Genomic DNA, 57220 nt, shown 5'->3' with positions numbered 1-57220 from the left:
TGAAAATTTTCGCCGTCGCCTTCGGCATGGGCGTGGTGTCGGGCATCGTGATGTCCTACCAGTTCGGCACCAACTGGTCGGCCTTCTCCGACAAGACCGGCCCGGTGATCGGCCCGCTGATGGCCTATGAGGTGCTGACGGCGTTCTTCCTCGAGGCGGGCTTCCTCGGCGTGATGCTGTTCGGCCTCGATCGTGTCGGCCCAAAACTGCATTTTTTCGCAACCTTGATGGTTGCGGTCGGCACGCTGATTTCGGCGTTCTGGATTCTGTCGGCCAATTCCTGGATGCAGACGCCCACAGGTCACGCCCTCAATGCTGAAGGCCAGTTCATCGCCGTCGACTGGTTCAAGGTGATCTTCAATCCGTCATTCCCTTACCGGCTCGTGCATATGGTGCTGGCGGCGTACCTGACCACCGCGTTGGTGGTCGGCGCGGTCGGCGCCTGGCATCTGCTGCGCGACCCGCACCTGGCCGGCCCGCGGGTGATGTTCTCAATGGCGATGTGGATGGCGACGATCGTCGCCCCGCTCCAGATTCTCGCCGGCGACCAGCACGGGCTCAACACGCTGGAGCATCAGCCGGTGAAGATCATGGCGATGGAAGGCCATTTCCAGAGCCACAAGGACGGCGCGCCGCTGATCCTGTTCGGCTGGCCCAATCAGGCCGCGGGCAGGATGGATTACGCGATCGAAGTCCCCAAACTCGGCTCGCTGATCCTCAAACATTCCCTCGACGCGCCGATGGCCGGCCTCGACACCGTGCCGCGCGAAAACTGGCCGCCGGTGCCGATCACCTTCTGGTCGTTCCGGATCATGGTCGGCATGGGATTGCTGATGGTGGGGCTCGGCCTCCTCAGCCTGCTGATGCGCTTCCGCGGCACGCTGTACAATTCGCGCCTGCTGCACATCTTTGCGGTCGCGATGGCTCCGTCGGGGTTCATCGCGGTCCTGGCGGGCTGGATCACCACCGAGACCGGGCGTCAGCCGTTCACGGTGTATGGATTGCTACGAACCGTGGATTCGGCGTCGCCGCTGGCGGCGCCCGCGGTCGCCTCGTCGCTGATCGCCTTCATCATCGTCTATTTCGTGGTGTTCACCGCCGGCGTGATCTACCTCCTGCGCCTGATGGCACAGCCGCCGCATCACGGCGAGGAAGGTCCGCGCAGCGACGTCCCTGCCCGTGCCGCCGGCATCACGCCGGCCGCCGGCGTCGCCGCCGAGGGAGCGATCCGATGATAGCCATCGACCTTCCGACCATCTGGGCCTTCATCATCGCCTTTGCGGTTTTCGTCTATGTCGTGATGGACGGCTTCGATCTCGGCCTCGGCATCCTGTTTCCGCTGTTTCCGAAGAAGGAAGACCGCGACGTCATCATGAACAGCGTCGCCCCGGTCTGGGACGGCAACGAGACCTGGCTGGTGCTCGGCGGCGGCGGCCTGATGGCGGCGTTCCCGCTGGCCTATGCCGTGCTGATGCCGGCGCTCTACACGCCGATGATCGTGATGCTGCTCGGGCTGGTATTCCGCGGCGTCGCCTTTGAATTCCGCTGGCGCACCACGCGCGAACGCAACCGCTGGGACATTGCGTTTGCCGGCGGCTCGCTGCTGGCGACGCTGGCGCAGGGCATCGCGCTCGGCGCCATCCTGCAGGGCATTCAGGTCTCGGGGCGACATTATGCCGGCGGCTGGTGGGACTGGCTGACGCCGTTCAGCATCCTGACCGGCGTCGCGCTCGTGATCGGCTATGCGCTGCTCGGCTCGACCTGGCTTGTCATGAAGACCGAAGGCGAATTGCGCGACCGCGCCTATCAGCTGAGCTGGCTGCTGCTGGTCGCGATGCTGTGTGCCATCGGCATCGTCAGCATTGCAACGCCGTTCCTGCATGTGCAGTATACCCATCGCTGGTTTGCCTGGCCCAACATCATCCTCACCGCGCCGGTGCCGGTCGCGGTGGCCGCCGTCACCGTGATGCTGCTGCGCAGCCTCGCCAACAAGTATGACTACCAGCCGTTCTTCCTGACGCTGGCGCTGTTCGCGCTGTCCTATGCCGGGCTCGGCATCAGCATGTACCCTTACATCGTGCCGCAGAGCATCACGATCTGGCAGGCGGCCTCGCCTGAAAACAGCCAGCTGTTCATGCTGGTCGGCGTCGCCATACTGATACCGCTGATCCTCGGCTACACCGCGTGGGCCTATTGGGTGTTCCGCGGCAAGGTCAAAGCCGAAAGCGGCTATCACTGATGGCCAAAGTGTTCTCCAGCGAAAAAAGCTCCAGCGAGCCGACACCGCGGCCGCTGACGCAACGCCTGCTCTGGTTTGCCGCGCTGTGGCTCGGCGGCGTTGGCACGGTGACGCTGATCTCGTACGGCCTGCGGCTCTGGATCGCGCCGAAATGACGCCTTTGCCACAATCACCGGCGATTGTGATATCAGAAAATAGAAGTCATTCCAGCAAGATACCGGCCCTGCCGCCCTAAACTTGCCATCAAGCTGGCCCTGAGATTTGATAGTTCCGCTGATTTGGCCAAAGCGCGCTAGTCATCGCGCTTTGGTTTCTTTGTTTGCGCATGATCTTTTCGGAAAACCGCTTCACACTTTTCCGGATCATGCTTTAGAACGCCAACCAATTGGCCAACGCGCCAACAAGGAGAGCTCCGCAATGACGAAGTTTCGGCACCTGATCTGGATGATGATCGCAACGAGCGGTCTGATCCTTTCAGCCTCGCAGAGCAATGCGCAGCTGCGCCAGCCCGATGTGGGTGACCAGCCGGGACTGATCGCCGACGAATCCGTCCAGCTCGATCCGCAGTTCAGGAAGACGGCGGTGCTCTACCGCACCAACGAAGCGCCGGGCACCATCATCGTGGTCACGGCCGAGCGCCATCTCTATCTGATCCAGGGCGGCGGCCGCGCGCTACGCTACGGCATCGGCGTCGGCCGCGAGGGTTTCACGTGGCAGGGACTCGTCAACATCACGCGCAAGGCGGAATGGCCGGACTGGACGCCGCCGCCGGAAATGATTCAACGCCAGCCCTACCTGCCGCGCTTCATGGCCGGCGGCCCGGGTAACCCGCTCGGCGCGCGGGCGATGTATCTCGGCACCACCGTCTACCGCATTCATGGCACCAACCGCCCCGACACCATCGGCACCGCCGTCTCCTCCGGCTGCTTCCGGCTCGTCAACGCCGACGTCGCCGATCTCTATGAGCGCGTCCCGGTCGGCACCAAGGTGATCATCCGGCAGAAGCCCGAACTGTAATTGCAACGGTACCGTCTCTTCCGCAGATCCATTTCCCTGAAATTGGTGAGTTAAAAAATGCTACGTAATTTTCGAGGCGGCCTCCTCATTGGGCTGGCGGTCGCAACTGCGGTCGCGGCTGGCGCAATCACATATGAACGCTATGACACCAAGACCCTGAAGCGGACGCTCAAGCGCGGCGAACTGCTGTGCGGCGTCAACAAGGGCCTGCCCGGCTTCTCGATCCCCGACGACAAGGGAGACTGGACCGGCTTCGACGTCGATTTCTGCCGCGCGGTGGCGGCGGCGATCTTCGACGATCCGAAGAAGGCGAAGTTCATTCCCCTCGACGCCAGCGAGCGCTTCAAGGAGCTGTCGAGCCGCAAGGTCGACATTCTGTCGCGCAATTCCACCTGGAGCATGTCGCGCGAGGTCAACAACGCTCTCTATTTCCCGGCCGTCGCCTATTATGATGGTGAAGGCTTTATGCTGCCGGCCTCGCGCAAGATCGATTCCGCGCTGGACCTGAACAACAGCAAGATCTGCGTGCAGGAAGGCACCACCACGGTGCTCAACGTCGCGGATTATTTCCGCGCCAACAACATGAAATACACGGAGATGAAATTCGCCAAGCTGGAGGATGTCGTCAAAGCCTATAATGAAGGCAAGTGCGACACCCTGACCGCCGACGTCTCCCAGCTCTACGCGCTGCGCATCAACCTCTCCAAGCCGGACGATCACACCATCCTGCCTGACGTCATCTCGAAGGAGCCGCTGGCGCCCGTGGTGCGGCAGCGCGACGACGACTGGATGATGATCGTGAAATGGACGCTGTACGCGATGATCAACGCTGAGGAACTCGGCATCACCTCCAAGAACATCGACGAGGCGCTGAAGTCGAAGAAGCCTGACGTGATGCGGCTGGTCGGCACCGAAGGCGCCTACGGCGAGGACCTCGGCCTCTCCAAGGACTGGGCCGCCCGCATCATCCGCCACGTCGGCAATTACGGCGAGATCTACGACCGCAATGTCGGCGCCGAATCCAAGCTGAAGATCCCGCGCGGACTGAACTCGCTCTGGAGCAACGGCGGCATCCAGTACGCCCCACCGATCCGGTGACGGCCGAAAGCCGGCGAACGTAGCCACACACTCACTGTCGTCACCCGCGAAAGCGGGTGATCCAGTACGCCGGGACGTTTCGGATCAATCACGACTGCCGCCGCGTACTGGGTCGCCCGGTCAAGCCGGGCGATGACACCGCCAATGTCGCGGCAGGCGCAGCTCAATAACTCTTCATCCGCGCCAGCTGATCGGCGTGGTAATTGCTGTCGCCGAACAATTCCTGGCAGACCCGGGCGCGCTTCATGAAGAAGCCGATGTCGAACTGGTCGGTCATGCCCATGCCGCCATGCATCTGCACGCCTTCCTGTACCGCCCGCGTCGCGGTGGTCCCGGCGCGTGCCTTTGCAACCGCAACCGCGGCACTGGCGTTGGCAAAATCGCCGTCCAGCGTCTGCAGCGCCTTCAGCACGGCGGCGCGGGTGATCTCGATATCGATATAGAGTTCGGCGGCGCGGTGCTGCAGCGCCTGGAATTCGCCGATCAGTTTTCCAAATTGCTTGCGCTCTTTCAGATAGGTCACGGTTCGGCCGAACACCTCTTCACTGAGGCCCACCATTTCGGAGGCGACCGCGCCGCGGCCGATATTGAGCACGCCTTCGAGCAATGCCCCGCCCTGATCGACCTCGCCGAGCACGCTGTCGGCGTTGACCTCGACATTGTCGAATTCGATGCGCGCCGCATTGTGCGAATCCACCATCGCGGTGCGTTCCACGGCAAGACCCTTGGACTTGGGATCGACCAGGAACAGCGTCAGCCCGTTGCGCTCGCCGGCGGAGCCAGCGGTGCGCGCCGCGACGATCAGGAGATCGGCGGTGTGGCCGTCGACAACAAAGGCTTTTGCACCACTCAGCTTGAAGCCGTTGCCGGAGCGCACGGCCTGCAGCTTGGTCTGCAGCGGGCGATGCTTGGCGCCCTCGTCGATCGCGAGCGTCGCGAGCAGCGAGCCGTCCGAAATTTTGGGCAGATGCGCGGCCTTTTGCGCGTCGCTGCCGCCGCGCGTCAGTGCGGAGGCCGCAAGTACGGCGGTCGACAAGAACGGTGACGGCATCAGCGTGCGGCCGATTTCCTCCATCACCACGCCGGCCTCGACGGCGCCTAAGGCGCTGCCGCCGAAATTCTCAGGCACCAGCAGGCCCGAAAGGCCCATCTCGGCAAACGCCTTCCAGAGCTCGCGGGAAAATCCCGTAGCATCCTTCGTATCGCGCAAGCTTCGCAGATGCGACACCGGCGCCTTGTCGCTGATAAGGCCGCGCGCGCTGTCGCGCAGCATGGATTGTTCTTCGGTGAGGACGAGTGCCATGGAGGAGTTCCGGTCTAAGTGTTTCGAACGAGTATCTTTGAGATCGTCGTTCCGGGGCGGCGCGAAGCGGCGAACCCGGAACCTCGAGATTCCGGGTTCACGCTTCGCGTGCCCCGGAATGACGGCGTCAGTTAGCGTCTCACGCCCCCGGCAGATCGAGGATGCGCTTGGCGACGATGCCGAGCATCACCTCCGAGGTGCCGCCTTCGATCGAATTGGCCTTGGTGCGCAGCCAGGCGCGCGGGCGGGCGCCGCCTTTGGAGCGCTCGCTTTCCCATTCCAGCGCGTCGACGCCGCCGGCCGACATCAGGATTTCGTAGCGGCGCTTATTGAGCTCGGTGCCGTAATATTTCATCGCCGAGGAAAACGCCGGATGCGACTGGCCGGCTTTGGCCAGATCAACCGCGCGTTCCGCTGCCGCCGACAGCGCCGCCTCATCGATCTCGAAGGTCGAGATCTGGCCGCGCAGCATCGCATCGTCGAGCCGGCCCTGCTCGTCGCTACCGATGGAATCGGCCGCGACCTGGCCGAGCGGCCGGCCGACGCCGCGCTCGCCCATGCCCGAGATCATCGCGCGCTCGTGCTGCAGCAGATATTTCGCCACATCCCAGCCGCGGTTGACTGTGCCGACCACATGCGATTTCGGCACCCGCACCCCATCGAAGAAGGTTTCGCAGAACGGCGAGTAGCCCGAGATCAGCAAGATCGGTTTTGTCGTGACGCCCTTCGACGTCATGTCGAACAGAATAAAGCTGATGCCGTCATGCTTCTTGGCTGACGCGTCCGTACGCACCAGGCAAAAAATCCAGTCGGCGTAATTGGCATACGACGTCCAGATCTTCTGGCCGGTGATGACGAAATCATCGCCATCGCTCTCGGCGCGGGTCTGCAGCGAGGCAAGGTCCGATCCGGCGTTCGGTTCGGAGTAGCCTTGGCACCAACGGATCAGGCCCGCGGCGATCTTCGGCAGATGCTCCTTCTTCTGCGCCTCGTTGCCGTATTTCAGCAGCGCCGGCCCGAGCATCCAGATACCAAAACTCGACAGCGGCGAACGCGCACCCATCGCCGCCATTTCCTCGCGCAGCACCTTGTGCTCGGCGCGATCGAGCCCCCCGCCGCCATATTCCTTTGGCCAGTCGGGCACGGTCCAGCCCTTGTCGCGCATCCGTTCGAACCAGACGCGCTGCGGCTCGGAAGAGAATTTGGCGTTGCGGCCGCCCCAGTACGTGTCGCCTTCGGACGTCATGGGCTTGCGCATTTCTGGCGGGCAATTGGCCTCGAGCCAGGCGCGGGTTTCACGGCGGAATTGATCAGGATCGGACATGGTGCGTTTCCATATGGGGCGAGTTGAAACGACCTTAGTCGCCGCATCGCGGAATTCAACATCTCTCTGCGCCGCACCATGCGCGGACTGCCGTAGTCACGCGCCGGGATCGGGTGTATCGCAGGGGCGGCAACGATTGAAAAACAAGAGGAAACCGACATGCGGCTGAAGTTGCTTTCGCCTGGCGAAATGAGCCCCGACCAAAAAGAGACCTACGACGAGTCGATTGCCGGCAAGCGCGGCGCGCCGCCGGCGCCGATGATGGCCTGGCTCAACAGCCCGCAGATGGCCAAGCATGCTACGCGGCTCGGCGAGCAACTCCGTTTCAACACGATCTTTCCGGCAAAGCTTTCCGAGATCGCGATCCTCGTCACCGCGCGGCACTGGACCTCGCATTACGAATGGTACGCGCATAAGCGCCTGGCGCTGAAAGGCGGCATGGACCCCAAGATCATCGACGACATCCGCGACCGCCGCACGCCCACCTTCGACGACCCCAAGGGCCAGATGATCTACGACGTCGCCAAGTCATTGCATGAGGGGCACGGCGTCTCCAAGCCGTTGTATGACGCGGCGGTGGAATTGCTAACGGTGCGCGGCGTGACAGAGGTCATCGGCCTGTGCGGCTATTACACGATGGTGTCGATGACGCTGAATACGTTTGAGTTCGGACTGCCGGATGGAGAAGTTTCGGACTTGGCATAAGATTTGGAAACGCATGGTTTCTGAATTGCCAGTACCCGTCTCCCGGATTCTCCCTACTTTAAAATCTCGGCAAGGCAAATGGAGGCATCGACATGCCCGACAACACGCCTATCATATCAGGCACACGGATCGGGCATGTTCACCTGAAAGTCGCCGATCTCGAACGCGCGCTGGGGTTTTACTGCGGCGTGCTCGGCTTTGAGATCATGCAGCGGATGGGCTCGGCCGCGGCGTTCATCTCGGCCGGCGGCTATCATCATCACATCGGCCTCAACACCTGGGAAAGCAAAGGTGGCCATCCGCCGCCGCCGGGCACCACCGGGCTGTTCCACACCGCGATCCTCTACCCCACGCGCCCGGCGCTGGCGGACGCGCTGCATCGCGTGATGCAGGCCGGCATTGCGCTCGACGGCGCCAGCGACCACGGCGTCAGCGAGGCGCTCTATCTGCGCGACCCTGATGAGAACGGCGTCGAACTTTACCGGGACCGGCCCAAGGAAGAATGGCCGCGCGCCGCCGACGGTTCGCTGTCGATGTTCACGAAGCGGCTGGATCTCGAGGATCTGTTGCGGGCGCGGGAGGCGTAGTCGTGTCCCACCGTCATTGCGAGCGAAGCGAAGCAATCCATCGCTCCGCCCGCGGCGCTATGGATTGCTTCGTCGCTACGCTCCTCGCAATGACGCCGTCTTCCCACGAATCATGATCAGCACCGCCGCAATCAACTCCAGACCGATGCAGCCGTAGAACGGCAGCGAATAGCTGCCCGACATGTCTCGCAGCAGGCCGACCACGCCGGGCCCGAAGGCATAAGTGATCTGGTTGATCGCGGTGATCAGGCTGACCAGCACGCCGAACGAGCGCGGATCGAATTCGCGCTGCACGATCAGCGCCGGCAGCGTGATCAGATTGCCGACCGAAAATCCGAACAGCGCGCAGGCCGCCATCAGCGCGTAGTCATTGTGCACGTTGATGACGATCCCTAGCGCCACGGCCTGGCTGACGAACGAGAGCGCGGACGCCAGCCGCTGGTTCATCTGGTCGATCACGAACGAAAACAGCACGCGGCCGACCACCGCCATGGCGGTCAATAGCGCGACCGCGATGGCGGCGCGCTCGCGCCCGATCACCGAATCCAGAAACGCGATCAGATGCACGATGAAGCCGACCTGCGCGAACAGCACCAGCGCGAAGGCCGACGATACCGTCAGAAATCCGATATCGCGAAATGCCCGCGCGCGAATCTGGATCGGCGACGGCGCGTCCGCGGCGATCACCGCGCCCCCGTTTGCGCTCGCATGGTCCGGCGGCCGCCCGACGTAAAGCAAAATGACCGGTACCATCAGCGCGACCATCACGACCGCAGCGGCAATCATCGCGCCCGGGAAACCGAAATAGCCGATCGCCAGTACCAGCAGCGGCACGCCGGCGATACCGCCGAAGCTGGCGCCGTTCAGCGCCAGGCTGATCGCCATGCCGCGCTTCTTGTCGAACCAGAGGCCCAGCGTGTTGGTGATCATGCCGAGGCTGGTGCCGGCCCAGCCGAAGGCGAGAAAAGCGTTGGCGAGATAGAGCTGCCAGGGTTCGCGCACCTGGCCGATGGTAACAGCGGCAATGGCCATCGTGCCGATGCCGGCGATCATGCAGTTGCGGGGACCGAACGCCCTGATCGCCTCGCTGACGAAGGCCACCAGCGCCGCGCCGGACAAATAGAAGAACGTCGTGCCGAGCGAAATCAGCGACGCCGGCCAGCCGTGCAGCCGCTGCAACTCGGCGACATAGACGCTCTGGCCGTAAAAGCCGAGCCCCCAGCCGAAGGTCGCGAGCAGGAAACAGACGAGCACAATCCGCCAGCCGTCATAGCGGAGCGAGGTTTCGTCGATAGCGGTGTGAATGGGGCCTTTTAGCATTCTTGTTCTTTGTTCTTGCACCGTCACGCCCGGCCTTGTGCCGGGCATCCACGTCTTTCTTGCTAGCGGCCACGAAGCGCGTGGATGGCCGAGTCATCTAGCGCGAAGACGCGTTTCGCGCTTCTGCCCGGCCATGACAACAACTAATAGCAGAATCACAAGAGCAATAATTCGACCGCCGCCGAAATGTCAGCAGCTGTCATCAGGCCTTCTTCGACGGCTCATAGAAGAACCGCTCGCGAAAGATCCGGTCGCCGCGCCATTCCTGCATCGCGACTTCGTCGATCCGCATCGCCGCGCCGGACGGATAGGTGAAATCGAAGATCCAGTGGATCGCGACACGATCGCCCTCGAGGACCGAGGAAACGCAGGTCGTGACAACGCTCGACACCCGCTCCAGCGTCGCGCGCTCCTGCCCCACCAGCACGTCGCGGCCGACGCGCGGCGGCGCTGAGTTCTCCTGCATGGTGGCGTCTTCGGTGTAATAGCGCTCGATCGCGCCGGCATGGTCGCCGGAAACGACGACGGCGATGAATTCGTCAAGACGCGCGCGTGAGGGCATGAGGCCTCCAGATCAGGATTGCTACTAGATAGTGGGGCCGGCAAGTTCGTCAACTTCCCGCAGCTTCGCCCGCCGCCGCGCGAATGATGCGAGCGACAGCACCGCGAGCCCGAGCAGCACCGGCGGGAACACCACCATGTTGACCATCGACCAGCCGTAATGCGCCAGCAACTGGCCTGACGAGAACGAGCCGATCGCCATCATCCCGAACACCAGGAAATCGTTGAAGGCCTGCACCTTGTTGCGCTCCTGCGGCCGGTGCGTCTCCAGCACCAGTGCGGACGCGCCGATAAATGCAAAGTTCCAGCCGACGCCGAGCACGATCAGGCAGGCCCAGAAATGCATCGCCGATATCCCGGACAATCCGATCAACGCGGCGGCGGCCTCCAGCGACAGGCCGAGCGCGACGATACGCGGCGCGCCGAAGCGTGCGATCAGCGAGCCCGTGAAGAAGCTCGGCCCATACATCGCCACGATGTGCCACTGGATACCAAAATTGGAATCGCTGACGGTGAGCCCACACATCTTCATCGCGAGCGGCGCTGATGTCATCACCAGATTCATCATGGGATAGGCAATTACGCCGCACAGCGCCGCCGCAATGAATCGCGGCTGCCGCGCGATCTCGAACAGCGGCCGGCCGCCATGCATGTCCGCCGCCGCAGGTTTTGGCGCATCGACGCCGGACAAAACCGCCATCGCGACCAAAGCGACGAAAGCCTGCATCAGAAAGCTGAAGGCGAACAGATAAGGCGGCCAGATATCCATGGTCCATTGCACGAGCTGCGGACCGAGCACGCCGGCGAACACGCCGCCCGCCATCACCCACGACACCGCCTTCGGGCGGAACGCGACGCTGGCGCCGTCGGCGGCGGCAAAGCGATAGGATTGCGACACCGCGCCGTAGAGTCCGCCAAAGAAGGTCGCGCAACAGAACAGCCAGAACGCGCCCTGCAGGATCGCGAGCGCGCCGATCAGACCGGTGAGCACGCCGCAGCCGGTGCCGATGATGAAGGCGATGCGGCGGCCGTAAGCGCGCGAAATCATACCGGTCGGCAGCGTGCCGGCGGCAAGGCCCAGCACATACATCGAGAGCGGCACGGTCGCGAACGAGATGTCGGGCGCCAGCGTCGCGCCGACGATCGAACCGGTGGCGAAGATCACCGCCGAGTTGGCGCCGGTCAGCGCCTGCGCCGCGGCGAGCCGCAGCACATTGGCGCGCGCCCGCGCGTCATCGACGATCTCTGCGGTGGCAGTGGCATCCAGCATCGGCATTCCCGCCCGGCAGGCCCCGGCGGGAGCCGCAATTCATTGGCTTGTTTGATTTGCGGTACTATGGAGACGTGCAGACGTGCGATCAACCGACGCAAACGGGCGCGCGCTATGCGCTGGGCTCACCCTTCATTGATCGCTCGAACACCAGAATCAAATTATTCGCCGGCATCGGTACGGTTTCGATCAATGCAAGCCCGACGCCTTCAGCCAATCGGCTGACATCTTCAATATCGCGCACGCCCCATTCGGCGTCGCGATCGCGCAGGCTGGTGTCGAAGACGGCATTGCTGAGCGCGGTGTGCTTGCCGTCGCGCTTGAAGGGCCCATAGAGAAACAGCTGGCCGTCGTTGCGCAAGTAACGCGCCGCGCCGGCGAACAATCCTTCCGCGACGCGCCAGGGCGCGATGTGAATCACATTGGCGCAGAACACCGCCAGCAATTCGGAAGGCCCGCTGCCGTCCTGCATCGCAGGCGACCATGCGGGATCACTGAGATCAATCCGCATCGCAGGACGGATGTTCGGCAGGCCCGCATGCGCGCGCCACGCCGCAATACTGTTCAGGTGCGCCTCGTTGAAATCGCTCGGCCACCAGGTGATGTCGGGCGTATGACGGGCGAAATGCACCACATGCTGGCCGGTGCCGCTGCCGGCCTCCAGCACGTCGCCGGACTTGCCGGCGAGGAATTTCTGCAGCACCGCCCAGATCGGCGCATGGTTGCGATGGAATGCGGCCGCGTCCAGCCGGCCGTCGGCCTCAATCGGACGGCCATCCTTGCCAAACTCCACCACAAACTCAGCCACCGCAAAATCTCACTTCAAGTCTCCGCAATAGATTTCCTTCAGGAGCTGCAGGACGCGCAGGGCGCGCTGGTCGACGACGCGGTAATGCAGCGTCTGCGAGGCACGCCGGAATTCGACCAGGCCGTCGGCACGCAATTTTGCCAGATGCTGCGACAGCGCCGACTGACTGAGCTTGGCGACGCCGACGAGTTCACCGACCGTCATCTCGCCGCGCACCGCGAGAAAGCAGAGAACCAGCAGCCTCTTTTCGTGACCGAGCAATTTGAGCAATTGCGCGGCCTCACCGGCCTGTTTCGCCAGCTTCTTCAGGGACGCCTCGTCCTCGGCGCCGTTACCGATGGGCATCTTGTTGGTTGTTGCCGCTTCTGCTCTCATCGCCTTTATCCGGATCGAAATCAGCGCCGACAAGGCGCGGTGTACCAGTTTATCGCGCCCATGGTTATTTAGCATTGACTAAATTAGTGAACGACGATAAACCCGCGAAAAAGCAACAAAAGATGCGGCCAAGTGGCGGCAAGGGGAATGAAACGTGCGGCCTGATCTCTGGCGCAGCATATCTCTACTGTCGAGCACGGGCGCGCACACGCGGCTCGGCCGGCGCTCCCTGCTCGGCCTCGGCGCCGCGCTGACCGGCGGCTTGGCGCTCGGTCCAAAACAGGGAAATGCAGAGCCCTCGCCGGCTTCCCCGCCGGCGGACGCGCCTTGGTCGCAATCGATCGGGCCCGGCGTGGTCGACCGTCCCTATGGCCGGCCCGCCGACACCGAGGCCGGCGTCATCAGGCGCAACGTGCCCTGGCTCACCGCCGGCACCGAATCCTCGATCAGCTTTTCGCCGCTGCAGGACCTGCACGGCATCATCACGCCGAACGGCCTGTTTTTCGAGCGCTATCACGCCGGCCGGCCGGACGTCGATCCTGAGCAGCACAAGCTCATGATCCACGGCCTGGTCGAGCGCCCGCTGCTGCTCTCGATGAAGGACATCGTCCGTTTCCCGCAGGTTACGCGGATCCATTTCATCGAATGCCCGGCCAATGGCGGCATGGAGTGGCGCGCCGCGCAGTTGAACTCGCTGCAGTTCAATCACGGCATGATCTCCTGCGCGGAATGGACCGGGGTGCGGCTGTCGACCCTGCTGGAAGAGGTCGGCATCAAGAAGGAAGCCAAGTGGGTCATGGTCGAGGGCGCCGACGGCGCGCACATGAACCGCAGCCTGCCGCTCGACAAATGCCTCGACGATTGCCTCGTGGTGTACGCGCAGAACGGCGAGGCGCTGCGGCCCGAACAGGGTTATCCGCTGCGGTTGGTGGTGCCGGGCTGGGAAGGCAATGTCAGCATCAAATGGCTGCGCCGGATCAAGCTCGGCGACAAACCCTGGCATTCGCGCGAAGAGACCTCGAAATATACCGACCTGATGCCGGACGGCACCTCGCGCGGCTTCACCTGGCTGATCGACGCCAAATCCGTCATCACCTTCCCCTGCCCCGAAAAGCCGCTCTCGGGTCCCGGCCTCTATGAGATCAGGGGATTGGCGTGGACCGGCAACGGCAAGGTCAAGCGCGTCGACGTCTCGACCGACGGCGGCATCAATTGGCAGAGCGCGCGGCTGCATGAGCCGGTGCTGTCGAAGGCGCTGACGAAATTCACCATCCCCTGGCGTTGGGACGGCGCGCCGGCGCTGCTGGAATCCCGCGTCATCGACGAAACCGGCTATGTGCAGCCGACCATCGCGCAGCTGCGCAAGCAGCGCGGAACCAATTCGGTCTACCACAACAATTCGATCCAGACCTGGCAGGTGAAGGGCGACGGGAGCGTGTTCGATGTCCAGCTCGGTTAAGCACCTCGCGCTGCTTTGCGCCGGCATGATCGTCGCGGCCGGCACCTTCGCTTACGGCGCCGAGCCCGGATATTACGGCTATGGCGAGCGGGCGACGCCCGAGCAGATCGCCGGCTGGGATATCGATGCGCGCGGCGAGGATGGTGTGGGCCTGCCCGCGGGCCGCGGCGGCGTGATCAGGGGCGCGGAGGTCTATGCCGAGCAATGCGCGGCCTGTCATGGAACTTTCGGCGAAGGCGAGGGCCGGTTTCCCAAGCTCGTCGGGGGCGCCGGGACGCTCAGGGACGACCGGCCGGAGCTGACGATCGGCAGCTACTGGCCGTTTGCGCCGACCCTGTGGGACTACATTAACCGCGCCATGCCGATGGCCGCACCGCACACATTGTCAGCCGATGACGTTTATGCTTTGACCGCCTATATTCTGAACCTGAACGACCTCGTCCCCAGTGAATTTGTCGCCGACCGGGAAAGCTTGCCGAAAGTCAAAATGCCCAATCGCGACAATTTCCTCTGGACCGATCCGAGGCCCGATACGGCAGCGAAACCGTGCATGAGCGCGTGCGTTGACCCTGCCAGCGTCAAAATCGTGTCCACGGCGGAAGGCAAGAACCTGACGCCACGTACGACGGGGCCACTCGACACGATGCAGGCAAGGTAGGATCGGCAAGCAAAGTAGAATTGGCAAGCTGAACAGGAATTACGGGAAACGTCCTTGAGCAACACACCTCTAAACAAGCTTGGCCTGATGGCGGCGATGGTGCTGGCGCTATCCATGGGCGCGGCCGCTGGTCCCGCTGCTGCCCAGTCCGCGGCGGCGGAAGGCCAGAAACTGGCGTTCGACCGCAGCAAGGGCAATTGCCTGACCTGCCACGCCATCAAAGGCGGTCAGTATCCCGGTACGATCGGGCCGGAACTGGTCGACATCAAGAGCAAATACCCCAACCGCGACGAGCTCGTCGCCATTATCTACGACGAAACCAAGCGCAATCCGCTGACTGTGATGCCTCCGTTCGGACGGAACCGAATTTTGACCGACAGGGAAATCAGCGCGGTCGTGGATTTCCTGCAAACATTGTGACGGCGCGCCTTTCAGGAGAACTTTCGGATGACAAATACTGACAATGGATTTTCCGCCACGCGGCGCCTGATCCTGCAAGGCGCGGGCGCGGTGGCGCTGGTCGGGCTTGGCAGTTCTTTTGGCAATCTTCCCTTTGGCCTCGCGCCGGCATTCGCGGCCGCCAACGACAAATATCCGGAAGAGGCGTTCAAGCAGAAGACCGAAGCCGACGCGATCAAATCGCTCTATGGCAGGACGGCAGAAGCTTCCGACAAGGTAAAGATGGACGCGCCCGAGATCGCCGAGAACGGCGCGGTGGTGCCGGTATCGGTTTCGACGACGCTGGCCGACGTGACCTCGATCTCGTTCCTGGTGGCTGAAAACCCGGTCGCCCTGGTGGCCTCCTACAAGATTCCGGCCGGCACGATGCCGAACGTTGCCAACCGCATCAAGATGGCGAAGACCAGCAACGTGATCGTCGTCGTCGAAGCCGGCGGCAAGCTCTACAGCGCCACCAAGGAAGTCAAAGTCACCGTCGGCGGCTGCGGCGGCTAAGACACAGATAGTCGAAGGATCGAAAAAATGGCATCGACCATTCGCGTGCGCGCCACCTCGTCAGGCGAAACCACCGAAGTGCAGGCGTTGATCCAGCATCCGATGGATTCCGGCTTCATCAAGGATTCCAAGGGCGAGCTCATTCCGCCGCATTTCATCCAGCAATTGACCTTCGAATATAACGGCAAGCCGGTATTCGTTGCCGATTGGGGCGGCGGCGTCTCCAAGGACCCCTACGTCAAGTTCGCCTTCAAGGGCGGCAAGAAGGGCGACGAGCTGAAAGTGAGCTGGGTCGACAACAAGGGCGCCACCGACACCACCACGGCGAAGATTCAATGAAGCTGCGAACCAGGATACAGTTCGCTGCGGCGGCCTTCGCGCTGGCCCTGCTGGCGTTCGCCGCACCGCCCGCGGTCTCCGCCGACAAGGTCGATCCGGTCGCCGACGAGAAAGCGTTCAAGAAATTCTTCTACGACAAATTCCCCAAGCTGAAGCCGGAGGATTTCGTCAACGGTCCCTATTCGATGGACGCGGACCTGTACAAGCAATGGCAGGACAAGGAACAGTTCCCGCCCTACGAGTTCTCGCTCGAACTGGGCAAGGAGATGTTTTCCAAGCCGTTCAAGAACGGCAAGACCTATGGCGACTGCTTCCCGAATAAAGGCATCGGCATCCGCCAGGACTATCCCACCTTCGACGAGAAAGAAGGCAAGGTCATCACGCTGGAGCTGGCGCTGAATCGTTGCCGCGAAGCCAATGGCGAGCCGGCGTTCTCCTATGTACGCGACGAGATGGCGGCGCTGACCGCCTACATGGCCTTCACTTCGCGCGGCAAGCCGTTCAACATCAAGGTTCCGAACGACCCGCGCGCGCTGGCGGCCTATGAAAACGGCAAGGAATATTTCTACACGCGGCGCGGCCAGCTCAATTTCTCCTGCGCCACCTGCCATGTGCAGAGCCCGGGCGAGCGGGTCCGCACCGAAGTGCTGGCGCCGGCGCTCGGCATTGTCAACGCGATGCCGATCTATCGCTCCGAATGGAACGGCATGGGCACGACCAGCCGGCGCTTCACCACCTGCAACAGCCAGATCCGCGGCGTGCCGCTGACGCCGCAGGACGATGAATACCGCAACGTCGAATACTACCTGTCCTATGTCAGCAACGGGCTGCCGATATCAGGTCCGGGAGCGCGGCCATGAGGATCACGACACTCACCTCGATCGCCGCGGTGCTGCTGCTAGGTGCGACATCGGCGCTGGCCGCGGGCGAGGACGACTACAAGGCCGCCTACGCCGCCGCGGAAGCTGCCAACAAGCAGGCGGCTTCCTTGCGCAATCAATGGACCACGACGGCGTCAACGCTGGCGGTGGCCAAGAAGTTCGCCGACGGCGGCGATTTCGACAAGGCCACCGCGTCAGCCAAAGAAGCGGAAGCGCTGGCGAAAGCTTCGATCTTCCAGGCGACCAGCGAAAAGGAACGCTGGAGAGATTTGGAAATTCGTTGAGAGCGTTTTGCGACGCGCGGAGATTAGTATGCCGATCCGCCGCCGGGATTTTCTGACGCTAGCAGGCGCGGCTACCCTCGCAGGCAGCCTGCCTCGCCTCGCGCACAGCGCCGACAGCGTCTACGACCTCGAGCGCTTCGGCAATGCGCGCATCCTGCACATCACGGACACCCATGCGCAGCTCAAGCCGGTGTTTTTCCGCGAGCCCAGTGTCAATCTCGGCATCGGCTCGATGCAGGGCAATCCGCCGCACCTGGTCGGCAAAGCTTTTCTCGACCGCTTCGGCATCCGGCCCGACAGCGCCGATGCCTATGCCTTTACCTGCATTGAATTCGAAAAAGGCGCGCAACGGTTCGGCAAGCTCGGTGGCTTCGCGCATCTGAAGACGCTGGTCGACCGCCTGCGCGGCGATGTCGGCGCCGGCCGCTCGCTGCTGCTCGACGGCGGCGATCTCTGGCAGGGCACCGGCCTTGCCAACGTCATGCAGGGCGCCGACATGGTCGACGCCTCGAACCTGCTCGGCATCGACGCGATGACCGGCCACTGGGAATTCACCTATGGCGAGAAGACGCTGCGCAGCAATCTCGAGCGCTTCAAGGGCGAGTTCCTGGCGCAGAACGTTTTCCTGACCGAGGAAGCCGCCTTCAACGACGCCAAGGCGTTCGATCCGGCATCGGGCCGCGTGTTCAAACCGGCCACGATCAAAGAGATCGGTGGCCGTCGGGTTGCCGTGATCGGACAGGCTTTTCCTTACGTGCCGATCGCGCACCCCAAGCGCTTCACGCCGGACTGGAAGTTCGGCATCCGCGACGAGGAGTTGCAGAAGCTGGTCGATGGCTTGCGCAACAACGACAAGGTCGATGCGGTCATTTTGCTGTCGCATAACGGCATGGACGTCGATCTCAAGCTCGGCAGCCGCGTCACCGGCATCGACGTCATTCTGGGTGGCCACACCCACGACGCGGTGCCGCAGCCGATTGCGGTGACCAATCCGGGCGGCGTCACGCTGGTAACCAATGCCGGCTCGAACGGCAAGTTCCTGGCCGTGCTCGATCTCGACATCGGCAAGGGCAAGGTCGCGAACGTGCGCTACCGGCTGCTGCCGGTGTTCTCCGAACTGCTGAAGCCGGATCCGGCGATGCAGGGGCTGATCGACAAGACCCGCGCGCCGCATGCGGGCGACTGGGTCGACAAGATCGCTTCCGCCGATCGCCTGCTCTACCGCCGCGGCAATTTCAGCGGCAGCATGGATCAGTTGATCTGCGACGCGCTGCGCGGCGAACTCGACACCGAAATCGCGCTGTCGCCGGGTTTCCGCTGGGGCACCACGACGCTGGCGGGCCAGCCGCTGACCATGGAAGACGTGCTGGCGCAAACCGCGGTCACCTATCCCGAAACCTACGTCGCGACCATGACCGGCGCCCAGATCAAGGACGTGCTCGAGGACGTCTGCGACAACCTCTTCAACACCGATCCCTACTACCAGCAAGGCGGCGACATGGTCCGCCTTGGTGGCCTTTCCTATGCCTGCACGCCGGCGGAAGGCGTCGGCAAGCGGATCTCCGAACTGACGCTCGACAATGGCAACCCGCTGCAAGCCGCCAAGAGCTACAAGGTGGCGGGATGGGCTTCGGTCAACGAACAGACCGGCACGCCGGTGTGGGACGTGGTGGCGAAGCATCTGAAGTCAGGCAAGCCGCCCAACCGATCGGCCCCGGGCGTGACGCTGAAGGGCGTCGAAGGCAATCCGGGCATTTCGAAACAGGCATGACAGGCCTTACCACCACCCTGCGCATCATGACCGCAGCGCTGTTGATCGCAGCGACCGCACCGGTCGTGCACGCCCAACAGGCGCCGCTGCAGGACAAGCCGTTTGCCGAGCACAAGATCGTGCTGCAGCTTTCGGACAATGACCCGCGCAAGCAGGGCCTCGTGCTCAGCGTCGCCAGCAATCTGATGAAGCACTACGACCCCGATAAGGTCGCGATCGAAATCGTCGCGTTCGGCCCGGGCATCGAACTGCTGCGTCCGGAAAATCCCAACCGCAGGATGGTCGAGAGCCTGGTCGCCCAGGGTGCGCGGTTCGATATCTGCCTCAACACCGTCGACACGCTCGAACGCGAACGCGGCAAACGGCCGGAGTTCATCGCGGCGGCGACACCGGTTCAGGTCGGCGTCGCGCAGATTCTGTTCCTGACCGAGAACGGATATACGCTGGTGAGACCGTGATCGGGCCTTTGATCAGCAAGATTACCCCGAAAAAGCCATGTCGGAGAGACGAAAGCCGTTTGAGAGGCGCGACGAAATAGAATAATATCCTCCGCGAGAAGTAGAGAACGCGGCAGCGATCATGATCTTTCGTCAGCTCTTCGACAGCGTTTCGGGCACCTACAGCTATTTGCTGGCCAGCCGCGCCGGCGGCGAGGCGCTGATCCTCGATCCCGTGCTGGAAAAGGCCGACCGTTATTGCCAGCTGCTGCGCGAACTCGACCTGCGGCTGGTCAAGGCGGTCGACACCCATCTGCACGCCGACCACGTCACGGGCCTCGGCGAGCTGCGCGACCGCACCCAGTGCATCACCATCATGGGCGAACAGAGCAAAGCCGACGTGGTGTCGATGCGCGTCTCCGACGGCGACAAGGTGATGATCGAAGGCTTGAGCCTGGATGTCATGTACACGCCCGGCCACACCGATGATTCCTACAGCTATTTGATGGGCGACCGCGTCTTCACCGGCGACACGCTCTTGATCCGCGGCACCGGCCGCACCGATTTCCAGAACGGCAGCGCGCGGGCGCAGTATGACTCGATCTTCAACCGGCTGTTGAAGCTGCCTGACGAGACCATGGTCTTCCCCGCCCACGACTACAAGGGCGACACGGTTTCCACCATTGGCGAGGAGAAGCGCTACAATCCGCGCCTGCAGGTGCGCGGCATCGACGAGTATGTCGAGCTGATGAACAATCTCAATCTGCCGAATCCAAAACTGATGGATGTGGTGCTGCCGGCCAACATGCATGTCGGCCTGCACCAGGACGATCTCGCCAAACAGGGCCTCGCATTGTCAGCGCGCGCCGCGATCGACAGTATCGGCAAGCCCGACATCCTGCTGGTCGATCTGCGCGAGGCCAGCGAGCGCGCCAAGCACGGCACGCTCTCGGGCGCGCTGCATGCGCCCTATCCCGGCATCGCCGAAAGCTTAGCGCCGGGCGGCATGCTGCGCGAAGTCGCGGCCGCGACGGGACGGCGCGTGGTGTTCTTCTGCGCGTTCGGCGAACGCTCGGCGATGGCGGTGACCGCCGCCAAGAACGCCGGCCTTGCCAACACCGCCCATATCGAAGGCGGCATCGACGCCTGGAAGAAAGCCGGCGGCCCGGTGGTGATGGGGTGAATACTCACGGAACGTAGGGTGGGCAAAGGCGCACTCGCGCCGTGCCCACCATTCTATCCGAATGCGAGAATGGTGGGCACGCTTCGCTTTGTCCACCCTACGATTCGCCGCGACTGTTACCGCCCCACCCGTTTCAATTCCGCCGTCAGCACATCCAGCGCTTCCGCCAGCATCACGCCGCCGCATTCGGTCAGCCGTTCCGGAATCACGATGCGCTTTTCCGGCGGATAGAACCGCGCGAGCGCCGGATGCAGCAGAAAAGCCTGGCCGTCGTCACGCGCGAAATCGCCGGCCTGCGACACCAGCAGCAAATCCGGTTTCTGGCTCACGATCGCCTCCAGCGAGGCGAAGCCGCCGAAATTGAAGCCGAGATCGCCGGCCGTGTTGAACAGCCCGGTCTCGGCCAGCAGCGAGCCGACAAAGCTGTCGCTGCCCGCGACCCAGCCGCGCCGCGACAGCGGCAGCACCCGATAGTGTTTTGCGGCGACAGCCTGGCGCGCCCGTGCGAGCGCGGCATCGAGCAACGCGATCTGCGCCGACGCGCGATCGGGGTGACCGACGATATCACCGAACTCGCGAATCTGGTCCTTCACCTCGGGCAAGGTTCGCGGCACCGGAAGTTCGGCAAGACGCAACCCGTGCGCCTTCAGCAATTCCCGCGTCGAACGTTTGTCGTACAGATTGGCGACGACGATGTCGGGCTTCAGCACCATCACGTCTTCCGCGCCACCCGACAGTTTTGGATAGCGAGCGACGTCACCGGCCACCCAGGCATCGCGCGAATACCGCGAAAGCCCGAGGATCTGTTCGGGATCGGCCAACGACAGCAGCAATTGATCGCTGCAGACGTTCATCGACACGATGCGCGGCAATTGAGCGGCCAGCGTCGCGCCAGGCATCGCCAGCGCCGCAACCGCCAGCAGCACGGCAAGCCGGCGGCGCATCACAGATCCGCCCACGGCACGATTACGGCCTCGCGCTGGTATTCGGCGCGGTAGGCGCTGATCCGGAACACGTCGGCTATCACCTGCTCCGACAGCGCTTCCACCGGCGCGCCCTGCGACACCAGCCGGCCCTCCTTCAGAACCAGCACATGATCGGCGAATCGTGCGGCGAGGCCAAGGTCGTGCGTCACCACGATGACCAGCACGCCCTTGTCGGCGGTGGCGCGCAGGTTCTTCATCACGTCGATCTGGTGCCGCGGATCGAGCGAGGCGGTCGGCTCGTCGGCGAGGATGACCGGCGCTTCCACCGCGAGCACGCGCGCCAGCGCGACGCGGCTGCGCTCGCCGCCGGACAGTTCGGTGACGCGGCGCTCGCTGAACTCCATCACATCGACCGCCTGCATCGCACGCAATACTGCGTCAGTATCCCTTGGCGACAGCCGCGCCGGATCGGTCGCGCCGTGCGGATAGCGGCCGAGCGCCACGATGTCGCGCGCCGGCAGCGGCCAGTGCACGATGTGGCCCTGTGGCAGATAGGCAAATCGCTTGGCGCGTTCGCGCAGCGACAGACCGGCCAGCGCGTCGCCGCCGATGTGGATGTCACCGCGGGACGACAGCAGCCCCGACAGCGCCCGCAGCAGCGTGGTTTTGCCGGCGCCGTTCGGCCCGACCAGGGCGACCAGATGCCCCGCGGTCAGCGACAGCGAGACATCGTTGAGCACGGCGCGGCCGGCCAGCGTCACGTTCACGCCTTGCGCCGTGAGAAGCGCGGCTTCGCTCATGCGACACCTCCCCCGAGCGCGCGGCGTTCGCGCGCGATCAGATAGAGGAAGAACGGCACGCCGATGATCGAGGTCAGCACGCCGACCTTGATGTCGCTGGTCGAGGGAATGATCCGCACCGCGATGTCGGCGGCGAGCAGCAGCGCCGAGCCTGCCAGCGCACTCGGCACCAAGAGCCGTGCCGGATCATGCCCGATCAGGGGCCGCATCAGGTGCGGCGCGACGAGGCCGATGAAGCCGATGGTGCCGGTGACCGCTACCGCGCCGCCGACCCCGAGCGCCACGCCCGTGATCACGATCAGCCGCAGACGCCCGACATCGACGCCGAGGCTCTGCGCGGTTTCCTCACCGAGGCTGAGCGCGCGAAAGGAATGGCGCTGGCTGAACAGGATAATGCCGCCGGCAATGATGAACGGCAGCGCCAGCATGACGTGCTGAAAACTGCGATCCTCCAGCGATCCGAGCAGCCAGAACGCGATCTCCAGCACCACGAAGGGGTTGCTGGAGAGGTTCATCACCAGCGCGGTAGCGGCGCCTGCGAGACTCGAAATCGCAAGACCCGCCAGGATCAGGATCAGCAACCCGGCATTGCGGCCGGCGATCGTCAGCAGCACGAACACCGAACCGAACGCCGCCATGATCGCCACGACCGGCAGCGCATAGGAGCGCACATCGGCCCACCCCAGCGCGATCACCAGCACCGCGCCGAAGGCAGCCGATTGCGGCGCGCCGAACAGCGAAGGCGAGGCCAGCGGATTGCGCAGCAGGCCCTGCAGCGACGCGCCCGACATTCCCAGAATGGCGCCGATCGCCAGCGCCAGAATGGTCCGCGGCAGGCGGATTTCCCGCACGATCACCTGCGCCACGTCGCTGCCGCCGCCGAGGAGGGCTTCGATCACCGCCAGCGGCGACAGCCGCACCGGCCCGATACCGAGCGAGATCAGCACCAGCAGCGCGACAAGGCCGGCGAGCGCAGCCGTCACGCCAATCCGGCGCCGCGCGGCCTCCTCGTTTGCAGCAGTGATGGTCTCAACACTCATCGATCGTCCCCGAACGGTCAGCCCGTACCGCACAACGCGTTCGAACGGTACTGCTCATGCGACATAAAAGACGCACTCGTCCAGTGAGGATCGCAGGCGAGGCCTGATGGGATTGACTCTATCTTTGACAAACTCCTACCATAATTTTCGACGGTTCCCGTTTTGGGGATCAAAAGGGAATGCGGTGCGGGGACAGTCCCCCAATTCCGCGGCTGCCCCCGCAACTGTAAGCGGTGAATCTTTCGTCCTACGCCACTGGGATTCTCGGTCCTGGGAAGGCGACGAAAGGTAACGACCCGCAAGCCAGGAGACCTGCCGTCAGCCGTGGTCACACGCGAAGATGTCGGTCGGGGAGTACAGGCATTAGTTTCACCAGAGCTGTTTGCAGCACGATGGTGGGACTTGGTTCGCTGTGACGTGCCACTGACGTCATACCGAGGCCTGAACCATGTCTTCCACCACCACTGCCGCCAAGCGGTGCCGCCGTCTTTTGCTGGCGTCCAGCTTTCTGGCGCCGATCATGGCGATCACCCATTCCGGCGCGCAGGCCCAGCAGACCGCCACAGCCGATCAACTGCCGGCGATCGAGGTCAACCCGCCCGGCGACCAGAACCGGACCCGCGCCAAGCCCGCTTCCGATCAGGGCTCGGGCACGCGCCGCGTCGTCGCGCCGAACCCGACGCCGTCAAGCAATCGAAACCCTACGCCGGGGACGGGCTCCAACGTCGCGTCGCAAGGCGATGGCCAGGGCGGCGGCGGAGCGCCCGTCCGGCAATTCGCCGGTATCGTCGGCACATCGGCGACCGTCATCACGGCTGAAGAAATCGCGCATTCACCCGCGCAGACCTTGCAGGAAATCATCGCGCAAACACCGGGCGTGCAACTGACCAGCCTGTTTGGCGGCGTCAACGGCGCGAAGACCAGCGTCGATCTGCGCGGATTCGGTGCGTTTGCGACCTCCAATACCCTGGTGCTGATCAACGGCCGAAGGCTCAACGACATCGACATGGCCGGCGTCGATTTTTCGACCATTCCGCGCGATTCGATCGAGCGCATCGAAATCACCCGCGGCAACAGCGGCGCGGTGCTGTACGGCGATAATGCCGTCGGCGGCGTCATCAACATCGTGCTTAAAAACGGCGTCGGCGGCCCGCCGGTCGCGATCCGCGGCGAAGCCGGCGTCGGGTCCTTCAATCAGCGCATGGCCTCGGTCTCGGCCGCGACCAATTTCGGTCCGTGGTCGACGTCGTTCTATGGCAACGCCATCAAGTCCGACGGCTACCGCGTCAACAACGCGCTCGATCAGCGCAACGGAGTCGGCAACCTCAACTACTCCACGCCCGGCCTCACCGCCTTCGTAACCGTGACCGGCGACGATCAGAAGCTCGGCTTACCCGGCGGCCGGCTGGTCGATCCATCCATTGGTCTCAACGAGCTCGTCACCAACCGCCGCGGCACCAGCACGCCGCTCGATTACGGCAACCAGCAGGGCGCCAGCGCCACCGCCGGCTTCACCAAGACCCTGTGGAACGGCGTCGATCTCATCATCGATGGCGGTGTGCGGGACAAGAAACAGCAGGCCGCGTTCTTCAATCCCTTCGCCAACAGTTACGTCGACAGCCATCTGCAGACATGGTCCCTGACGCCTCGATTGAGCGTCAAGAACGTAATGTTCGGGCTACCCTCGTCGATCCTGACGGGCATCGATTATTACGATGCGACGTTCCACCAGGAGCGGCAGGAATTTCAGGGCACACCGCCGATCCATACTTACGATCTGTCGCAGAGAACGATTGCCGGCTATTGGCAGCAAACCCTTGGGCTGTTGCCGACAACGGACTTCTCGTACGGCGCGCGAATCCAGAACACCAGTCTGAGTGCGCGGGACCGTCTTGACGATCCGCCGAATTGCGCCCTGTTTTTTACCTGCGGCGCCCAGAACCTTCCGCTGGATAGCAGCGAAGTCCAGCACGCGCTGCATGTCGGCCTCGAACATCGCTTCAACAATATCGTCTCGGTATTCGGCCGGGCCGCCCGCGCGTTCCGCACGCCGAATGTCGACGAGAGATTGTCCTCCGGACCTTCCTTCGATCCTGTCTTCTTCACCCCAATTCCCGGCACCTTCCAGTTGAAAACCCAGACCTCGCACGACGTCGAGGGCGGCTTCCGCATCAAGTCGGGCGGGTTCCAGATGCAATCGAGCATCTACAACATGGACCTCGAAAACGAGATCCATTTCAACCCGGCACTGTTCTTTAACGTCAACCTCGATCCGACCCGCCGTTACGGCTCGGAAACCAGCGCCTCGCTTCGTGTCAGCGACAGCGTGCTGCTGCGCGGCGGCGTCGCCTACACCCGCGCAGTGTTCCGTGAAGGGCAGTTCGCCGGCAATGACGTTCCGCTGGTGTCCCGCTACACCGCCAGTGGTGGCGTGACGTGGAATATCTGGCAGAACTATCTGGTCGCGGACGCCACGGTGCGCGGCTGGAGCGAGCGCTACATGGACAACGACCAGAAGAATACCCAGCGCCGCATCCCGGCCGATGCCACCATCGACTTCAAGCTGAGCGGGGCATATCAGCACTTCTTCTGGTCGGTGAGCGTCAACAACGTGCTCAACGCGCTGTACTACGACTATGCCATCGCAAGCACGTTCACCGACGGCCGCTTCAGCGCCTATCCGCTGCCGGGCCGGACCTACATGGTGAAGGCCGGCGCGACGTTCTGAGCCCGGACGCCGGTCCGGGGCCCGCTCCGGACCGGCTTGTCCTGACCTGACAAGCCAGTATTCTCTTTGGCCCCGAGGGTTAAGGGAATGCTGGCCCATGCCTGATGCTTCCGCCGTCGCGGCGACCGATCTGTTGCAGCGGGAAATCGCCGATCCCGACACGCAATGGAGTCTCGGCACGTTCGGCGCCATCGCTGAATTCGCCCGCGATCGCGATGAGCCGGTACGGCTGACGCAATCGATCGAAGCCGTTGCAGCCGTGACGCCGCGCGGCGGCATTGCGCTTAATCCCAACGGCAACAGCCGGCCGTTCGCCTCCGAGAGCATCACCAAATCGGGCTGGAGCCATCGGATCGCGCTGTGCCTGCCGTCAGGCGATTGCGCGATGAACGGCCGCAACACGCTGACGGAAATCGGCGCCGATCAAGAGGCGCTGCGGCCGGAGGACCGCGAATCCATCCTGTTCGATCTCGGCCTCGGTGCGCTGCAGGCGGACTTCTGCGTGCGCGTCGGCGATCCCAATCTCGCCGCGCGGCTGCGCCAACTCTGCGGCCGCGCCATCTTCGAACACGACAATCCCGCGATGGGGATGATCCTCGGCGCTAACCCGCATCGCGTCTTCATCAGCCGGCTCGGCCGCATCGAGGTCTATCAGCCGATCCCGCCGCCCTCGGGCACGAGCCCGGACGGGCCGCACACCCATGTGCTGCCAAGACTGCTGAAAAGCGGCCGGACCCATGCCGCCACCGAGCCGGTTCCCGAGGGCTGGATCCCCTGCGCGCACATCTATCCGCCGCATCCGTTGCGTGACGGAATGGGCGAGGCCCGGCCATTCGACCAGGCACATCACCAGCGTTTTCAACGGGTCCTGGCGGCGTGCGGCGATCCCGAAACGCTCGCGATCAAGCAGCGCGTCGTCGATGCGGTGCTGGCGGGGGAACCGCCGGTGGCGATCGCCGGCGACCGTCACGGCCGCGCCGGCATTCGCATTGCGCTGCGCCAGGTCAAGGCCGAAGGTCAGGCGTCAACGACATTGGCGGCCTGGCTGGCCGCTTTCGACCAGAGCGGTCCTGAAGACGGCGATGATCCCGCCGCTCTTCACCATGAGGGCTGAATCAACCCGATAACGGGGCATTTTCGGCCCAAATTCGCGCCCCCAGCGGCGCAATCCATGGTATTACGGCCGAAACACCGCCCGACGGCATGCGTCGCGGTTCCAGAGGTATATGATGAACGACGAACCGAAGAGTCCGGCCGAAATGAAAGAGATTCGGCTGCACCGCAAGCGTACCCAGGAGGTCGAGGGCATCAAGGCGATGGCCGAGATCGCGGCCTCCGACATCGCAATTCGCAAGCGGACTGAAAAGCTGCGCGCGCTGCGGCTGGCCAAGGAAGCTGAGGACCTTGCCAATCCGCCCGAACCGAAAGCCAAGCCCAAAGCGAAAGCCAAAGTGGCGAAGAAGGCTGACGTAAAATGACTAAAGAAGATCGCGACCGCGCCCAGGCGCGTCTGGATAAAACCACCCGCGCAGCCCAGGACGCGCGGTCCGGCAAGGCCGACCGCGATGCGGCCTCGAGGGCCATGCTCGACAATATGGCAAAGCTGAAGGCGTTGCGGCTTGCCCGCGAAGCGGCCGCACCTCCGGCTCCCGTCAAGGCAAAGAAGGCCGCGGCCAAATCGAAACAGCCGACCGAGAAGCGGCCGACCCCGGCATTGGGCGATTGGCTGGCGAGCCAGCAAAGTGGCGGACGACGGACCTAAGATCGAAGACCCTGAGGCAGGGATCCAAGGCTCAATTCCAAGGCTGGCTCTTTGAGCTCAGCCTTAACTTCAGCACTGAAGTTAAGCTTGCAGCGTTACGCCGGTGGCCAATGGATCATCGAGCGCGTCTTGGTCTCGGCGTCATAGACCTGCACTTGCAGCATCTGGAATTTGTTCTTTAGCGCCGTGCCCGCCTCTTCAGCGGCTTCGACCGTGTCGTGGTGCGATTTGAAGTGACCGTCGACCACCAGCGAATATCCTGACGTCGGCGCTTTGTCGGCGCGGATAACTTTGCGTGGCTGCTGTTCTTCGGTTTCGATGCGAGGCTTCTTCATTCTGACTCCGTTTGATTACCCCGTTTGAAGCACTATCGGCCAAAAGGGCAAGGAAAATTCGTGTTGCTGGCGCTAGTATATTGCGCAAAGTCGGTCGGATTGCGGTCAATGCGTCATTTCGACCGGATAAGGCCGGTTGCGCCGGCGAAAAGGCACGATATGGGTGGAAACGGGAAGAAGAGCGAGCCTCCCAGGCAGGACAACGACAAGCCCGTGAAGCCGAAAGGCCTGCCTGTCGAAGACGACGATTACGAGGATGGCGACATCGCCACGCCAAAGCACGACCGCCACGGCAATGACGACGAACCCTTGTGATTATTGTCGTCCCGGCGTTGCGCCGGAACGACGCGAGATCTAGTGAAATCCCTCACTCTCAATCTTCCGGATACTCCCGACATCGAGCAGATGCGCGCCAAAACCGCCGCGCGCCAATTTGATCGCTGACGACGGCGAGGCCAGCAGAAATACTGCGGTCATCGCCAGCGGCACGGCGCTGAACCAGTCCAGTCGCACCGGCGTGAGTTCTTCGCGGCTGCCGGCGTAGGGTCCGCTGGCGGTAAACACACGGCCGCATTCCCGGATAATATCGCCCCGCGTGCCGCCGCGCGATGCGCAACCGAGCAGCGCCTGCATCGCCAGATGCGTGAGCACGCCCTCGCGGCTTTCCGGCAACGGCTCCGGCGTCTCGCCCTGCGAGACACGCAGCAATAACCCAACGAGATCGATGCCGGCGCGATAGGCGTTGACCGGCTCGACCAGCCGCGGGTTGCAATCGATCAGGAGCGGCGCCGTGCCATCGTCGGGCATGATAACGTCGACCGACAACGCGCCGTGCCAGCCGAGTTGTCCGCCGATTGTCTCCAGATAGGCTCGCACCATCGGCCGGCCCACGCTTTGCTTGATCGCCTCGCCGCCACCGACGCCGACAGCGACTTGTCGATAGGCATGAAAGCCGACCAGCCGTCCCCGGCAAAACACCGACTGCGCCTTCTCGGTGGTGCCCGTGATGAGGTCCTGCGCCAGCACCTCATCGGTGAACGCATCGCCGGCGCCGAGATCACGCAGCGCTATTTCGAGATCATCCCTATTGCGCACGAACCAGATGCCGCGGCTTGCGGTGCCGATCGAGGTCTTGACCACGGCCGGAAAACCAATGGCGTCGCGCAGCGCGCGTGCGGATTTCACGATCCGCGTCAGCGGCTGCGGCAGCTTCCATTGATCGAGCAAGCTGAATCCGGCCTTGCTGTGGGCGGCGCGATAGCTCTCGAATGAAGGCAACGCAACACCGGTACGGCCCTCCAGTCGCGCGCGCATCCGCGCAAACAGAAAACCCTGCTCATGCGTCGGCAGCAGCACGTCAAAACGTTGGCGCGCCAGCAATTGCTCGACAAACGCCAGAAATCCGGCGGGGTCCGTGCGCAGGCCCGGGCAGCGGTGAAATTTGCGGACGAAGCGTGAGAACCGCGCCAGGCAATGGGCGGAGGGATCGCAAACCTCGACATGATGGCCCGTCAGGCCCAGTATCGTGATGGCCTCGCGGGCTGAGGTACTGGAACCTTCTTGACACCAGCACCCGGAGCGGCTTCCCCGGATCAATCATGCCGGATCATTGCCGCGCCCGCCGACTTTGTCCCTGAACTTATTGACGCATTTGCGCCCTTCCACACCCTGCGCCGGGGCAGCCATGCAGTTGTATTCATGGACAAATAACCGCTAACCACTATTTTCGGCAGGCATTTTTGTAAAGCCAGCCTTTGCCGGGCCGTGGATCGAGACGGGGTTTGACGCTGATATGGTCGATGTTCTGACCGCACCGCAGGACGTGAAAGCGGACAGTTCTCTGCGCACGCTGGCGGCAATTTCGGTGGCCCATTGGGTCAGCCATTTCCATATCTTCGTGCTGCCGATGCTGTTTCCTTATCTGAAGGCACAGCTCGGCGTCGGCTATATCGAGCTCGGCTTCGCTCTGACCGTGTTCGGATTGGTGTCCGGCCTGACCCAGGCGCCGATCGGATATCTCGCCGACCATATCGGCGCCCGCAAGGTGCTGCTGATCGGCCTTTGTGTCGGCGGTCTCGCGCTGATCATGCTCGGCGTGCATCTGAGCTACACGTCACTGATCGTCTGTGCTGCGCTGCTTGGTCTCGCCAACAGCGTCTATCACCCCTGCGATTACGCGATCCTCTCCACCCATATGGATGAAGCGCGGATGGGCCGCGCGTTTTCGATCCACACGTTTGCGGGCTTCCTCGGCGGCGCGGTGGCGCCCGCGATCATGGCGGCACTCGTCGCTTGGGCCGGAGGTCTCGGCGCGCTGATCGTGGCCGGCGCGGTCGGACCTGTCGTGGCGCTGCTGTTGATCGCCGTCGGCATTCCCGATGCGAGTTCGGCCGACCGCAAGACCGATGGCACGGCCGCCCCCCGGCAAAGCGTCATCACGCCGGCGATCATCATGCTGACGTTCTTCTTCATGTTGCTTGGTCTCTCCAACGCCGGCATCAGCAATTTCGGCGTGGTCGCGCTGATGAGCGGCTATGGCGTGACATTCTCCGCCGCGAATATCGCGCTGACCGCGTTTCTCGGCGCCAGTGCGGCGGGCGTGCTGGCCGGCGGCTATCTTGCCGACCGCACCACGCGCCACGGACAGGTCGCCGCCGCCTGCTTTGGCATCAATGCGCTTATCATGCTGGTGATCGCGACGACCACCCTGCCGTCGGTGGTGCTGACCGCGGCGATGGGAATTGCCGGGTTCCTCGGCGGCGTAATCGCGCCCTCGCGCGACATGCTGGTGCGCAATGCCGCCCCTCCCGGTGCGGCCGGCCGCGCTTTCGGCATCGTCTCCACCGGCTTCAACTTCAGCGGCATTTTGAGCCCGCTATTGTTCGGCTGGATCATGGACCAGCACCTGCCGCATTGGGTGTTCGGCGCCTCCGTCGCCTTCATGGTCCTGACGGTACTGCTGGCGCTCATCACCGACCGCAAGCCGAAGACGCGATCGGAGGGCCCGGTTACTGGCGTGATGCATTCCTGAACCTCATTCCCGGCCGTTGACTGCATCAGGGGATATCCGATGATGCGGCAACAAAAATTCAACCCGGGATGAATCGCCATGACCAGTTCCCATGACCTCGTGATCCGTGGCGGCAACATTGCCGATGGCAAGGGCGGCGACCTCTACGAAGCCGATATCGCCATCTCGGGCGGCCGCATCACCGAGGTCGGCAAGGTTTCCGGGAAAGGCAAGGAAGAGATCGATGCCCGGGGCAAGCTGGTCACACCCGGCTTCGTCGACGTCCACACCCATTATGACGGCCAGGTCACCTGGAGCCAGGAGATTACGCCGTCGTCGCAGAACGGCGTCACCACAGCGATCATGGGCAATTGCGGCGTCGGCTTCGCGCCGTGCCGGCCGAGCGACCATGTCCGCCTGATCCAGCTGATGGAAGGCGTCGAGGACATTCCGGAGCCGGTGTTGAGCGCCGGCATTCCCTGGGCCTGGGAAAGCTTTCCGGATTACATGGAGTGGCTGTCGAAACGAAACTTCGACATGGATGTCGGCGCGCAACTGCCGCACGCGGCCTTGCGCGTCTACGTGATGGGCGACCGCGGCGCGCGCCGCGATCCCTCCACGCCCGAGGACAACAAGGCGATGGCGACGCTCGCCGCCGATGCCGTGCGAGCGGGCGCACTCGGCTTCTCGACCTCGCGCACCCTCAATCACCGCACCTCGACCGGCGACTACACCCCGACCTTGAAGGCCGGCGAGGACGAACTGACCGCGATTGCCGCCGCGATGCACGGCCAAGGCCGCAGCGTGCTGCAGTTCGTGCTCGATCTCTCCACCATCAACGAAGATCTGCCGATGATGCTGCGGGTGGCCGAGAACACCCAAATCCCGGTGTCGTTTTCCATCACGCAGAACGACAAGGCGCCGCAGCGCTGGCGCCAGACGCTCGACACCATCGCGGAGGCTTCCGCGCGCGGCCAGTCGATCACCGCGCAGATCGCCGCCCGCCCGGTCGGGCTGATGCTGGGCCTCGAATTGTCGCGCAACCCGTTCCAGACTCATCCGAGCTATCAGGCGATCGCGAAACTGCCGTTGAAGGAGCGGCTGGCACGTTTGCACCAACCCGAAGTGCGCGCCGCGATCCTGAGCGAGCACGCGACCGCGACCGATGACCCGCTGTTCTTCCGGCCGAACTACGACAAGATGTATCTGCTCGGTAATCCCCCCGATTACGAACAACCGCCCGAAAATACGCTGGGCGCGCAGGCCCGCCGTCTGGGCAAGCAGGCAGAAGAGCTGGCCTACGACGCGATGCTCACCGACGACGGCCGCGGCATGCTCTACGTGCCGTTCCTCAATTATGCCGACGGCAATCTCGATGCGACGCGCGAGATGCTGCGCGACCCGAACGCGGTGCCGGGCCTTTCCGACGGCGGCGCGCATTGCGGCATCATCTGCGATGCCAGCTTCCCGACTTACCTCCTGACGCACTGGACCCGCGACCGCAGCCGCGGTGAAAAGCTCTCGATCCCGTTCGTGGTGGCGGCGCAATCGCGCAAGACCGCGCTCTCGGTCGGTCTCTACGATCGCGGCGTGATCGCGCCCGGCTTCAAGGCCGACGTCAACGTCATCGATTACGACAAGCTGCATCTGCATCCGCCGAAGGTGCATTACGATTTGCCGGTCGGCGGACGCCGGCTGATGCAGCAGGTCGACGGCTATGACGCCACCATCGTCTCCGGCGTGGTGACGCAGCGCGGCGGCAAGGCCACCGGCGCACGCCCCGGCAAACTGGTCCGCGGCGCGCAAGGCAGCCAGCCGAAGTTTGGCGCGGCGGCGGGCTAGGGCGAGGTTAACTTAGCCCCGATCGAAGTCGATCGCGTCCCCGCGTTTCGATGCCATCATCGCATGCTCTTTCCGGCTCGTCGCAGATCAGCCGCCACCAAACTTCGACGGGTCATCGTATCTCGGGGTCTGGTCCATGAGCACGGGCGGAAAGCGTGGGTCCACGGGCTGGGCGGGACGAACAATGACATGCCGCGGCTTCGCGTGATGCACCTTCTTTGCGGCGCTGGCAGAAGCACTAAAGGCGATCAAAAGGCCCAGGGCCAAAACAAAACGCATCGCAAATTTCCTTTAATCACCCCCGCTTCGCATGTGTGGTCCCTACCGCACCGCCGCAATCTGTGACGACTTCAAGATCGCTCAAATCGGGGTGATCGCAAGGCGCAGGTGCACGCCCGCGCGAACCGGTGCGCGGGCGTGTCACGACCGAAGTTTTGCGCCGCGGCCCGTCAGGCCTTGGTTGCAGCCTGGGTCACAAATTGATGGCCGACCCACCATACCGGTTGGCGGGGATTCAATGCCTCATGCAGCATGGCGTATCCGCAGGCCTTGAACACGATTTCACTCAGCGCCGCCGTGAGAAGCTTGCGGCCGTCCTTGTGCATGTCGATAATTGCTTTCGACGTGGCGTGCATCAATTCCATCTGCTCGGGGCCATTGTGCTGCGGCCATTGTTCGAACTTGGTCCAGCGCTGGATAATGTCTGACCGGAAATAATTGTCGGTGAGCTCGATCAGTGCCTCAAGGCTGTGTTCGGGTTTCAGCAGGTCGGCACACTCGGCCAGAAGCTTCCTGGTGACCGGATGATCGGGCGCCTCTTTCTTGAAGGCGGCGAGCAGCGGATAGAGCGCCACTTCAACACCCAGAAAGATCGAGCTTGAATTGGTCAGGATCTCCGGCGCATTGAAGACACTGGCTTTCACACCCTGCTCGGTCGCGCGCCGTGCGATATTTTCGAGTTCGATTTTCGCGAAACCCTGCAGGTAGGGTGAATAGCTCTGCCAATGATACTCGCCGGCAATCAGGATCTCGGTGCCATGATAACCGTACGCCACGTAAGAAACCTGACTGCCGTTCCTGGCGACGCTGTCGCGTAGCCCGGCACTCAGTTCGATCAGATCCGAAAGACTATTCGCACTCACATCCATAAAGCTCATTTCGCAGAGCCGGCCGAGGTCGCCTTCCCAAAACTCCTTGGAAGAGGTAGCGGTCCCTTTGAAGACCCGGTTCATGACGGGCATCATGATCTTCGCGCGCGGAACACCGCCGGCCATGGTGTGAGCGATCAGGACCTTGGCGCCGTCGGGAATTTGCTTTTGCAATTCGGCCAGATATTGCTGCACGCGCGCGCGAAAATTTTCGCGGCCGGCCTTGCGCGACTCTTCCACCTGCGCAAGATCAAGCGTGGCCTTGTCCCACTCGCTGAGCTTTAAGCCCTTGAGTTGGTCGCATGGGCTGAGACCCTTGCTCGATTTTGCCAGATCGAAACCGCATTCCAAGGGAACGTTGACCAGCGGCTGGTCTTTCTCCGCCAACTCCTCCGCCGTCAGGGGACGTAGCTGCTCATTTTCATCGCGGCGCCCGACCGTGCCATAGATGACAGTCATCCCGGCTTTTTTGGCTTCATCGATCAGGCCGTTGACATAACCTCGGGCAAAGACCTCGCCGAAAATGACCAAAACGTCGTTTTTGCCGTAGCCTGAAACCGGGTTGACCTGACGAAGCGGCTCGAACTTTTGCACGCGGATATCCTTGGCTGGAGAGGTTCTTCGAATACTAACAAATTGACCGGTACCAAGTACATCGGTTCCATCCTGAACCCAAGTATGAACCTAAGTATCGATAGGCGCCGTGCTGGCGTTCCCCATAGCTGGAGGGTATGATTTGGGGAAGTTTGGCGATGGTACGGATGTCGATTTTTGCAGGCAGATTAGGTCTCGCGCTCGTCCTGGCGACGCTCTGTCCGGGCGGGCGGACGGCCCACGCCCAGGCCGCCCCCGTGCCATATTGGAGCCCGAGTTGGCCGCTCGGCTTTGGCGGGACCCTGCCCTCCGACCAGGATTCCCCGACGCGCTACAATTTCCAGAACGGCATGTTTATCAGCGGCACCAGCATTCCTGCGGGATTGAACTGGAACGGCATCAACCAGGCTGGAGCGTTCGGCAATTTCGGCTCGCTCCGTTACGAGGGCATGCAGGCCGGCTACAATTTCGGAAGCGCGGGCGGCCTGCCCGTTTCGCTCTATGCGGGCTTCGAAACCTTGAAGTACGATAGCGGCATCGGCGGCCCGTTTGCGGCGTTCGACAAGAAGTCCGGCACGCTGCCGGGCTATCGCGCGAATGCCGGCATCGAATTCCAGCCGGCGCCGAATCTCAGCCTGTCACTCGGATTCGGCTACACCCAGCGATCGGGGAGTGTTGCCGTCGACAGCGAAATCAATTCGCTGCCCGGCGCTTCGATTATCCCCAGCGCTCCCCGCTGACTCTGACGCAGGGCTTTTCGGGCCGACCGTCGCCGCCATCACAGCGGACCGAGGATGCCCCATCGACGATCGCAATATTCCTTGATGGCCGCGACAACACCGCTGCTGATGATGCCCCGGCGTTCGGCTGAGTCCATCTGGAGCTCTTCGTCCCGGTTGATGATCGAGCCCGCCTCCAGCAGCACGGCAGCCATTCTGGTCTTTTTCAGCACGATGAGTTTGTCATAGCTGTAGACGCCGGTTTCCTTGTTCAGCAGCGGGTGCTGGTAGCGGCCCATGATGGGTTGCGAATATTGCTCGGCATATTTCAGGCCCTGGGCCTTCATTTCCTTCGCCAGCAGTTCGGCAATCGAGAGGCTCGCCTTGTATTCCGGGTTGTTGCTGGAGACGAAAACGGAATAGCCGCTGAAGCGGTCGCTGAAACGGCTTTTCCTGCCGCCGAACTCCCAGTCCTCGAGAAATTTTTTGGGCACGGAGTCATGGTGGATCGACAGGAACAGATTTGCGGGCAGATTGTTCGCCGCGGCGACGCGCTTGACCAGGCTGGCCCTCGCCTTGCCTTCGGTCAGCAGCAACTTCGTCTCGGTAAAGCCTTCCGCCTTCAGTTTCTCCTCGATCCGCTGCGTCAGCCGCAGATTGTAGACGAACTCTGAAACGTTGCGGGCGCTGATCGCGCCTTCCGACTGGGCGGTATGCCCCACATCCAGAACGATCCGGAACTTTGACGGTTCGCAGGTGGTTGCAGCCGTCTTCGAAACCGACGGCTTGGCCGCCGCCTTCGGGGCAACAACCTTCGCCGTGCGGCGCTTGGGCGCGGCGGCAGGCTTCGCTACCCTGGCAGGCTTTGAAGCAGCCGGCTTTGGCGCGGCGGCGCGCTTTGGCGATGGACTCTGCTTTGGCGCCTGACGCTTTGGCGACTGAGCTTGCTTTGACGTGCCCTTGAAGACGTCCGACAGCCAGCCGGCATGGCTGGCCTCGACCGGCAGAAGCAGCAAGCCGACCATCGCGGCGACGGTGGTACGGCAGCGGGGCCAACCGCCAAAGCCTGACCGGGCGAATGCTTTTCTTACCGACAGCAATCCCACTCTCCCCCAGAGTGACCTTCTATGCGCGCTTCATGACCGCATCGGACAGCATCGGCCGGGAGTATGAACCATGCGTTACCGGTTGCAAGGTTTCACCGGCCGGCTTCAAACCTTTTGCCCCGCCTTGATCTCCTTGAACCGGGCAAGCGCCTGTTCGAATTTGGCATTGAACAGCCACATCGCATCGAGGATTTCGCGCATGGTTGCAGACGTCCGTGCCCTGTCGGCCTGCCCAAAGGTGAAAACGCTGTTGTTCCGCAGGAATCCCATGATCCTGGGATCGGAAATCCGGTAGTTAAGTAAATTGCCTGACTTGAGCGCGGACTTGGTCGGCGCGGGAATAATCTGGATCAGCTCGAACAGTTTCATCTGATCGATCGGGTCCGGCAGCGTCTTCACGATCGACGGCACCTGCGGGAAGACTTCCGCATGCGCGTTCATCAGGGCATCGCGCACCGAGGTCCAGTGGTTGAACCGGTGATCCATATTGCCGGCCCGCGCCTCCTCCTTTTCGTCGCGCAGGATCAGTGCAGGATCGAAAGCTGCGATTGACGGCTTGATCGCCGCCCACTTCCTGCGGCCGTTCAGATCTTCGGACGTACCGGTCTGCAGGCTGCCCTTGTATTTGTTCGAGCGCGCGTTGCCGATGGTTTGATTGCCGTTGGTCTCGGCAAAGAACAGCCCGAGGCTGATCCGGCCAGCCGCCTCGGCATTGACAGCATCGAGGCCTTTGGCACGCGCGATCGCCGTGCCCAGATCGACGACGTCCTTGAACGGGGTATCTGATTTTTGCGCGCTGGCGGGCGGCGCCTGCATCACATCGAAAAGCTTCCGGTACTCGTCGAGCAGCGGCTCGGTAGCCACGTTGAAATACGCCGGCGGGATTTCGTATTTGTTGGGCCCACCGATTTTGGACGGCATCGCGTCGGTGAGATCCTTGTAGGCGCTCAGCATTTTGTTGCGCGCCAGATAGAGCGCCTGTCCCGGCAGGTTCGGCAGCGGCTGCTTCGAATTGATCTGCGCGCGCCGCTGTCCCAGGACCGCCTCGAAGTTCTTCACCGCATCATTGTACGCATTGAGCGCGTCCGATTGCGTCTTCGTGAGTGCACCCTGCGCCATCGCGGTGCCTGTGAGACCGACGGCCATCGGCAGCGCGAACAACAGCGCGAGCGCAAGCGCCGCCACGGGCGCGCCGATGCAATGGAGCTTGTAGCGGGCCATTGGCTCACGCGAACTTCGGTTGTGCTGCCTGAGCCAGCAGCCGCGCCCGCTCGCTATTGGGCCACAGCAGCAGCAGGCCGAGCAATCCCGACGACACCATAATGACCGCGTTGATGGTGAAACCGGTCAAATAACCTTCGAGCGGCGTCGCCGCGTGCTTGATCACGCTGCCCATCACCAGGGGCGCGATGATGCCCGCCAGCGTATAGATCGCGCCGTAGATCGCGATCACGGCGCCGCGCTGCTGCACCGGCGTGAACTCGCCGAGCATCGGCGGACAGACCACATAGATCGCGCCGCTCAACCCGGTACCGACCACGAGCAGCGCGACCATCGTTCCGCCCGGCGTGGAATAGGGCATCATCGCGAGAATCAGGCCGCCGATGATCAGCGGCACCGAGCCGAGCACGCCGCGCGCCCCGCGGGTGGTGAAGCCGCGCGTCAGCATCACCTGCGAGATCCAGCCGGTGAGCAGCACAATCACGGCGCCGAACACCCAGGGCAGCACCGAAACCCAACCCGCATCCTGTTGCGAGAAGCCGAGCCCCTGCACGATGAAGGGCGTGAACCAGGTGAGACCGAGCGACAGCGCCCAGTACGCCCCGAAGGTCGCGGCACAGCAGCCGATGAAGGTGCGCGAGGTCAGGAGCTGGAAATAGGGAACGCGTGGATCGGCGGCGGCCATCGCGACCGTCTGCACCAGCGGGCCTTCCTTGCCCATGATCAGCCACGCCACCACCCACATCAGGCCGACCACGCCGAGCGCGCCGAATGCATAGTGCCAGCTGTGATTGACGATGATCCAGTTCAGCGCAGGCACCGCGAGGATCACGCCGAAAGCCGAGCCCTGCGACAGGATCGCAGTCGGCAGCGTGCGCTTCTCGTCCGGAAACCATTTGTAGATCGCATGCACCGCCACCGCGAACGCCGGGCCCTCGCCGGCGCCGAGAATGATGCGGCAGATCAGCAGCGTCGTGAAGCTGACGGTACCGACCATCGGGAACTGTGCCACCGACCAGATCACCGCCATCGCCAGCAGCACCCAGCGGGTCTGCACTCTATTGACGATGAAGCCGACGACAATCGCCGAGATCGAAAACAGCAGGAAGAACGAGGAGCCGAGCGTGCCGAACTGCTCCGCGTCGAGCTTCATCTCCTCCATGATTGGGACGCCGGCCAGACCGACCACGATCTTGTCGGCAAAATTGACCAGCATGAACAGAAACAGCAGGAATGTGATTGTCCAGGCGCCTTTGGGCGTCACATGTTCGGTCATGGCTGCTACCCCAAGTTTATCGCTGCCGATTCTCTGACTTCGGCATGCGATGCTAGCCATGGCCTCCCCGGCAAGGCAACTGCGCATTTTGACCGGGAAACAGGCCCCGCGACACCGCGCGGCCCGGTGCGCGCCGTTACAACCGGATCACGATCCCGTCGTCCCTGATATTGAGGCCGTGATCTGATATCGCGCTCCTGTTATGTTGCCGGGGTCACCACGTCAGGGATTTTTCATGGTCAAATCAATCCATCGCCGCGTCGATACTTTGGCCGCTCCGGCTTTCCCCACGCGCCGGAAGCCGTTGTGATCAGCGCATGATCAACGGCGAATCAATCGTGCTCACCGTGAACGGCCTGACCAAGAGCTACCGCGCCGCCGGCGAGGAGGTCGCGGTGCTGCGCGGCGTCAACCTGTCCGTCGCGGCCGGCGAGAGTGTCGCGCTGACCGGTGAATCCGGCAGCGGCAAGAGCACGCTGCTGCACCTGATCGCCGGCCTCGATGCCGCCGATGGCGGCGCGATCAGGCTCGACAACGCGCTGGTCTCCGAGCTCACGGATGCCGGCCGCGCCGAACTGCGCCGCGATCGCCTCGGTCTCGTGTTCCAGCAATTCAACCTGATCCCGAGCCTGACCGTCGAAGACAATCTGGCGTTCCAGTCGCGCATCGCCGGACGCCACGATGATGCGTGGCATCACGAGTTGGTGGAGCGTCTGGGCCTGAAGAATTTCTTGAAACGCTATCCCGAGCAATTGTCCGGCGGCCAGCAGCAGCGCGTCGCGATCGGCCGCGCGCTCGCAACAAAGCCGCTGCTGCTGCTCGCGGACGAGCCGACCGGCAATCTCGATGAAGCCACCGCCGACGAAGTGCTGGCGCTGGCCCGCGACCTCGTGGCGCGCAGCGGCTGCGGCTTCCTGATGGTGACGCACAGCGCCCGCCTCGCCGCCACGCTGGACCGCCAGGTCAACCTGCACGCCGGGGTGATCGCGTGAAACGCGCGCTCTGGACGCTCGCCATACTCCTGAGCCATTGGCGGCGCCATCCGATGCAGCTCGCGACCTTGTTGATCGGGCTGATCTCGGCGACCGCGCTATGGAGCGGCGTGCAGGCGCTCAATCAGCAGGCGCGAACCTCCTATGACCGCGCCGCCGCTACATTCGGCGGCACGCGCACGGCCATGCTGGTCGGCCGCGACAGTCCGACGTTCCCGCAACAGCTGTTCGTCGACCTGCGGCGCGCCGGCTGGCCGGTATCGCCCGCACTCGAAGGCCGCATCCAGATCGGCGGACGCTCGTTCCGCCTGCTCGGCATCGAACCCGTGACGTTGCCGCGCGAGGTCGGCAGTGCGCCCGGGGTCGAAACCGCCAATCTGCAAGCCTTCATGACGCCGCCCGGGCAAGTGCTGGTGGCACCGGAAACGCTTGCAGACCTCAAGCTCGCCGAGGGCGCTATAGCTGTCACCAATGGCGGCGTGGCATTACCACCGCTGCGCGTCCAGACGCAGCTCGTGCCCGGCGTGCTGGTCGTCGACATCGGCATCGCGCAAAATCTCCTGAACATGCCGGGACAGCTCTCCCGCCTGCTGATCGGCAAGGCCAAAGGCAAACACCCCTCGCTGGAAAGCGTCGTCGGCGACAAATTGCGTCTGGTTGCGCCGGACGCCGAAACCGATCTCGAACGGCTCACCGACAGTTTTCATCTCAACCTCACCGCATTCGGACTGCTGTCGTTCTTCGTCGGCCTGTTCATCGTCAATTCCGCCATCGGCCTTGCCTTCGAGCAGCGCCTGCCCACCTTGCGCACGCTGCGCGCCTGCGGCGTCTCGGCGCGGATGTTGAACAGCGTGATGGTGATCGAGCTGGTTTCGCTGGCGCTCTTCGCAGGCCTGATCGGGCTCGTCTGCGGCTATCTGATTGCGGCGACATTGCTGCCCGACGTCGCCGCGTCCCTGCGCGGACTATACGGCGCGCAGATTCCGGGACAGTTGACGCTGAAGGGCGAATGGTGGCTCGCGGGCATCGCCATCAGTATTCTGGGCGCGCTCGCCGCCGCGGCGACCAGCCTGACCAAGGCGCTTCGCTTGCCGCTGCTCGCCACCGCGCAGCCTTATGCGTGGCAACAGGCGCAGCGCCGCTGGCTGATCTCCCAGAGTGCGGTGGCGCTTGCCGTATTCGCCGCTGCCGGCGCGTTTTTGCTGTTCGGCGATTCCTTGGTGTCGGGTTTTGCCGTGCTCGCGGCCCTGCTGCTCGGCGCGGCGCTGATCCTGCCGATGCTGCTGGAAGTCGTGCTCGCGTTCGGCCAGCGGCATGCGCGTGGGCCGCTGAGCACCTGGTTCTGGGCCGACAGCCGCCAGCAGCTCTCGGGATTGTCGCTGGCGCTGATGGCGCTGCTGCTCGCGCTCGCGGTCAATGTCGGCGTCGGCACCATGGTCGGCAGTTTCAATCGCACCTTCCTGGTCTGGCTCGACGGAAGGCTGGCGGCGGATGTCTATATCAGCGCGTCCAGCAATGCCCAGGCGAGCGAGATCAGGAATTGGCTGCGCGAACGGCCCGAGATCGAAGCGATCCTGCCCGGCGGCCGCGCTGATACGCAGTTGGCAGGCGCGCCGCTCGAGGTGCTGGGCCTGCCCGATCACACCACCTATCGCGACAGCTGGCCGCTATTAGAGTCGGCGCCAAACGCCTGGACCAGACTTCGCCCCGGCACCACCTGCCTCGTCAGCGAACAATTGGCGCGACGCCTGAAGCTTTCGATCGGCGATCGCATCGACATTCCGGCGTCCGGCGGCAACTGGACGCTCGATATCGTCGGCATCTACGCCGACTACGGCAATCCCAAGAGCCAGATCGCGGTCAACTATGCCGCGCTGACGCGGCGTTTTCCGGAAACCCCGCTGACACGGATGGGCCTGCGCGTCGAATCCGGGAAGATCCCGACGTTGATCACGGCTTTGCAGGAACAATTCGGGCTCGATGATCGCAACGTCGCCGATCAGGCGACGATGAAGGCGGAATCGAAACGCATCTTCAACCGCACCTTCTCAGTGACCGCGGCGCTCAACGCCTTCACGCTCGGCGTCGCCGGCATCGCGCTCCTCACCAGCCTGCTGACGCTGAGCAATTCGCGCCTGCCGCAACTGGCGCCGCTATGGGCGATCGGCATTACCAGGCGCAGGCTGGCTGCGATCGAGCTTCTCAAGACGATGTCGGTCGCGTTGATCACCGCGCTGTTCGCGCTGCCGCTGGGCCTCCTGGTGGCATGGTGCCTGCTCGCGATCGTGAACGTAAAGGCCTTTGGCTGGCGTCTGCCGTTCCACGTCTTCCCGGCGCAATTGCTGTGGCTGGTCGGCGTCGCGATGGCGGCGGCGTTTTGTGCGGCAGCGCTTCCGGTCATGCGGCTGGCGCGGATGCAGCCGGCCAGCCTGATCAGGATCTTTGCCAATGAGCGGTAGCGGATTCTTAGCAGCGGGCGGTAGCGGCCTGATCTCCCGCCGCAGTTTTACGAGCGGCATCCTTCTCGCCTCGCTCAGTGGCAAGGCGTTGGCGCAGGGCTTTGCCGGACTTGGTGAGAGCGCCAGCGGCTATGCCGCCGTCATGCCCGGCAGGACATTTTCATTTCCGGCCGATCACGGCCCGCATCCGGAATTCCGCATCGAGTGGTGGTACGTGACCGCGAATCTCGCCGATGCCAACGGTGTCCCTTATGGCGCGCAGTGGACGTTGTTCCGGCAGGCGACGAAGCCGGGCGCGCAACAGGAAGGCTGGGCCAATCAACAGCTCTGGATGGGCCATGCCGCGGTGACGCGCGCCGACACCCATCACACCAGCGAAACCTTTGCCCGCGGCGGCGTCGGCCAGGCCGGCGCCGACGCCGATCCATTTCTCGCCTGGATCGATTCCTGGGAAATGCGCGGGCGTGATTCCATGAGCGCCACCAACATGGCGCCGCTCGAACTCAAGGCCTCGGGCGCCGATTTCAACTATGCGCTGCGCCTCGATGCCGACCGGCCGCTGGTGCTGCAGGGCGAGGCCGGCTACAGCCGCAAATCGCTGCGCGAACAGGCCTCCTATTACTACAGCCAGCCGCATTATCAGGCGAAGGGCAGCATCACCATCGACGACAAAACCGTCGATGTCACCGGACAGGCCTGGCTGGACCGCGAATGGAGCAGCCAGCCGCTGGCCTCCGACCAGAGCGGCTGGGACTGGCTGTCGCTGCATTTCAAGACCGGCGAAAAGCTGATGCTGTACCGGATGCGCCAGACCGACGGCCAGCATTACGGCTCGGGCAAATGGGTCGCGCGCGACGACAGCACCGAGCTGCTCGCTTCAGCAGACATCAGCTTCACGCCGCAGGCTTACACCGAGATCGCGAACCGCAAGATCCCGACCTCATGGCGCATCGCGATTCCCAAACTCGCCGTCACGATCGACTGCACGCCGCTCAACCCGAAGAGCTGGATGGGAACGAGTTTTCCCTATTGGGAAGGCCCGATCAGTTTTGGTGGCAGCCACACCGGATTAGGCTATCTCGAGATGACGGGGTACTAAAAGCGCTTCTGATTCATTCGTCATGGCCGGGCTTGTCCCGGCCATCCACGTCTTGCTTCCTTGACTGTAGACAAGACGTGGATGCCCGGCACAAGGCCGGGCGTGACGAAAGCAAAGAGCCAAAAAGGAATCGCTCCAATGTATCACTTCACCGCTCTCGTCACCTGCCTTGCCATCCTGTTCTACTTCTTCACCTCGATTCAGGTCTCGAAAGCGCGCAGCGCGTTCGGCATCAAAGTGCCGGCGACATCTGGCCATCCCGATTTCGAACGCGTGTTCCGCGTTCAGATGAACACGCTGGAATGGATGCCGATCTTCCTGCCGTCGCTGTGGCTGTTCGCGGTCTATATCAGCGACCCGGTTGCGGCAGGGCTTGGCCTGGTCTGGATCGCCGGCCGCCTCCTCTACATGCTCGGCTATTCGCAGGCCGCCGCCAAGCGCGGCCGCGGCTTTGGCATCCAGGCGTTAGCTGCGATCGTGCTCTGGGTGGGGGCGTCGGGCGCGATCGTGTGGAGAATCGTGCAGGGGTGAGTGTCGCGCAACTCCATCCCGTCGTCCCGGCCTTGAGCTCAGATGCGCAATTGCGCATCGGGGGACCCATACGCCGTGCAGTCGCGTTAAGGCAAGCTGGCAGATACCTTCTGCAAGCAACAGCCGCCGGTGGCTATGGGTCCCGGCTCAAGGCCGGGACGACGGTGTTGAAAGATCGTGCCCTCACTTCACCAGCGGACAACCCGAATCCTTGGCGCTCGGAAACGCCTTGTCGCCGGGCACCACCGCGAGCTGCTTGTAATAATCCCACGGCTTCTTCGACTCCGACGGCTTCTTGACCTCGAACAGATAGAGGTCGTGCACCATGCGGCCGTTTTCGAGCACCTTGCCCTGCGCGAAGAGATCGTCGACCGGAAGCTCCTTCAGCTTCCTGGCGACGGCTTCGGTGTCCTTGGTGCCGGCCGCCTTGACCGCCTTGAGATATTGCAGCGTCGCGGAGTAAGTGCCGGCCTGGATCATGTTCGGCATCCGGCCGGTGCGCTTGAAGAAGCGGCCCGCGAGGTCGCGGCTCCTGTCGTCGCGATCCCAGTAATAACCTTCCGTCAGCACCAGGCCTTGCGCCGCTTCCAGCCCGAGGCCGTGGACTTCGGCGAGCGTCAGCAGCAGGCCGGCGAGCTTCTGGCCGCTCCTGACGATGCCGAATTCGGCGGCCTGCTTGATCGAGTTGGTGGTGTCGAGGCCGGCATTGGCGAGCCCGATGATCTTCGCCTTCGAGCTCTGCGCCTGCAGCAGGAACGACGAGAAATCCGACGAGTTCAGGGGAATGCGGACCGCGCCCAGCACCTTGCCGCCCTTTTCCTTGACGAGGTCGCCGGTGTCTTTTTCCAGCGCATGGCCGAAGGCGTAGTCGGCGGTCAGGAAGAACCAGCTGTCGCCGCCGGCCTGCACCAGTGCCCCGCCGGTGCCGACCGCCAGCGCGTGGGTGTCGTAGGCCCAGTGGAATCCGTAGGGTTGGCAGGCATCGCCGGTGAGGCGCGAGGTGGCCGCTCCGACGACGATGTCGATCTTCTTCATCTGCTTCGACAGATCATGGATCGCGAGCGCGACCGAGGAGGTCGTCAGCTCCGTGATCATGTCGACGTTCTCGACCTCATACCAGCGCCGCGCGATCGCAGTGCCGAGATCGGGCTTGTTCTGGTGGTCGGCGGAGACGATCTCGATCTTGTGGCCGAGCACCTCGCCGCCAAAATCCTCGATCGCCATCTTGGCGGCCTCGAACGACCACTTGCCACCGTAATCGGCATAGACTCCGGACTGATCGTTCAGAATGCCGATCTTGACGCCCTGCGCCGAGGCCGATCCGGCGAACAAAAGACCGCTCAATGCTACGGCCGCCAACAAACCCGATTTCATATCCGTCTCCCGGCAGTTTCCGTTTAGGATAAATTCCGCCCGACAATATTTTATAACCCTGCCGCTGCCCATCTATTTCAGATGGGCCGATGGTATGGGGAGATCCGTCACCCCCGCGCAACGGCATCGCCGTTGTCGCTGGAGGTGCGCTCGGCGGCGCAATTGCGCCGCTGGCTTGCTTGCCTCGAAGGGCGACGGCCCGTCTGTGGCCGATTCATCCTTCGAGACGCGCAAGAGCGCGCTCCTCCAGCGATAACGGCAAAGCCGTTACGCGGGGATGACGGGGATGGAGTCCGCGACTCAAGCCGCGACGGAATCCTTCGGCTTCTTCGGATCGGCCAGCCCACGGACGATCATGTAGAAGATCGGCGTGAAGATCAGGCCGAACAGCGTGACGCCGATCATGCCGAAGAACACCGCAACTCCGACCGCCTGGCGCATTTCCGATCCCGAGCCGGACGAAATCACCAGCGGCAGCACGCCGAGAATGAAGGCGAACGACGTCATCAGGATCGGCCGCAACCGCAACCGGCAGGCTTCGATCACCGCCTCCAGCCGCGGCTTGCCTTCAAGCTCGATGTCGCGCGCGAACTCGACGATCAGGATCGCGTTCTTTGCCGCCAGCCCGACCAGCACCACGAAGCCGATCTGGGTCAGGATGTTGACGTCCTGCCCCATGATCCGCACGCCGATGGTGGCGGCGAGCAGGCACATCGGCACGATCAGGATTACCGCGAACGGCAGGCTCCAGCTGCCATATTGCGCCGCCAGCACCAGGAACACGAACAGCACGCAGATCGGGAACACGTAGAGACCTGCATTGCCTCCCGTGACCTGCTGGTACGAAAGGTCGGTCCATTCGAAGGAGAACCCGCTCGGAAGCGTGTCCTCCGCGAGTTTCTTCATGGTGTTGATCGCGGTCGTCGAACTCGTGCCCGGCGTCCCTTCGCCCTGCAGTTCCGCGGCCGGATAGAGATTGTAGCGCGCCACCCGGTCGGGGCCGGATACGTCGCGGAAATCCACCACGCTGCCGAGCATCACCATGTCGCCTGCGGCGTTGCGGGTGCGCAACCGCGCCAGATCCGACGCTTCCTTGCGGAACGGCAGATCGGCCTGGGCCGTGACGTGATAGGTGCGGCCGAACAGGTTGAAGTCGTTGACGTAGGTCGAGCCGAAATAGGTCTGGATCGTTTCATTGACGCCGGAGATCGGCACACCGAGCTTCTGCGCCTTGACCCGATCAATGTCGACGAAGAGCTGCGGCGTGTTGGCGGTGAAGGGCGAAAACACCTGCGTCAGCTCGGGCGCCTTGCGCGCCGCGGCGACAAGCTCGTCGTTGGCGGCTGCCAGGAGTTCGGGGCCGCGGCCCTGGCGATCCTGGACCCGCATGGTGAAACCGCCACCCGTTCCGATGCCCGGCACGGGCGGCGGCGGAATGACAATGATGAAAGCCCCCTGGATCGCGGCCAGGCGCTTTCGCAGATCCGCGGTGATCGCCTGCGAGGTCAGGCCCTTCTTCAGGCGCACTTCCGGTTCTTCGAACACCGGGAAGAGCGCCGCAGCATTGCCCGACTGGGTCCGGGTCGCGCCCGAGAAGCCGGCGAACGCCGCGACGCGAATGATGCCCGGGGTGTCCAGCGCCGTTTTCTCGATCTGGCGGACGATATCGGTGGTGCGCGCCAGCGATGCGGCTCCCGGTAACTGCGCCGATATGATGACGTAGCCGCGGTCCTGGGCGGGAATGAAGCCTTGCGGCGTGATCGCAAGCAGCCATCCGGCGCTGCCGATCAACGCCACATACAAGAGCAGCATGACCGTCGAATGCCGGATCACGAAGTTGGCCGCATTGGCATAACCGTGGGACAGCCGGTCGAAAGTCCGGTTGAAGACGCCCGCAAATGCGTCCCAGCCGCGGGCGATGAAATTCCAGCTCGCCGGCGGCTTCTTTTCCGCGTGCGGCACCAGGATCAGCGAGGCCAGCGCCGGCGACAATGTCAGCGAGCAGAAGCAGGAGATCGCGGTCGCCACCGCGATGGTGACGGCGAATTGCTGGAAAAACTGTCCGGAGATGCCGCCGAGGAACGCGGTCGGCACGAAAACCGCGCACAGCACCAGCGCAATCGAGACCAGCGCGCTGCCGACCTCATCCATGGTCTTGAGCGCCGCATCGCGCCGGCTCATGCCGTGCTCGAGGTGCCGCTCGACATTTTCCACCACCACGATCGCATCGTCGACCACGATGCCGACCGCGAGCACGAGCCCGAACAGCGTGAGATTGTTGATCGAGAATCCCAGCGCCGCCATCACAGCAAAAGTGCCGACCAGCGACACCGGAATGGCGATGATCGGAATGATCGCGGGGCGCCAGCCCTGCAAGAACACCAGCACGACGATGACGACGAGCAGCATGGCCTCGTAGATCGTCTTGATCAGTTCGTGGACCGACTGCGCGATGAATTCGGTGGGGTTGTAACCGATATTGTAGTCGAGGCCCTTTGGGAAACGGGTCTTCAGCTTCTCCATGGCATCGGTTATATTTTTCGCGGTCGCCAGCGCGTTCGAGCCGGGCCGCTGCGTCACCAGCAGCGCCACCGCCGATTTCCGCAGCAGGAAACTGTTGGTCGAATAGGACAGCGCACCAAGCTCGACCCGCGCCACGTCGCGCAGCCGCACCGTGCGGCCGTCGGCGCCGGCCCTGACCACGATGTCCTCGAATTGCCTCTGATCCTTCAGCCGTCCGGTGAAGGTGAGATTGGGCTGGAATGCGCGGTCGGCAATCGGCGGCTCGCCGATCTGCCCGCCCGTAATCTGCAGGTTTTGCGCGCGGATCGCAGCTATCACCTCGGCCGAGGTCAGGCCGAGCGTCGCGATGCGGTCCGGGTCGAGCCACAGCCGCATGGAGTAGTCGCGGGCGCCGAACATCTGGATGTCACCGATGCCGTCGAGGCGAAGCAGCTCGTCGCGCACCTGCAGCAGCGCATAGTTGGAGATGTAGAGCTGGTCAAAACTGTCGTCCGGCGACAGCATGAACACGACCATCAGGATGTCGGGGCTGTTCTTGCGGGTGACGACGCCGTTGCGCTGCACCTCTTCCGGCAATCGCGGCTGCGCGATGGCGACGCGGTTCTGCACCAGCACCTGCGCCTTGTCGAGATCGGTTCCGAGCTTGAAGGTGACCGTGATGGTGAGATTGCCGTTCGAGGTCGCCTGGCTGTAGAGATACAGCATATCCTCGACGCCGTTGATCTCCTGCTCGATCGGAGCTGCAACGGTGTCGGAGACGGTCTGCGCGGTAGCGCCGGGATACTGCGTGGTGACGACGACGGTCGGCGGCACCACTTGCGGATATTCCGAGACCGGCAGCGTGGTATAGGCAATCGCGCCGACGATCAGCAGCACGATCGACAGCACCATCGCCAGGATGGGCTGGTTGATGGAGAGCCGGCCGAGATTCATGACTTGCCACCGGCTGGCGCGGTGTGCGGCGTCACCTTCGCGCCGACCCGGGCGCGCTGGATACCGTCGACGATGACGCGATCTTCCGCCTTCAACCCCTCGCGAACCACGCGCAAGCCTTCGTCAAGCGGTCCGAGCTGCACAGGCCTTGCTTCGACGGTGTTGTCATCCTTGACGACAAAGACGATCTTGCGCGACTGGTCGGTGGCGATGGCCGTGTCCGGCAGCAGCAATGCCTCGTAGGGCGAGGAGCCGATCAGCCGCACGCGGCCGAATTGCCCCGGCAGAATCGAGAAGTCCTTGTTGGGAATGATGGCGCGGCTGCGCAGCGTGCCGGTCGAGACATCGAGACGGTTGTCGAGAAAATCCATCTTGCCTTCTTTCGACGGCTTGCTCTCGCCGGTCAGCGCGACTTCCACCGGGTTCGGCGTGTCGCGCGAACTCGGCCGCTTGCCCTCGAACCACAGCCTGTTGTTCTTGAGATAGGTCGCCTCGTCGACGTCGAAATAGATGTAGATCGGATCGAGCGTGACGATCGAAGTGAGCAGCGTGGCACTGCCTTCGCTGCCCTGCACGAGATTGCCGGGGCTGACGAGGTGGCGGCTGACCCGGCCGGTCATCGGGGCCAGCACGTGGGTGAATTCGATATTGAGTTTAGCCGCCTTCAGCGCGCCATCGGCCTGCATCTCCGCGGCATGCGCGGCCTGCAAGGCCTGGCGGCGCTGGTCGACGACTTGTTCGGAGACTGCACTGGTCTGGACCAGGCTCAGGGCCCGATCGAGCTCGCGCTTGGCAAGCTCCACTTTGGCGCGCGAATCCGCGAGCTGGCCCTCGGCCTGCGCGGCGACGGCTTCGAAGGGGCGGGAATCGATCGTGTAAAGCAGATCGCCGGCGCGCACGATGGCGCCATCGCGGAATTCGACGGTGTTGACGAAGCCGCCGACCCGGGCGCGCACCTGCACCTCTTCCAGCGCCTCGAATCGCCCGGTGAATTCATCCCAATCGGTGACGGTCCGTTTCACTGGCTGCGCGACCGTGACGGATGGTGGCGCCGCGGCCGCCGGTTGCGGCGGCTTGTCGCCGCAGCCCGACAGCGCCAGCGCGGACCCCAGGATCAGCGGCGAGAGACTGCGGAATGAAGGATGCAAGAAACGATGTAATATTTGACGGCCTTCCGGTTGGCCCGGACGATTCCGTTGTTCAATCGCGCCCAATTCCATCTGCTCCATTTCCCCTGCACTTCCAGACATCTCGATCGATGGAGGCGACTGCCGCTCCGGCGGAGGTCACAGATGTGACTGCTTTCCAGTCTGTTCAAGAAGGCGATCGGATCAAGCACAATCGTAATGCATGGCGGACGATCACGCCTTGCGCCCGTGCGGGTACTGGGCTCCACGCATGGGTTAGAAGCGCTGGCCTTCAGGAAAATCGCCGATGGCGCGACTGCCCAAGATTGAGGCCGCGCCCGGGATAACGAAAACGTGACATCACACAATTGTCGTCTGACGCCGTGCTGACACGGCACCGCCAAAAAGTTCCATTCAGAGGGAAGGGCGTGAGAAACGCGAATCGTCCGGCGCGTGTCGTCAGCGCGTCAAGGTTACTGCCTACCCTACATGGTTAATATCTCGTAAACGTTGACTGTTGTATCCTCCATACCATTGTGGTTGCTAAAGCGTAAATTTTTATAGAGCCGCATTTCTTGAACATTGATTGCCCCCTTTTTCATTGCGGCGTGAGTGAGAGGCGTTTCGGAGTGACGAGCGAAATTTCTGTCGCTGGTAATAGGTCTCCCCGAATAGCGTCTGCAGTCCTCCGTTCCTTGGGCGGACCGGGCTGCTGTTACTTCACGCACGCCATCCATCAAAACATTCGACGCGCTCACGCATCGCGCTAGCCGCGCGATTGACTGCGTAACGCGGACAAGAAACTTGGGTTGGGAGTACGAATAATGGCGAACGATTTGCCCCCCGGTGCGATGCCGCCGCCCACGACCGGCGGTACGCCTCCCGTCGTAAACCCGCCGCCTCCGCCGCCCCCGCCCGGCCCCGGCACGCCCACCGGTCCCGGCACAGTTATCGTTGGCCCCGGCCCAGTGTTTTTGTGCGTGGGTAAAGCGTCATTCCGGGCGCGCGCAACGCGAACCCGGAATCTCGAGATTCCCCGGTGCGCAATTGCGCACCTGAGATCTGGTCCTCCGGACCATCCCGGAATGACAGCTTAATTTAGACGCCGTCCTCTCCCCGTCATTGCGAGCGCAGCGAAGCAATCCATGGCGCGCCAAGCCGAGGCGTGATTGCTTCGCTGCGCTCGCAATGACGATTGTGGAGATGGCAGCTGCGACAAATCAACCCGACGGGCAAATCAGTTCCGATTTACAGAAATCGTGTCAAGTAGAAAATTTCTGTAAATCAAAATATTTCTGTTGTCGTTTGACCCAAATCAGTGCGCATCTATCGCCATCCCGTCCCACTCAGAGGGCGTTGGCCATCGTCACAACGAGGGGCGGGTCGCGGTGGACGCCGAGGTTGCGATTGACGGTCGCGGCTGATGCATACGGCAAAAGCGTGTGGTCCTGGCGCCCGTAACGGCGTCAAGTCTTTCGGGAGCCAACGCTTCCGAGGGGCGACGGTGGCAATAGAGGCCGTCTCACCGGGGAGAGCGCGTCATAAGCCGTAAAGCCACTGCGCAGGGAATGTCGGATGTTCTCCGCTGCCCTGTATGCTCGTGTGCAGCTTTCTTTGCACTATTCGCACACGAGACCGCGGGTGCAGCGCGCATCCGGCATTCCCTGCGCCCTCTGGATTTGGGGGCGGAATTTACCTGCAAAGCTCGGGCGCAATGCGTCGCGAGAATGTGAAATTGCGTTTTGAATGATGGTGCAACAACAGTACCGCCGTCGTCCCGGGCTTTGGAGATCTGCGGCAACAACAACCGCCGCGGCGTATGGGTCCCGGCTCAAGGCCGGGACGACGATGCGAGACAGCACCACCTCCCCACCCGCATCATCTTCGGGCATGACGTCCGGAATTTCCTCCGCTAACCTCCCTGCCAACAAAACCAAAATGTCCGGGGAGGACAAGCGTGCATAGAGGGCGTGTGGTATTCGGCGCCATGGATGAGGTCGTGTTCGGACGGCCGGCATCCGAGGTGATCGTCGAGCAGATGGCCCGGCTCGGTGCGGTCAGGGCGTTCCTGATGGTCAGCGGCACGCTCAACCGCGAGACCGACGTGATCAGGAACATTCGCGACATGCTGGGGCCGCGCTGCGTCGGGACGTTCGACGCGATGCCCGCCCATACGCCGCGGGCGGCCGTGATAGCGGCCACCGAACAGGCGCGTGTCGCCAAGGCCGACCTCATCGTCACCATCGGCGGCGGCTCGATCACCGACGGCGCCAAGGCGGTGCAGCTCTGCCTCGCCAATGACATTACGACCGTCGAAGGCATCGACAAAATAAGGGCCGTTGCCGGCGCGCCGCCGCCGATGAACCCGCCGGCGGTGCGGCAGATCAGCGTGCCGACGACGATCGCCGGCGGCGAATTCACCGCCAACGCCGGCGTTACCAACGAGCGGACCAAGGTCAAGGAAGCGCTGCGCCATCGGCTGGTGATGCCGCGCGCCGTGATCCTCGATCCCGCGATCGGCCTGCACACGCCGGAATGGCTGTGGCTGTCGACCGGGATTCGCGCCGTCGACCACTGCGTCGAGGGCATTTGCGCGCGCGAAGCGCATCCCTATGCCGACGCGCAGGCGCTGAAGGGGCTTGCGCTGCTGGCGCAGGCGCTGCCGCGGGTGAAGGCCAATGGCCGCGATCTCGACGCGCGGATGGATTGCCAGATCGGCACCTGGCTCTCGACCGGCCCGCTGGCCGCGGGCGTGCCGATGGGCGCCAGCCACGGCATCGGCTATGTGCTCGGCGCCGAATTCGGCGTGCCGCACGGCCATACGTCGTGCGTGATGCTGCCGAGCGTGATGCGCTGGAACATATCTGTGAATGCCGAGCGCCAGGCGCTGGTATCAGCCGCGATGGGGTATCCGGGCAAGGACGCCAGCGAAGTGCTCGATAAATTCATTCGCGGCCTCGGCATGCCGCGCAGCCTGCGCGAGGTCAAAGTCGGGCCCGAGCATTTCGACCGCATCGCACAGCAGGCGATGGCGACACCCTGGGTGCCGCGCAATCCGCGCAAGATCGAAGGGCCGGCACAGGTCCGCGAAATTCTCGAACTGGCAGCCTAGGAGAACGAGACGGAATGTACACCGGCAAGCATGTAAAACTTCGCCCCCTGCAGCCCGCCTTCATCATGGCCGGCACCGGCGAGACCGTCACCTACCGCGAACTCGACGCGCGCTCCAACCGGCTGGCGCATCTGTTCCGGCAGCGTGGCCTGAAGCGGCTCGACCACTATTCGATCTTCATGGAGAACAACAGCCGCTATCTCGAAGCCTGCGGCGCCGGCGAGCGCTCCGGCCTCTATTATACCTGCGTGAACTCCTACCTCACCGCGAGCGAGCTTGCCTACATCCTGACCAACAGCCAGTCGCGCATCCTGATCACCTCTCGGGAAAAACTCGATGTCGCGCGCGAAGCCCTGAAGGAATGCCCGCAGGTGGAGCTTTGCATCGTTGCCGATGGCCAAGGAGAAAGTTGGCCCGAAAGCGACCGCATCGTCGGCCTGCAGCAAGTGACGGCTGATATGCCGCACACGCCGATACCGGATGAATGCGTCGGCACCGCGATGCTCTATTCCTCCGGCACCACCGGCCGGCCGAAGGGAATTCTGCGCCCGCTGCCGGAACTGCCGGCCGATCAGAATTTGCCGCTGTTCGATTTCCTGGTGAAGATCTGGCAATACCGCGAGGGCATGATCTATCTGTCGCCGGCGCCGCTCTACCACTCGGCGCCGCAGGCCGCCGTCAACCTGACGATCAAGATGGGCGGCACCGCCATCATCATGGAACGGTTCGATCCGGAACATTATCTCTCGCTGGTCCCTAAATGGGGCATCACGCACACCCAGCTGGTGCCGACGATGTTCTCGCGCATGCTCAAGCTGCCCGAGGAGACGCGTACGCGATACGATCTGTCGTCGCTCGAGATCGCGATCCATGCCGCAGCGCCCTGTCCGGCGGCGGTCAAGGACGACATCATCAAATGGTGGGGGCCGATCATCCACGAATATTACGGCGCCACCGAAGGGCTCGGCTTTACCTCCTGCAACAGCGAGGAGTGGCTGGCCCATCGCGGCACCGTGGGTAAGGTGCTGCTCGGCGATCTGCATATTCTCGACGAGAACATGCAGGCCGTTCCCGTCGGCACGCCGGGCACGGTGTGGTTCAAGACCGCCACCCCGTTCGAATATTTTTGCGATCCGGCCAAGACAAAGGAAGCTCGCTCGGCGGACGGCAGCATGAGTACGGTGGGCGATGTCGGTTATGTCGACAATGACGGCTTCCTCTATCTCACCGACCGCGCGACCTTCATGATCATCTCCGGCGGCGTCAACATCTACCCGCAGGAATGCGAGAATTTGCTGATCACTCATCCCAAGATCGCGGACGCCGCGGTGTTCGGCGTGCCCAATCCGGATCTGGGCGAGGAAGTAAAGGCGGTGGTGCAGCCGATGCCCGGGGTTTCGCCGGGGCCGGATCTCGCGGAGGAACTGATCGCGTTCTGCAGCCAGTCGCTGTCGCGCCAAAAAGTGCCGCGCTCGATCGATTTCGAGAAAGAGCTGCCGCGGCTGCCCACCGGCAAACTCTACAAGCGCCTGCTGCGCGACCGCTACTGGGGCAACAAGACCTCGCGGATCGTGTGAGCGGTGCTGATCGGCAAACGCGGGGCCGCGTTGATGCGAAATATGAGGGAGTGCTCGGGTGAGGCATTATGGCGCGATTATCTTGTGTGCGTCGCAACGACGGCGGCAATTGCTGACCCATTTCCGTGCAAATCGCCGCAAAAGTCGGGTCAGTTCCACCACACGGACTATTAGTTCGAATTGCCAACATCCGCCCGGACTTGGCCGGTTGCCCGGCAGGATGGTCATGCTATCGTCGGTGGTAATCGGCCATTGAGACCGAACATTCTCGGGAGGGGACACCATGCGGAGCGTGCGAACGCTTGCCGTCGCGGCGTTGTTATTGCTGCCGGCCTACCATGTTGCATCGGCAGGCGAGCCCAAGCAGGGCGGCATTCTCAAGGTCTATCACCGCGACAGCCCGGCCAGCGCCTCGATCCACGAGGAAGCGACCTATTCGGTCAACATTCCCTTCATGCCGGTTTTCAACAACCTCGTGATCTACAAGCAGGACGTCCCGCAGAACTCCATGGAATCGATCGTCCCGGATCTTGCGGAAAGCTGGGCCTGGAGCGGCGACAAGAAGAAGCTCACCTTCAAGCTGCGGCAGGGCGTCAAGTGGCACGACGGCAAGCCGTTCACCTCCGCGGACGTCAAATGCACCTTCGACATGCTGATGGGCAAGTCGCAGCAGAAGTTCCGCAAGAACCCGCGAAAATCCTGGTACGACGAGGTCGTCGACGTCACCACGTCAGGCGATTTCGAGGCGTCGTTCAACCTGAAACGGCCGCAGCCGGCGCTGCTGGCGCTGCTCGCCTCCGGCTATACACCGGTCTATCCGTGCCATGTTTCAGCGGGCGACATGCGCACCAAGCCAACCGGCACCGGTCCGTTCAAGTTCGTCGAGTTCAAGGCCAACGAATCGATCAAGCTGACGCGCAACCCGGATTACTGGAAGAAGGGCCTGCCGCATCTCGACGGCATCGAGTTCACCATCATCACCAACCGGTCGACGGCGATTCTCGGCTTTATTTCCGGCCAATTCGACATGACCTTCCCGACCGAGGTGTCGATCCCGTTGCTCAAGGACGTCAAGAAGCAGTCGCCGAACGCCGTGTGCGTCGTCGAGCCGATCAACGTCTCGACCAACATCATCGTCAACTCGTCCTCGCCGCCGTTTGACAGCCTGGATATCCGCCGCGCGATGGCGCTGGCGATCGACCGCAAGGCGTTCATCTCGATCCTGTTCGAGGGACAGGCGGATATCGGCGGCACCATGCTTCCCGCCCCGGGCGGGTTGTGGGCAATGCCGAAAGAGATGCTGGAGACGATCCCGGGCTACGGGCCCGACATCAACGCCAACCGGGAAGAAGCGCGCAAGCTGATGCAGAAGGCGGGCTTTGGGCCGGACAAGCGGCTCGCGGTCAAGGTCGCAACGCGCAATATTCCGATCTATCGCGACCCCGCCATCATCCTGATCGATCAGCTCAAGAGCATCTATATCGATGGCGAGCTTGACGTGGTCGAGACGGCGAACTGGTTCTCGAAAGTCGCGCGCAAGGATTATGCGCTCGGCCTCAATTTGACCGGCAATGCGGTCGACGATCCCGACCAGTCGTTCTACGAGAACTATTCCTGCGGCTCGGAGCGCAACTACACCAACTACTGCAACAAGGACATCGAAAAGCTGTTCGGCGAGCAATCCCAGGAAACCGACGTCGCCAAGCGCAAGAAAATCGTCTGGGAGATCGACAAGAAGCTGCAGGAAGACGTCGCCCGCCCGATCATCTACCACGGCCGCTCGGGTTCGTGCTGGCAGCCCTACGTCAAGGGCATCACCATCATGGTGAACAGCTCCTATAACGGCTATCGTTACGAGGATGTATGGATGGACAAGTAGCGTCCGCCATAACGTCGGCCGGCCAGGGAGAATAGCCAGGTGTTTGCTTATATCGTGCGACGCCTCGCGTTGATGTTCGTGACCCTGATCGGGATCTCGATCATCATCTTCGTGCTGCTGCGCGTCGTTCCCGGCAATATCGTCGACATCCTGTTCGACGCAGCCGGCTTTGTCGATCCCGCCGACAAGGCCAATCTGGAAAAGGAACTCGGTCTCAGCGACCCGATCGTGGTGCAGTATTTCCGCTGGATCGGCGGGTTGCTGCACGGCGATCTCGGCTATTCCTATGTGTCGGAAAAACCGGCGCTGCAGGAGATCCTGCCGCGAATTCCGATCACGGCGCGGCTGGCGGGCCTGGCACTGCTGTTCTCCGCAGCGATCGGCATTCCCCTCGGCGTCATCAGCGCCGTTCACCAGGGCACAAGGCTTGATTATGCCTTGCGTATCGTCAGCCTGAGCGGACTGTCGCTGCCCTCGTTCTGGCTCGGGCTGCTGATCCTGATGGCGTCGGTTTCGATGTTCGGAACCATGCCG

The 57220-nt window shown here is 63.1% G+C and carries 53 protein-coding genes and 1 riboswitch (2 of these 54 only partly in view); of the genes, 33 read left to right on the top strand and 20 right to left on the bottom strand.

Annotated elements, in window-relative coordinates; translation table 11 throughout:
• The 5 genes from JQ609_RS16330 to JQ609_RS16310 all read left to right on the top strand — a co-directional run.
• Window positions 1-1235, top strand: the 3' portion of a protein-coding gene (locus tag JQ609_RS16330) for a cytochrome ubiquinol oxidase subunit I (RefSeq protein WP_212208889.1). It extends 175 nt beyond the left edge of the window; 1235 of the gene's 1410 nt are visible here — the last part of the coding sequence; the start codon falls outside the window, past its left edge; it ends in the stop codon at window positions 1233-1235.
• Window positions 1232-2239: a cytochrome d ubiquinol oxidase subunit II gene (gene cydB / locus JQ609_RS16325; RefSeq protein ID WP_249119081.1), complete on the top strand. Its 1008-nt coding sequence runs from the start codon at window positions 1232-1234 to the stop codon at window positions 2237-2239. The genes JQ609_RS16330 and cydB overlap by 4 nt, the downstream gene beginning before the upstream one ends.
• The gene (locus JQ609_RS16320) at window positions 2239-2394 is read left to right on the top strand and encodes a DUF2474 domain-containing protein (RefSeq protein WP_212208890.1); all 156 of its coding nucleotides are present in this window, start codon (window positions 2239-2241) and stop codon (window positions 2392-2394) included. The genes cydB and JQ609_RS16320 overlap by 1 nt, the downstream gene beginning before the upstream one ends.
• Window positions 2395-2656: 262 nt before the next feature.
• Window positions 2657-3256 carry a L,D-transpeptidase gene (locus JQ609_RS16315; RefSeq protein ID WP_212208891.1) on the top strand — a complete coding sequence of 200 codons (600 nt, stop codon included), beginning with the start codon at window positions 2657-2659 and terminating at the stop codon, window positions 3254-3256.
• Between the two features lie 57 nt (window positions 3257-3313).
• Window positions 3314-4354 (top strand): amino acid ABC transporter substrate-binding protein, encoded by a 1041-nt coding sequence (locus tag JQ609_RS16310; protein ID WP_212274165.1) that lies wholly within the window; start codon window positions 3314-3316, stop codon window positions 4352-4354.
• A gap of 163 nt (window positions 4355-4517) precedes the next feature.
• Here the strand turns inward: JQ609_RS16310 and JQ609_RS16305 are convergent, their stop codons facing one another.
• Both JQ609_RS16305 and JQ609_RS16300 read right to left on the bottom strand, forming a co-directional pair.
• Window positions 4518-5657, bottom strand: a complete 1140-nt coding sequence (locus JQ609_RS16305) for an acyl-CoA dehydrogenase family protein (protein WP_212274164.1) — start codon at window positions 5655-5657, stop codon at window positions 4518-4520.
• Between the two features lie 139 nt (window positions 5658-5796).
• A complete protein-coding gene (locus tag JQ609_RS16300) occupies window positions 5797-6981 on the bottom strand; it encodes an acyl-CoA dehydrogenase family protein (RefSeq protein ID WP_212274163.1) in 1185 nt (394 codons plus the stop codon).
• 159 nt (window positions 6982-7140) lie between these two features.
• Here JQ609_RS16300 and JQ609_RS16295 point away from each other — a divergent pair, with 159 nt between their 5' ends.
• Both JQ609_RS16295 and JQ609_RS16290 read left to right on the top strand, forming a co-directional pair.
• Window positions 7141-7686, top strand: coding sequence for a carboxymuconolactone decarboxylase family protein (locus JQ609_RS16295; RefSeq protein ID WP_212208895.1), 546 nt, complete (start codon window positions 7141-7143; stop codon window positions 7684-7686).
• A gap of 92 nt (window positions 7687-7778) precedes the next feature.
• Window positions 7779-8273, top strand: a complete 495-nt coding sequence (locus JQ609_RS16290) for a VOC family protein (protein WP_212274162.1) — start codon at window positions 7779-7781, stop codon at window positions 8271-8273.
• A 75-nt stretch (window positions 8274-8348) separates the two neighbouring features.
• On the opposite strand, the gene JQ609_RS16285 is transcribed toward JQ609_RS16290, so the two are convergent.
• The 5 genes from JQ609_RS16285 to JQ609_RS16265 form a co-directional block, all read right to left on the bottom strand.
• Entirely contained in the window at window positions 8349-9593 is a 1245-nt protein-coding gene (locus tag JQ609_RS16285) for an MFS transporter (RefSeq protein WP_212208897.1), read from the bottom strand.
• 202 nt (window positions 9594-9795) lie between these two features.
• Complete coding sequence (locus tag JQ609_RS16280; protein ID WP_212274161.1) at window positions 9796-10155, bottom strand: nuclear transport factor 2 family protein; 360 nt, start codon at window positions 10153-10155, stop codon at window positions 9796-9798.
• A 24-nt stretch (window positions 10156-10179) separates the two neighbouring features.
• Window positions 10180-11424 (bottom strand): MFS transporter, encoded by a 1245-nt coding sequence (locus JQ609_RS16275; RefSeq protein WP_212208899.1) that lies wholly within the window; start codon window positions 11422-11424, stop codon window positions 10180-10182.
• 112 nt (window positions 11425-11536) lie between these two features.
• Window positions 11537-12232, bottom strand: a complete 696-nt coding sequence (locus JQ609_RS16270; RefSeq protein ID WP_212208900.1) for a DUF938 domain-containing protein — start codon at window positions 12230-12232, stop codon at window positions 11537-11539.
• 9 nt (window positions 12233-12241) lie between these two features.
• Window positions 12242-12577, bottom strand: coding sequence for a helix-turn-helix transcriptional regulator (locus tag JQ609_RS16265; protein ID WP_212033593.1), 336 nt, complete (start codon window positions 12575-12577; stop codon window positions 12242-12244).
• 208 nt (window positions 12578-12785) lie between these two features.
• Between JQ609_RS16265 and soxC the strand changes: the two genes are divergently transcribed.
• The 10 genes from soxC to JQ609_RS16215 all read left to right on the top strand — a co-directional run bounded on the left by soxC (window position 12786) and on the right by JQ609_RS16215 (window position 20573).
• Entirely contained in the window at window positions 12786-14066 is a 1281-nt protein-coding gene (gene soxC, locus JQ609_RS16260; RefSeq protein WP_409410606.1) for a sulfite dehydrogenase, read from the top strand.
• 25 nt (window positions 14067-14091) lie between these two features.
• The gene (locus tag JQ609_RS16255) at window positions 14092-14724 is read left to right on the top strand and encodes a c-type cytochrome (protein ID WP_249128074.1); all 633 of its coding nucleotides are present in this window, start codon (window positions 14092-14094) and stop codon (window positions 14722-14724) included.
• Window positions 14725-14811: 87 nt separating this feature from the next.
• Window positions 14812-15144 (top strand): sulfur oxidation c-type cytochrome SoxX, encoded by a 333-nt coding sequence (soxX, locus tag JQ609_RS16250; protein WP_409411180.1) that lies wholly within the window; start codon window positions 14812-14814, stop codon window positions 15142-15144.
• Between the two features lie 27 nt (window positions 15145-15171).
• Window positions 15172-15678, top strand: coding sequence for a thiosulfate oxidation carrier protein SoxY (gene soxY, locus JQ609_RS16245; RefSeq protein WP_212274159.1), 507 nt, complete (start codon window positions 15172-15174; stop codon window positions 15676-15678).
• Window positions 15679-15705: 27 nt separating this feature from the next.
• Entirely contained in the window at window positions 15706-16017 is a 312-nt protein-coding gene (soxZ, locus tag JQ609_RS16240; RefSeq protein WP_212001821.1) for a thiosulfate oxidation carrier complex protein SoxZ, read from the top strand.
• Window positions 16014-16877: a sulfur oxidation c-type cytochrome SoxA gene (soxA, locus tag JQ609_RS16235; RefSeq protein WP_212274158.1), complete on the top strand. Its 864-nt coding sequence runs from the start codon at window positions 16014-16016 to the stop codon at window positions 16875-16877. Before soxZ ends, soxA begins: the two co-directional genes overlap by 4 nt.
• On the top strand, window positions 16874-17182 hold the full coding sequence (locus JQ609_RS16230; RefSeq protein ID WP_212274157.1) for a hypothetical protein: 309 nt from the start codon (window positions 16874-16876) through the stop codon (window positions 17180-17182). The genes soxA and JQ609_RS16230 overlap by 4 nt, the downstream gene beginning before the upstream one ends.
• Before the next feature lie 28 nt (window positions 17183-17210).
• Window positions 17211-18953, top strand: coding sequence for a thiosulfohydrolase SoxB (gene soxB, locus JQ609_RS16225; RefSeq protein ID WP_212274156.1), 1743 nt, complete (start codon window positions 17211-17213; stop codon window positions 18951-18953).
• Window positions 18954-18979: 26 nt separating this feature from the next.
• Window positions 18980-19411 (top strand): hypothetical protein, encoded by a 432-nt coding sequence (locus tag JQ609_RS16220; protein WP_249128072.1) that lies wholly within the window; start codon window positions 18980-18982, stop codon window positions 19409-19411.
• Between the two features lie 121 nt (window positions 19412-19532).
• Window positions 19533-20573 (top strand): MBL fold metallo-hydrolase, encoded by a 1041-nt coding sequence (locus JQ609_RS16215; RefSeq protein WP_192735547.1) that lies wholly within the window; start codon window positions 19533-19535, stop codon window positions 20571-20573.
• 116 nt (window positions 20574-20689) lie between these two features.
• On the opposite strand, the gene JQ609_RS16210 is transcribed toward JQ609_RS16215, so the two are convergent.
• From JQ609_RS16210 to JQ609_RS16200, 3 genes are read right to left on the bottom strand one after another with little or no spacing between them, the layout of a single operon-like run.
• Window positions 20690-21517, bottom strand: a complete 828-nt coding sequence (locus JQ609_RS16210) for an ABC transporter substrate-binding protein (protein ID WP_212274154.1) — start codon at window positions 21515-21517, stop codon at window positions 20690-20692.
• The gene (locus tag JQ609_RS16205) at window positions 21517-22299 is read right to left on the bottom strand and encodes an ABC transporter ATP-binding protein (protein ID WP_212274153.1); all 783 of its coding nucleotides are present in this window, start codon (window positions 22297-22299) and stop codon (window positions 21517-21519) included. The genes JQ609_RS16210 and JQ609_RS16205 overlap by 1 nt, the downstream gene beginning before the upstream one ends.
• Window positions 22296-23339: an iron ABC transporter permease gene (locus JQ609_RS16200; RefSeq protein ID WP_212208908.1), complete on the bottom strand. Its 1044-nt coding sequence runs from the start codon at window positions 23337-23339 to the stop codon at window positions 22296-22298. The genes JQ609_RS16205 and JQ609_RS16200 overlap by 4 nt, the downstream gene beginning before the upstream one ends.
• A 134-nt stretch (window positions 23340-23473) precedes the next feature.
• Window positions 23474-23674: riboswitch (cobalamin riboswitch) on the top strand.
• 113 nt (window positions 23675-23787) lie between these two features.
• Here JQ609_RS16200 and JQ609_RS16195 point away from each other — a divergent pair.
• From JQ609_RS16195 to JQ609_RS16180, 4 genes are all read left to right on the top strand, one after another.
• Entirely contained in the window at window positions 23788-26067 is a 2280-nt protein-coding gene (locus JQ609_RS16195) for a TonB-dependent receptor (RefSeq protein ID WP_212274152.1), read from the top strand.
• 97 nt (window positions 26068-26164) lie between these two features.
• On the top strand, window positions 26165-27181 hold the full coding sequence (locus tag JQ609_RS16190) for a DUF6925 family protein (RefSeq protein ID WP_212274151.1): 1017 nt from the start codon (window positions 26165-26167) through the stop codon (window positions 27179-27181).
• Window positions 27182-27296: 115 nt separating this feature from the next.
• Window positions 27297-27545, top strand: a complete 249-nt coding sequence (locus JQ609_RS16185) for a transcriptional regulator (protein WP_249128059.1) — start codon at window positions 27297-27299, stop codon at window positions 27543-27545.
• The gene (locus JQ609_RS16180; protein WP_249128057.1) at window positions 27542-27829 is read left to right on the top strand and encodes a hypothetical protein; all 288 of its coding nucleotides are present in this window, start codon (window positions 27542-27544) and stop codon (window positions 27827-27829) included. The genes JQ609_RS16185 and JQ609_RS16180 overlap by 4 nt, the downstream gene beginning before the upstream one ends.
• A gap of 95 nt (window positions 27830-27924) precedes the next feature.
• Here the strand turns inward: JQ609_RS16180 and JQ609_RS16175 are convergent, their stop codons facing one another.
• On the bottom strand, window positions 27925-28164 hold the full coding sequence (locus JQ609_RS16175; RefSeq protein WP_192735553.1) for a hypothetical protein: 240 nt from the start codon (window positions 28162-28164) through the stop codon (window positions 27925-27927).
• 159 nt (window positions 28165-28323) lie between these two features.
• On the opposite strand from JQ609_RS16175, the gene JQ609_RS16170 reads away from it, so the two are divergent.
• Window positions 28324-28479: a hypothetical protein gene (locus JQ609_RS16170; protein WP_212274150.1), complete on the top strand. Its 156-nt coding sequence runs from the start codon at window positions 28324-28326 to the stop codon at window positions 28477-28479.
• A gap of 39 nt (window positions 28480-28518) precedes the next feature.
• On the opposite strand, the gene JQ609_RS16165 is transcribed toward JQ609_RS16170, so the two are convergent.
• Window positions 28519-29760 carry a hypothetical protein gene (locus JQ609_RS16165; RefSeq protein WP_249128055.1) on the bottom strand — a complete coding sequence of 414 codons (1242 nt, stop codon included), beginning with the start codon at window positions 29758-29760 and terminating at the stop codon, window positions 28519-28521.
• A 196-nt stretch (window positions 29761-29956) separates the two neighbouring features.
• Here JQ609_RS16165 and JQ609_RS16160 point away from each other — a divergent pair, with 196 nt between their 5' ends.
• Window positions 29957-31195: an MFS transporter gene (locus JQ609_RS16160; RefSeq protein ID WP_212274149.1), complete on the top strand. Its 1239-nt coding sequence runs from the start codon at window positions 29957-29959 to the stop codon at window positions 31193-31195.
• A 78-nt stretch (window positions 31196-31273) separates the two neighbouring features.
• A complete protein-coding gene (locus JQ609_RS16155) occupies window positions 31274-33016 on the top strand; it encodes an amidohydrolase family protein (protein ID WP_212274148.1) in 1743 nt (580 codons plus the stop codon).
• Between the two features lie 87 nt (window positions 33017-33103).
• Here JQ609_RS16155 and JQ609_RS16150 read toward each other — a convergent pair whose 3' ends face one another.
• The gene (locus tag JQ609_RS16150; RefSeq protein WP_212274147.1) at window positions 33104-33295 is read right to left on the bottom strand and encodes a hypothetical protein; all 192 of its coding nucleotides are present in this window, start codon (window positions 33293-33295) and stop codon (window positions 33104-33106) included.
• Window positions 33296-33465: 170 nt separating this feature from the next.
• Window positions 33466-34758 carry an enoyl-acyl carrier protein reductase FabMG gene (locus tag JQ609_RS16145; protein ID WP_212274146.1) on the bottom strand — a complete coding sequence of 431 codons (1293 nt, stop codon included), beginning with the start codon at window positions 34756-34758 and terminating at the stop codon, window positions 33466-33468.
• Window positions 34759-34925: 167 nt separating this feature from the next.
• Here JQ609_RS16145 and JQ609_RS16140 point away from each other — a divergent pair, with 167 nt between their 5' ends.
• Window positions 34926-35498, top strand: a complete 573-nt coding sequence (locus JQ609_RS16140) for an outer membrane protein (RefSeq protein ID WP_212274145.1) — start codon at window positions 34926-34928, stop codon at window positions 35496-35498.
• A gap of 38 nt (window positions 35499-35536) precedes the next feature.
• Here JQ609_RS16140 and JQ609_RS16135 read toward each other — a convergent pair whose 3' ends face one another.
• The 3 genes from JQ609_RS16135 to JQ609_RS16125 form a co-directional block, all read right to left on the bottom strand.
• Window positions 35537-36577 carry an N-acetylmuramoyl-L-alanine amidase gene (locus tag JQ609_RS16135; protein ID WP_249128053.1) on the bottom strand — a complete coding sequence of 347 codons (1041 nt, stop codon included), beginning with the start codon at window positions 36575-36577 and terminating at the stop codon, window positions 35537-35539.
• A 111-nt stretch (window positions 36578-36688) separates the two neighbouring features.
• Window positions 36689-37804 carry a hypothetical protein gene (locus tag JQ609_RS16130; protein WP_212274144.1) on the bottom strand — a complete coding sequence of 372 codons (1116 nt, stop codon included), beginning with the start codon at window positions 37802-37804 and terminating at the stop codon, window positions 36689-36691.
• Window positions 37805-37808: 4 nt separating this feature from the next.
• Entirely contained in the window at window positions 37809-39080 is a 1272-nt protein-coding gene (locus tag JQ609_RS16125; RefSeq protein ID WP_212274143.1) for an MFS transporter, read from the bottom strand.
• A 317-nt stretch (window positions 39081-39397) separates the two neighbouring features.
• On the opposite strand from JQ609_RS16125, the gene JQ609_RS16120 reads away from it, so the two are divergent.
• The 4 genes from JQ609_RS16120 (at window position 39398) to JQ609_RS16105 (ending at window position 44161) form a co-directional block, all read left to right on the top strand.
• Window positions 39398-40072: an ABC transporter ATP-binding protein gene (locus JQ609_RS16120; protein WP_212274142.1), complete on the top strand. Its 675-nt coding sequence runs from the start codon at window positions 39398-39400 to the stop codon at window positions 40070-40072.
• Window positions 40069-42531, top strand: a complete 2463-nt coding sequence (locus JQ609_RS16115) for an ABC transporter permease (protein ID WP_212274141.1) — start codon at window positions 40069-40071, stop codon at window positions 42529-42531. The genes JQ609_RS16120 and JQ609_RS16115 overlap by 4 nt, the downstream gene beginning before the upstream one ends.
• Window positions 42521-43630 carry a lipocalin-like domain-containing protein gene (locus JQ609_RS16110; RefSeq protein WP_212274140.1) on the top strand — a complete coding sequence of 370 codons (1110 nt, stop codon included), beginning with the start codon at window positions 42521-42523 and terminating at the stop codon, window positions 43628-43630. The genes JQ609_RS16115 and JQ609_RS16110 overlap by 11 nt, the downstream gene beginning before the upstream one ends.
• Before the next feature lie 138 nt (window positions 43631-43768).
• Window positions 43769-44161 carry an MAPEG family protein gene (locus tag JQ609_RS16105; RefSeq protein WP_212274139.1) on the top strand — a complete coding sequence of 131 codons (393 nt, stop codon included), beginning with the start codon at window positions 43769-43771 and terminating at the stop codon, window positions 44159-44161.
• A gap of 183 nt (window positions 44162-44344) precedes the next feature.
• Here the strand turns inward: JQ609_RS16105 and JQ609_RS16100 are convergent, their stop codons facing one another.
• The 3 genes from JQ609_RS16100 to JQ609_RS16090 form a co-directional block, all read right to left on the bottom strand.
• Entirely contained in the window at window positions 44345-45535 is a 1191-nt protein-coding gene (locus JQ609_RS16100) for an ABC transporter substrate-binding protein (protein WP_212274138.1), read from the bottom strand.
• A 300-nt stretch (window positions 45536-45835) separates the two neighbouring features.
• Window positions 45836-48991: an efflux RND transporter permease subunit gene (locus JQ609_RS16095; protein WP_212274137.1), complete on the bottom strand. Its 3156-nt coding sequence runs from the start codon at window positions 48989-48991 to the stop codon at window positions 45836-45838.
• A complete protein-coding gene (locus JQ609_RS16090) occupies window positions 48988-50139 on the bottom strand; it encodes an efflux RND transporter periplasmic adaptor subunit (protein ID WP_249128051.1) in 1152 nt (383 codons plus the stop codon). The genes JQ609_RS16095 and JQ609_RS16090 overlap by 4 nt, the downstream gene beginning before the upstream one ends.
• A 1936-nt stretch (window positions 50140-52075) precedes the next feature.
• Here JQ609_RS16090 and JQ609_RS16085 point away from each other — a divergent pair.
• The 4 genes from JQ609_RS16085 to JQ609_RS35785 form a co-directional block, all read left to right on the top strand.
• The gene (locus JQ609_RS16085) at window positions 52076-53230 is read left to right on the top strand and encodes an iron-containing alcohol dehydrogenase (protein ID WP_212274135.1); all 1155 of its coding nucleotides are present in this window, start codon (window positions 52076-52078) and stop codon (window positions 53228-53230) included.
• Window positions 53231-53244: 14 nt separating this feature from the next.
• Window positions 53245-54807, top strand: a complete 1563-nt coding sequence (locus JQ609_RS16080) for an AMP-binding protein (RefSeq protein WP_212274134.1) — start codon at window positions 53245-53247, stop codon at window positions 54805-54807.
• Window positions 54808-55090: 283 nt separating this feature from the next.
• Window positions 55091-56686: an ABC transporter substrate-binding protein gene (locus JQ609_RS16075; protein ID WP_212274133.1), complete on the top strand. Its 1596-nt coding sequence runs from the start codon at window positions 55091-55093 to the stop codon at window positions 56684-56686.
• 39 nt (window positions 56687-56725) lie between these two features.
• Window positions 56726-57220: the 5' portion of an ABC transporter permease gene (locus JQ609_RS35785; protein WP_212000847.1), read on the top strand. The gene runs 453 nt beyond the window's last position; only the first 495 of its 948 coding nucleotides appear in the window; its start codon is at window positions 56726-56728; the stop codon falls past the right edge of the window.

Origin of the sequence: Bradyrhizobium sp. AUGA SZCCT0169 (genome assembly GCF_018130085.1) — a bacterium.
Lineage (GTDB): Bacteria > Pseudomonadota > Alphaproteobacteria > Rhizobiales > Xanthobacteraceae > Bradyrhizobium.
Note: the sequence above shows the minus strand (reverse complement) of the source record. Positions and strands in the feature narration are given on the sequence as shown.

Coding starts and splice junctions, on each gene's coding strand:
- JQ609_RS16300 (WP_212274163.1), bottom strand. CDS start 6,981: ATGTCCGATCCTGATCAATTCCGCCGTGAAACCCGCGCCTGGCTCGAG.
- JQ609_RS16170 (WP_212274150.1), top strand. CDS start 28,324: ATGGGTGGAAACGGGAAGAAGAGCGAGCCTCCCAGGCAGGACAACGAC.
- JQ609_RS16255 (WP_249128074.1), top strand. CDS start 14,092: ATGATCGTCGCGGCCGGCACCTTCGCTTACGGCGCCGAGCCCGGATAT.
- JQ609_RS16080 (WP_212274134.1), top strand. CDS start 53,245: ATGTACACCGGCAAGCATGTAAAACTTCGCCCCCTGCAGCCCGCCTTC.
- JQ609_RS16075 (WP_212274133.1), top strand. CDS start 55,091: ATGCGGAGCGTGCGAACGCTTGCCGTCGCGGCGTTGTTATTGCTGCCG.
- JQ609_RS16230 (WP_212274157.1), top strand. CDS start 16,874: ATGAGGATCACGACACTCACCTCGATCGCCGCGGTGCTGCTGCTAGGT.
- JQ609_RS16215 (WP_192735547.1), top strand. CDS start 19,533: ATGATCTTTCGTCAGCTCTTCGACAGCGTTTCGGGCACCTACAGCTAT.
- soxZ (WP_212001821.1), top strand. CDS start 15,706: ATGGCATCGACCATTCGCGTGCGCGCCACCTCGTCAGGCGAAACCACC.
- cydB (WP_249119081.1), top strand. CDS start 1,232: ATGATAGCCATCGACCTTCCGACCATCTGGGCCTTCATCATCGCCTTT.
- JQ609_RS16275 (WP_212208899.1), bottom strand. CDS start 11,424: ATGCTGGATGCCACTGCCACCGCAGAGATCGTCGATGACGCGCGGGCG.
- JQ609_RS16160 (WP_212274149.1), top strand. CDS start 29,957: ATGGTCGATGTTCTGACCGCACCGCAGGACGTGAAAGCGGACAGTTCT.
- JQ609_RS16310 (WP_212274165.1), top strand. CDS start 3,314: ATGCTACGTAATTTTCGAGGCGGCCTCCTCATTGGGCTGGCGGTCGCA.
- JQ609_RS16180 (WP_249128057.1), top strand. CDS start 27,542: ATGACTAAAGAAGATCGCGACCGCGCCCAGGCGCGTCTGGATAAAACC.
- JQ609_RS16200 (WP_212208908.1), bottom strand. CDS start 23,339: ATGAGTGTTGAGACCATCACTGCTGCAAACGAGGAGGCCGCGCGGCGC.
- JQ609_RS16205 (WP_212274153.1), bottom strand. CDS start 22,299: ATGAGCGAAGCCGCGCTTCTCACGGCGCAAGGCGTGAACGTGACGCTG.
- JQ609_RS16210 (WP_212274154.1), bottom strand. CDS start 21,517: ATGCGCCGCCGGCTTGCCGTGCTGCTGGCGGTTGCGGCGCTGGCGATG.
- JQ609_RS16320 (WP_212208890.1), top strand. CDS start 2,239: ATGGCCAAAGTGTTCTCCAGCGAAAAAAGCTCCAGCGAGCCGACACCG.
- JQ609_RS16110 (WP_212274140.1), top strand. CDS start 42,521: ATGAGCGGTAGCGGATTCTTAGCAGCGGGCGGTAGCGGCCTGATCTCC.
- JQ609_RS16150 (WP_212274147.1), bottom strand. CDS start 33,295: ATGCGTTTTGTTTTGGCCCTGGGCCTTTTGATCGCCTTTAGTGCTTCT.
- soxB (WP_212274156.1), top strand. CDS start 17,211: ATGCCGATCCGCCGCCGGGATTTTCTGACGCTAGCAGGCGCGGCTACC.
- JQ609_RS16125 (WP_212274143.1), bottom strand. CDS start 39,080: ATGACCGAACATGTGACGCCCAAAGGCGCCTGGACAATCACATTCCTG.
- JQ609_RS16105 (WP_212274139.1), top strand. CDS start 43,769: ATGTATCACTTCACCGCTCTCGTCACCTGCCTTGCCATCCTGTTCTAC.
- JQ609_RS16195 (WP_212274152.1), top strand. CDS start 23,788: ATGTCTTCCACCACCACTGCCGCCAAGCGGTGCCGCCGTCTTTTGCTG.
- JQ609_RS16095 (WP_212274137.1), bottom strand. CDS start 48,991: ATGAATCTCGGCCGGCTCTCCATCAACCAGCCCATCCTGGCGATGGTG.
- soxY (WP_212274159.1), top strand. CDS start 15,172: ATGACAAATACTGACAATGGATTTTCCGCCACGCGGCGCCTGATCCTG.
- JQ609_RS16285 (WP_212208897.1), bottom strand. CDS start 9,593: ATGCTAAAAGGCCCCATTCACACCGCTATCGACGAAACCTCGCTCCGC.
- JQ609_RS16290 (WP_212274162.1), top strand. CDS start 7,779: ATGCCCGACAACACGCCTATCATATCAGGCACACGGATCGGGCATGTT.
- JQ609_RS16295 (WP_212208895.1), top strand. CDS start 7,141: ATGCGGCTGAAGTTGCTTTCGCCTGGCGAAATGAGCCCCGACCAAAAA.
- JQ609_RS16315 (WP_212208891.1), top strand. CDS start 2,657: ATGACGAAGTTTCGGCACCTGATCTGGATGATGATCGCAACGAGCGGT.
- JQ609_RS16280 (WP_212274161.1), bottom strand. CDS start 10,155: ATGCCCTCACGCGCGCGTCTTGACGAATTCATCGCCGTCGTCGTTTCC.
- JQ609_RS16155 (WP_212274148.1), top strand. CDS start 31,274: ATGACCAGTTCCCATGACCTCGTGATCCGTGGCGGCAACATTGCCGAT.
- JQ609_RS16220 (WP_249128072.1), top strand. CDS start 18,980: ATGACCGCAGCGCTGTTGATCGCAGCGACCGCACCGGTCGTGCACGCC.
- JQ609_RS16120 (WP_212274142.1), top strand. CDS start 39,398: ATGATCAACGGCGAATCAATCGTGCTCACCGTGAACGGCCTGACCAAG.
- soxX (WP_409411180.1), top strand. CDS start 14,812: ATGGCGGCGATGGTGCTGGCGCTATCCATGGGCGCGGCCGCTGGTCCC.
- JQ609_RS16130 (WP_212274144.1), bottom strand. CDS start 37,804: ATGGCCCGCTACAAGCTCCATTGCATCGGCGCGCCCGTGGCGGCGCTT.
- JQ609_RS16305 (WP_212274164.1), bottom strand. CDS start 5,657: ATGGCACTCGTCCTCACCGAAGAACAATCCATGCTGCGCGACAGCGCG.
- JQ609_RS16190 (WP_212274151.1), top strand. CDS start 26,165: ATGCCTGATGCTTCCGCCGTCGCGGCGACCGATCTGTTGCAGCGGGAA.
- JQ609_RS16100 (WP_212274138.1), bottom strand. CDS start 45,535: ATGAAATCGGGTTTGTTGGCGGCCGTAGCATTGAGCGGTCTTTTGTTC.
- JQ609_RS16265 (WP_212033593.1), bottom strand. CDS start 12,577: ATGCCCATCGGTAACGGCGCCGAGGACGAGGCGTCCCTGAAGAAGCTG.
- JQ609_RS16140 (WP_212274145.1), top strand. CDS start 34,926: ATGTCGATTTTTGCAGGCAGATTAGGTCTCGCGCTCGTCCTGGCGACG.
- JQ609_RS16175 (WP_192735553.1), bottom strand. CDS start 28,164: ATGAAGAAGCCTCGCATCGAAACCGAAGAACAGCAGCCACGCAAAGTT.
- soxA (WP_212274158.1), top strand. CDS start 16,014: ATGAAGCTGCGAACCAGGATACAGTTCGCTGCGGCGGCCTTCGCGCTG.
- JQ609_RS16185 (WP_249128059.1), top strand. CDS start 27,297: ATGAACGACGAACCGAAGAGTCCGGCCGAAATGAAAGAGATTCGGCTG.